We start from the raw sequence: 53675 nt of genomic DNA, 5'->3' as shown, positions 1-53675 counted from the left end.
CCCGGTCGAGGTTGCGGCCGTCGAGGCGCCCGCCGCTGTCGAGGAGGCCGCGCCGGCCGCTCGTACGCGTCGTCGTGCCACGCGCCGGGTGACCACGCCCGCCGGGGCGCCCGAGGGCGAGTCCGCCGAGGCGGTCGAGTCCGTCGCCGCCCCGAGCGCCGCGCCGCAGGAGACGCCCGCCGCCGAGACCGCGCCGGCCCAGGCCGTTCAGGAGGCCCCGGCCGCCGAGGCGGAGGACGGTGGGCCGCGTCGGGCCCGTCGCCGGTCGGCGCGCAAGGCCGCCGTCGGATTCTCGGCGCCGCCCCCGCCCGCCGCGGAGGACGCGCCGTCCCGCCCGTCCCGGCCCGCCGTGGCCGTGTTCCAGGCGCCGGTGTTCACCGAGCCGATGTTCCAGACGCCCGAGCGGGCCGCCGCGCAGGCCGCCGCCGAGGCGGAGGTCGAGACCGTGGAGGTCGAGGAGACCGTCGAGACCGCCGACCTCGGCGGGTTCGCCGAGGAGGAGAGCACCGGCGCCCCGCGCCGCCGTCGTCGCCGTCGGAGCGAGCCCGTCGAGGCGGAGCAGCCCGCCGCCGCCGTGGTGACCGAGGAGGAGCCGGAGGAGGCCGAGGAGCCCGAGGAGGGCGCCGAGGACACCGGCGACGGTGACGAGTACGGCGAGGAGGAGTCCACCGGATCGCGTCGTCGCCGCCGCCGGGGCGGACGCCGTCGCCGTCGGGGCGACGCGGCCGACGCCGACGACGCCGAGGGTGACGAACTCGCCGCCGAGCAGGCCGCGCAGGACACCGAGGACACCGCCGAGCAGGTGGACGAGGACGCCGAGGACGAGGCCGACGAGCGCGAGGAGTCCGGCTCCGGCTCCAGCAGCAGCCGTCGGCGCCGTCGCCGCCGTCGTCGTGCCGGTGACTCGGGCACCGAGGCCGAGGCCACGCCCGACGACCCCGAGCGCACGGTCGTCAAGGTCCGTGAGCCGCGCGAGCGGCGCGCCAAGGAGACCGAGTTCTCCGACGAGGTGCAGTCCATCAAGGGCTCGACCCGTCTGGAGGCCAAGAAGCAGCGCCGCCGCGAAGGCCGGGAGCAGGGGCGCCGGCGCGTCCCGATCATCACCGAGGCCGAGTTCCTCGCCCGCCGCGAGGCCGTCGAGCGCGTCATGGTCGTCCGCCAGAGCGGCGAGCGCACCCAGATCGGCGTCCTGGAAGACAACGTGCTCGTCGAGCACTACGTCAACAAGGAGCAGTCGACCTCGTACGTCGGCAACGTCTACCTCGGCAAGGTGCAGAACGTGCTGCCGTCGATGGAGGCCGCCTTCATCGACATCGGCAAGGGCCGCAACGCCGTCCTGTACGCCGGTGAGGTCAACTTCGAGGCGCTGGGCATGGCCAACGGGCCGCGCCGCATCGAGTCCGCCCTGAAGTCCGGCCAGTCCGTGCTCGTCCAGGTCACCAAGGACCCGATCGGCCACAAGGGCGCGCGCCTGACCAGCCAGGTCTCCCTGCCCGGCCGCTACCTGGTCTACGTCCCCGAGGGGTCGATGACCGGTATCAGCCGCAAGCTGCCCGACACCGAGCGGGCCCGGCTGAAGACCATCCTCAAGAAGATCGTCCCCGAGGACGCGGGCGTCATCGTGCGCACCGCCGCCGAGGGCGCGAGCGAGGACGAACTGCGCCGTGACGTCGAGCGGCTGCAGGCGCAGTGGGAGGACATCCAGAAGAAGGCGAAGAACGGCAACGCGCCGACGCTGCTGTACGGCGAGCCGGACATGACCGTCCGCGTCGTCCGCGACATCTTCAACGAGGACTTCTCCAAGGTCATCGTCAGCGGCGAGGACGCGTGGGAGACCATCCACGGCTACGTCTCGCACGTCGCGCCCGACCTGGCGGAGCGTCTGCAGAAGTGGACCTCCGAGGTCGACGTCTTCGCGACGTACCGCATCGACGAGCAGCTGATGAAGGCGCTGGACCGCAAGGTGTGGCTGCCCAGCGGTGGTTCGCTGGTGATCGACAAGACCGAGGCCATGATCGTGGTCGACGTCAACACCGGCAAGTTCACCGGCCAGGGCGGCAACCTGGAGGAGACGGTCACCAGGAACAACCTGGAGGCGGCCGAGGAGATCGTGCGTCAGCTGCGGCTGCGCGACCTCGGCGGCATCGTCGTCATCGACTTCATCGACATGGTCCTGGAGTCCAACCGGGACCTGGTGCTGCGGCGCCTGCTGGAGTGCCTGGGACGCGACCGCACGAAGCACCAGGTCGCCGAGGTCACCTCGCTGGGTCTGGTCCAGATGACCCGCAAGCGGGTCGGACAGGGCCTGTTGGAGTCCTTCTCCGAGACCTGTGTCCACTGCAACGGGCGCGGCGTGATCGTGCACATGGACCAGCCGACGGCCGTCGGCGGTGGCGGCAAGCGCCGCAAGCGCGGGCGCGGCGGTGCCGAGCACGACCACGACCATGACCACGTGTCCGGTCACGAGGCCGTCGAGCCGGCGGAGCAGGCCGAGCTGGTCGAGGCGGAGGTGGCCGCCGAGGTCGCCGAGCCCGTGGCGCTCCCCGCTCCCGAGTTCGAGCCCGACGAGGAGCTGTACAGCAGCGTGGCCGAGGCCGAGGCGGCGGTCGGGCGTGGCCGTTCGCGGCGCCGCGCGACCCGGCGGGCGTCCGCGCCCACCGGTGCGCCGAAGTCCCGCGAGGCCGTGGCCACCACCGTCTCCGAGGACCGTGCCCCGAAGCCGCGGGAGGCCGCCGAGGCGGAGCCCGTGGCCGTGGAGGACCCGGTCGTGGAGACGCCGGCCGCCGTGAGCACCGAGGACGCCGCGCCCAAGGGCCGTACGCGTCGCCGGGCCACCCGGAAGGCCACCGCCCCGGCGGGCGCTCCGGCCGGAGCGGCGGCGGAGGAGACCGTGGTGACGGTGTCCGAGCCGGTCGCGGCCGAGACCACGGTGACGGTGACCGAGCCGGTCGTGGCCGAGGAGGCCGCACGGCCCGAGGAGCCTGCCGCCGCCGAGAGCGCGGCTCCGGCCCGTCCGCGTCGGCGCGCGGTGCGCAAGGCGACGGCGCCCTCGGCGTCGGCGGAGGCGGCCGTGGTCGTGGTTCCGTCGGTGTCCGCCGAGGACGCGGTCGTGACCCCGGTCGAGGCGCCCGTCGGGGAGGCCGCCGCGGCCGCCGAGGAGACCGGGGCCGAGCCGCCCGCCAAGAAGACGGCGGCGCGGAAGACGGCCAAGAAGGCGACGGCGAAGAAGGCCGCCACGAAGAAGACGGCGGCGGCCAAGAAGACGGTCGCGAAGAAGGCCACGGCCAAGAAGGCGGCCACGGCGAAGAAGACGGCCACGAAGAAGACCACGGTGGCCGCCGAGCAGTCCTCGTCCACGGTCACCGCTTCGACCGACGAGAGCTGAGCCCCGGGCGGAGAAGCCGTCCGCTCCGACCGGTGCCCCTGCCGGGTGGGAACACCACCCGGCAGGGGCACCGGCGTGTGGTGGCACCGGCGAGGCCGGGGAGAGCAACTTCACACTGGGCGCGCGGATTCGGGTTCGGGGCAGGACGGGGACGGCTCGCTGGGGCACGGGTGTGCGCGCGGCGCGCGAGGACTTCGGCCCGGCCGGGAAACGCCCGCCGGCGGGCGGTGAGATGTCGGTCACGTGGCGAGTGAAGGGCTCGGTTTGACCCCTTCGGGCGTGGCCCCGTAACCTTGACCGTCGGCGTGTCCGTAGGTAGAGACGCGTCACATCCCCGTAAACCTCATTCCTTCCGCGCGCCGGGCGCCGTGGGAGAGGCTGTTCGTATCTCGGACGGCTGGACTGCGGGGGTGCCGTTCCGGAGCGAGAGAGTGAGATCCGCGTGTACGCCATCGTGCGCAGCGGTGGTCGCCAGCACAAGGTTGCTGTCGGCGACATCGTTGAGGTTGACAAGATTTCCACCGCCAGTGTCGGCGACACGGTCGAGCTCTCGACCCTGCTCGTCGTCGACGGCGACGCTGTGACCAGCGACCCGTGGGTGCTGGCCGGCATCAAGGTCCAGGCCGAGGTCGTGGACCACCACAAGGGCCAGAAGATCGACATTCTGCGCTACAAGAACAAGACCGGCTACCGCCGTCGTCAGGGCCACCGCCAGCAGTACACGGCGATCAAGGTCACTGAGATCCCCGCGGCTGCGAAGTAAGGGACTGAGGAGACATGGCACACAAGAAGGGCGCATCGTCCACCCGGAACGGTCGCGACTCCAACGCTCAGCGGCTCGGCGTGAAGCGCTTCGGCGGTCAGGTCGTCAACGCCGGTGAGATCCTGGTCCGCCAGCGCGGCACGCACTTCCACCCGGGCTCGGGCGTCGGCCGCGGCAAGGACGACACGCTGTTCGCGCTGAACGCCGGTGCGGTCGAGTTCGGCACCAGCCGTGGTCGCAAGGTCGTCAACATCGTTCCGGCCGCCTGAGTCTTCTGACTCGCCCGGTCTTTCGACCAAGGCTTCCGTAGAGCGATTCGTCGAGGCGGACCTCACTTCTCGTACGGGATTCCGTACGGGAAGCGGGTCCGCCTTTGACGTGTTACAGGTAAGACATTTCCGAACACCACGCACAGCGCGTATCTGGAGGCACCCACCATGACCACCTTCGTGGACCGCGTCGAGCTGCATGTCGCCGCGGGTAACGGAGGCCACGGCTGTGCCTCCGTCCACCGGGAGAAGTTCAAGCCGCTCGGCGGCCCCGACGGCGGCAACGGCGGCCGGGGCGGCGACGTCATCCTGACCGTCGACCAGTCCGTGACGACTCTCCTCGACTACCACCACTCCCCGCACCGCAAGGCCACCGCCGGCAAGCCCGGCGAGGGGGGCAACCGGTCGGGCAAGGACGGCCAGGACCTGGTCCTTCCCGTGCCGGACGGCACGGTCGTCCTCGACCGGCAGGGCAACGTCCTCGCCGACCTCGTCGGCCACGGCACCTCCTTCGTCGCCGCGCAGGGCGGCCGGGGCGGCCTCGGCAACGCGGCCCTCGCCTCCGCCCGCCGCAAGGCACCCGGCTTCGCGCTGCTCGGCGTGCCCGGCGACATGGGCGACATCGTCCTGGAGCTGAAGACCGTCGCCGACGTGGCGCTGGTCGGCTACCCGAGCGCGGGCAAGTCCTCGCTGATCTCGGTGCTGAGCGCTGCCAAGCCGAAGATCGCGGACTACCCCTTCACGACACTCGTCCCCAACCTGGGCGTGGTGACGGCCGGCGAGACGGTCTACACGATCGCCGACGTCCCCGGGCTCATCCCCGGCGCCAGCCAGGGCAAGGGGCTGGGCCTGGAGTTCCTGCGCCACGTCGAGCGCTGCAGCGTCCTCGTCCACGTCCTCGACACGGCGACGCTGGAGTCGGACCGCGACCCCGTCTCCGACCTCGACATCATCGAGGAGGAGCTGACGCAGTACGGCGGGCTCGACAAGCGGCCCCGGATCGTCGTCCTCAACAAGATCGACGTGCCCGACGGCAAGGACCTCGCCGAGATGGTGCGCCCGGACCTGGAGGCCCGCGGCTACCGGGTCTTCGAGGTGTCCGCCGTCGCCCACACGGGTCTGCGGGAGCTGTCGTTCGCGCTCGCCGACCTCGTGGGCCGGGCGCGTGCCGCCAAGCCGAAGGAGGAGGCGACGCGGATCGTCATCCGGCCCAAGGCCGTCGACGACGCGGGCTTCACGGTCGTGCGGGAGGAGGACGGGCTGTTCCGTGTCCGGGGCGAGAAGCCGGAGCGCTGGGTCCGTCAGACCGACTTCAGCAACGACGAGGCGGTGGGCTACCTCGCCGACCGTCTGAACCGGCTCGGCGTCGAGGACGAGCTGATGAAGGCGGGCGCCCGCTCCGGCGACGGCGTCGCCATCGGCCCCGAGGACAACGCCGTCGTCTTCGACTGGGAGCCGACCGTCATGGCCGGCGCGGAGATGCTCGGCCGCCGTGGCGAGGACCACCGCTTCGAGGAGCCCCGCCCGGCCGTCACGCGTCGCCGTGACCGCCAGGCGGCGCGGGACGAACTCCAGAAGGAGTACGACGACTTCGAGCCGTTCTAGGGCTGCCGCCGGGCAGACCCCGCACACCGCCTCATGCCGAAGGGCCCCGGATCTCTCCGGGGCCCTTCGGCACAACGCGGTGCGTGTGTCCCTAGGCGAGTGCCTCGCTCGGCTCGCCCTCGGTGAGTTCGTCGCCGGCCTCACGCGGCGACGGCAGGTCGTTGACCAGGCGGGACTCCATCCGCACGCGGCGGTCGTCGGCCTTGGCGCAGAGCGCCTTCACCGCGGAGCCGAAGCGGACCGGCGACGGCGGGTCGGAGGGACCCAGCAGCTGCTCCTTGAGGTCGGCGCGGGCCTTGGCGAAACCGTCCTTCTCGGGGTTGCGGACCGCGTCGAGCAGGGCCGCGACACCGTCCGCCCCGGGCGTCAGGACGACACCCGCGGAGACCGTCGGGAAGGCCGCGCGGAAGGCCGCCTCCGGCAGTCCGGACGTGTTGGCGACCGCGTACGGCTTCTCGCTGGACAGCCAGTCGGAGACCACCGAGGAGACATCGCTGATCAGCAGGTCGGACACGTTGAAGCAGGCGAAGATCGCGGGCCGCGCCTCGGTGACGATGCGGTGCTCCCACTCCGGGAAGGACGCCCAGTACGCCTTCTCCCACGCGAGCGTCGCCTCGGAGATCGCCGCCTCGCGGTCCCCGCTGGGGGTGCCCTGCAGCAGCATCCGCTCCATCTCGTCCGCGCTGGCACGGAACGACGTGGAGGTCAGCTCGTCCAGCTCGGCCGTACGACGGGCGAGTTCGGCGGCCGCCTCCGCCCCCGGCCGCGCGCCCGAGCGCTTGGCGTTGGCCTCGCGGATCATCGCCTTGATGCGCTCGTTGGCCACACCCGCGCGCGGGTCGACCGAGCCGGTCATCGGGTGCGGCTTGTAGAGGAGCCGGACCTTGTCGTCGGCGAGGAGGCCCCGGACGATGTTCTCGCCGGCCAGCACCACGGAGGTGTTGCCCGGGTTGCCGTCCCAGCCCTCCCAGGTGGGGGCGTAGAGCACGGTCGTGTACGTGCCGGTCGGCGGGCCGGCGTACGGGCGGATCGGCGACAGCTGCGGCCGGCCGACCTCGACGATGTCCTTGTCCTCGACACCGACCTCGGCGAGCGCGTACCGCTCGCGCGCCGCGGGACCGGCCACCCACACCTCGTCGTACGCCTTCGCGTACGGGTTGCAGGAGGACAGCTTGTCGCTCTCGCCGTGGTTGATGAAGGCGTGCTTGATGGTGGGGATGCGCAGCACCTGGGAGGTCTTCGCGGCGTTGGCCGGGTGCAGCATCATCTTCAGCGTCGAGGTCTCCAGCGAGAACATCGTGGCGACCTTCGGGAAGCAGATGATCGGCACGTCCGTCGCGTCGATCTTCTGGACCATGAAGCGCTCACGCAGCACGATCAGCGGCTTCTCCAGCTTGGAGAGCGTGGAGAGCCACATGTTCGCCTGGTACGCCGACGACGTACCGCCGGAGAAGTACATCGCGGTGGTCGGCCGGTAGTCGGCGAGCCACGCGTCCAGCCACTCCATGACCTGCTGCTCGCTCTTCGCGCGCTTCTTCGGCAGCAGCCAGGTCGCCAGGTACGCGGTGCCCGCGACGAGGAGGGTGAGACCGGCGCCGAGGCCGGCGCCGCCCCAGGTGGCGTCCTGCGTGGCCGCGGTGAGCAGCAGGCCGGCCGTGATCGGCAGCGAGAAGGTCAGCAGCCGGTGGGCCTGGCGGCGGGCCAGTATGCGCGGCGGGGAGACCGTCAGGCGCAGCGCGGAGGCGTCGATGTTGCGGGTCACGATCGGCAGGGTCCGGGTGCGGCGCACGAGCACCGAGACGGCCTGGCAGGTGAAGTGGACCGCGTAGAAGAGGACGAGGCCGACCAGGAGCGGGGCCTGCTCGCGCAACGGGTCGATCCCGTCGATGCGCAGCAGCCCCACGAGGATCAGCATGTCGCGCATCAGCTGGCGCACCAGCGCGTCGAAGCGGACCTTGCCCAGCAGCGCGAGCAGTCCGGGATCCCGGTACTGCAGGAACGTGTCCAGAAGGAGGCCCGCCGCGCCGGCGGCGACGAACACGGGAATGTTCGGCAGCAGCGCGGAAACGATCTGGGCCGTGAAGAGCGCGAACATCGCGAGCAGTGCGCAGAGCTGCGCGATGCGGCGGGGTGGGAGGCCTGCGGAGGGCACGGGCTGGGCTCCTGCGGAGGGTGCGACGGACGGAGGAGGGGAGGGTGACTCAGGGGGCGGCCTGCGGGAGGCCGATCCCTGACCGTATGACCTAGGGCGGCCGGGGAGCAATCCGCCGTGGGAACAATCACCGGTAGCCGGACATAACGCACGCAACCTCGACGTCCGTCGGAGCATCTCACTCTGAATGGCCCGGCACGGGCCGACCGCCGTCCGCCCCGGGATCCCGCGCCGTCCGCCCCTCGAAATGGGAACGCGTGACGTCCGCGCGCTCCCGTAGATTGCGAAGTGCACACACCGGGCTGTTCGGAGCATTGGGGATAGGCGTGTCAGCGGCTAGGCAGGCAGTGGCGCAAGCGCACCGGATCGTCGTCAAGGTGGGCTCCTCGTCGCTGACGACGGCGTCCGGCGGCCTCGACGCGGACCGGGTGGACGCCCTCGTGGACGTCCTCGCCAAGGCCCGCAGCGGGGGAGAGCGAGAGGTCGTCCTCGTCTCCTCCGGCGCCATCGCCGCCGGGCTCGCGCCGCTGGGCCTGCGCCGCCGCCCCAAGGACCTCGCCCGGCAGCAGGCCGCCGCCAGCGTCGGCCAGGGCCTCCTCGTGGCCCGCTACACGGCCTCCTGCGCCCGCTACGGCATCCGCGTCGGCCAGGTGCTCCTCACCTCCGACGACATGAGCCGCCGCGCCCACCACCGCAACGCCTCCCGCACCCTCGACAAGCTCCTCGCGATGGGCGCCCTGCCGGTCGTCAACGAGAACGACACCGTCGCCACGGACGAGATCCGCTTCGGCGACAACGACCGCCTCGCCGCCCTCGTCGCCCACCTCGTACGGGCGGATCTGCTGGTCCTGCTGTCGGACGTGGACGGCGTGTACGACGGCGACCCCGCCAAGCCCGGCACGTCGCGGATAGCGGAGGTCCGGGGGCCCGAGGACCTCGCGCACGTGGAGATCGGCAGCGCCGGCAAGGCTGGCGTGGGCACCGGCGGCATGGTCACCAAGGTCGAGGCCGCCGCGATCGCCACCGGCGCGGGCATCCCCGTGGTCCTCACCAGCGCCGTCCACGCGGCGGACGCCCTCGGCGGCCGTGACACGGGCACGTACTTCCACCCGACCGGCAGGCGCTCCGCCGACCGCCTGCTGTGGCTCCAGCACGCCTCCACCCCGCAGGGCGCGCTCATCCTCGACGACGGGGCCGTGCGCGCGGTCGTCGAGCGCCGCACGTCACTGCTCCCGGCCGGGATCGGCGGTGTCGAGGGCGACTTCACCGCCGGCGACCCGGTGGAGCTGCGCGACGGCACGGGCCGGGCGGTCGCCCGCGGGCTCGTGAACTTCGACGCCAAGGAGATCCCCCGGCTGATCGGCCGCTCGACCCGGGAACTGGCGCGCGAGCTGGGTCCCGCGTACGAACGAGAGGTCGTACACAGGGACGACCTCGTCCTCCTGCACCCCTGACCAGCGGCCTCGTGGAGGGAGCAGAGCGCGCGCCCCGGCGGTGCACGTTCCGTAAAACCGCCACGCGAAGCCCCTGAGCCTGCTCAACTTTGACCAGGGAGATTCCGCACGACCTGTTGCGAAGCTCGAATCGTTGCGAAGGAGGCCGTCGTGAGACGAGTGCGCCCCGGGGCCGCGGCGTCCCGCGGTGGTGGTCCCTCCCGTGCGGCCGGCGAGGAGCGCAAGCTCACCAGCGTCGCCGCCTCGGACACGTACGAGAGCGAGGGCGCCGAGAAGCCGCAGGACCTGCCCCGGCTGTGGCACGTCACGCTGAGCGTCTCCGGGGCCGAGGCCCCCCTCGCGGAGGTGCGGCGCGGCCTGGAACAGCTCGCCCACGACCATCCCTTCCTGCTGACCAGCCGCTATGCCAACGACCACGCCGAGATCCGCTACTGGGAGGAGGCCCGCGACCTCCACGACGCGGCCGCCGTCGCCCTGCGCCTGTGGGGCGAGCACCGCCGGACGGCCGGGCTGCCGCCCTGGGAGATCGTCGGCCTGGAGGTCATCGACCGCCAGACCTACCACCAGCGCATCGCCGAGGGGTACGGGTCGCCCCCGGCGACACCCGTAGGGGTCCATCCCTACTGACCGTCCCGGCGGGAGCCCGGCCCTGCCCAGGAGTGCCCCGGTGGTACCCCGCACGGCGTGTCTCGCGCTGTGGAACACGCGCTGGACCCCTCCGCCGGGCGCACTACCCTTCCTGTATGACCTCGCTCTCGCCGTACGACTCCATGACGCCGGTCACCCGGGCCGCCTACCGTGCCAAGGCCGCCGCCGCCGACCTCGCGCCGCTCCCGCGTGCCGACAAGGACGACGCGCTGCTCGCCATCGCCGACGCGCTGGAGGTCCGGACGAGCGACATCGTGGAGGCCAACGCCAAGGACATCGAGCGGGCCCGTGAGGCAGGCACCAGCGAGGCGATCGTCGACCGGCTCACCCTGACCCCGGAGCGGATCCGCGCGATCGCCGCCGACGTCCGTGACGTGGCCGCGCTGCCCGACCCGGTCGGCGAGGTCGTGCGCGGCTCCACCCTCCCGAACGGCATCGACCTGCGCCAGGTCCGCGTCCCCCTCGGCGTCGTCGGCATCATCTACGAGGCCCGCCCGAACGTGACCGTGGACGCCGCCGCCCTCTGCCTGAAGTCCGGCAACGCCGTCCTCCTGCGAGGCTCGTCCTCCGCCCACGAGTCCAACGCCGCCCTCGTGCGCGTCCTGCGGGACGCCGTCGGCGGCGCGGGCCTGCCCGCCGACTCCATCCAGCTCGTCCCCGGCGAGAGCCGCGAGTCCGTCCGGGAACTGATGCGCGCCCGCGGCCTGGTCGACGTGCTCATCCCGCGCGGCGGCGCCTCCCTGATCCGCACGGTCGTCGAGGAGTCCACCGTCCCGGTGATCGAGACCGGCACGGGCAACTGCCACGTCTACGTCGACGCGGTCGCCGACCTCGACATGGCGATCGAGATCCTGATCAACTCCAAGGCCCACCGCGTCAGCGTCTGCAACGCCGCCGAGACCCTCCTCGTCCACCAGGACATCGCCCCCGAGTTCCTGCCCCGCGCCCTCGACGCGCTCGCCGACGCGGGCGTCACGGTCCACGCCGACGAGCGCGTGCTCGCCTACGCCAAGGAGAGCCGGGCCACGGTCGTCGAGGCCACCACGGAGGACTGGGAGACCGAGTACCTGTCGTACGACATCGCCGCGGCCGTCGTCGACTCGCTCGACCGGGCCGTGGAGCACATCCGGCTGTGGAGCTCCGGCCACACCGAGGCGATCGTCACCACCTCCCAGCAGGCCGCCCGCCGCTTCACCCAGCTGGTCGACTCCACCACGGTCGCCGTCAACGCCTCGACCCGGTTCACCGACGGCGGCCAGTTCGGTTTCGGCGCCGAGATCGGCATCTCCACGCAGAAGCTGCACGCGCGGGGCCCGATGGGCCTGCCCGAGCTGACCAGCACGAAGTACATCGTCACCGGCGACGGACACGTCCGCCGCTAGCCGGCGCGGATCGCGCGGGGCGTCTGCCCGTTCCTGTGAACGGGCCGGCGCCCCGTTCGGCGTAACGCATGAATTTCCTTACCGTCTGCCCAAATTGACCACCCCGGTCTACTCTGGATCCGTGCCGGAGGACGTGGGGGGCACGCCGTTCCCTGACGGCTGGGAGCCCGACGACGACCGCGACCGCGGGGGTATGGACGAAGAGTTCGCCTCCGTGGTCTTCGACGAGGACTTCGTCCGGGCGGCCGTGGTCCACGAGCCGACCGCGGTCGAACGTCTGCTGGCGGCGGCGGAGGCCCGTGCCGCGGCCCAGGAGGCCGAAGCCCGCCGGTCGCACTCCCGAGGAGTACGCGACGACGACCGTTACGACGACGGCTTCGGCCCCGACTACGGCCACGGCCGCGACGACCTGGACGACCTCGACGACTCCGAGATCCTGGAGGGCCGCTACGGCGCCGACGGGGCCTACGGCAGGCCGTACGGCAAGCAGACCCGCTGGCACCGGCCCGTCGCCTGGATCCTCGCCCTCGTGATGGGCATCGGCATGGTCGCGCTGGCCTTCACCGCCGTCTACCGGGGCACCTCGTCCGGCCGCGGCGACCGGGTCCCGCCCCCCGCCACCACCGGTGTCGAACAGGGCGCCCCGACGGGGCCCTCCGCGTCCGCCGACTTCTCCCAGCCGGTCGTCTCCGCGGACCCCCGCACACCCTGACAGGGGCTCGCGCGGGCCCGGGAGAGCGGTTCGCCGGTCGTGCGCGAACCTGGTGAGGACCTGTCAGAAGTTGTCATGCACCGGTGCGTTTACCGGGCCTCCCGAAGACCTACTCTCAAGGTATGGGCGGGCCAGGAAACCCACCTGAGGGGACTCCCGAGGGCGCCCCCGGCGGTGGCGAGGACGAATACCGATCCGTCGTCTTCGACGAGTCGTTCGTCCGCGCTGCCCGCATCCAGGAGTTCTCCGCCCACGAGCGCCTCTCCGACCACGCCCCAGCCGTCCGCCGCCGCCCCGTCGTCCGCCGAGGCCTCTCCCGGCAGGCCCTCGTCCTCGTCCTGCTGGTCGCCCTCGCCTTCGGCACCGCCATCTACATGGGCGTCCGCCATCCGTACGACACCCCGGCCGCCAAGCCCACCGAGCCGCTGAGGATGACGGTGATCCCGCTGTCCCCACAGTCCGCGGTGCCCGGCGCCCAGAACGCCGAGACGCTGTACGCGCACAGCCCGGCCGCACAGTTCCGGATCGGCGCCGAGGGCATCACGATGCCGGCCACCCGGCGCACCGCCCACTTCACCGACAGTCAGGTCGTCTCCGCGCTGACCATCGCCAAGGAGTACCTCGTCGCCTCCTCGCTCGACCCGGAGGTGCTCGGCGGCGTCACCGTCCAGCCCGTGCGGCGGCTGCTGGACGGAGAGCAGCTCGACCAGTTCGAGCAGAGCTTCGATCACCCGGCGTCCGACGGGAGGCATGCCCCGACCGGCTGGCTGGTCCGCTTCGACCCGTCCCGCGCGGCACTCGCCGACCACCGGATCCGCGTCCAGGGCACCCTCCAGGCCGCCGAGTTCGACTCCGGCACCCTGGAGGTCGTCGCCGCCCACACCCTGGTGTACGCGCTGCGGCCGCCCGGCGACCGGACCGACGCCGAGGCCTCGCTGTTCACCGTCCGGCGCGAGCTGCACTTCCGCTTCGACCAGGACGACCTGCGCACCCACCAGGTCGAGGTCGTCGTCTCCTACGTCCAGGCCGGGCCGCTGGCCTGCGCCGACGACGCCACGAACCATCTCCGTCCCCTCCTGGCCGGCCAGTCCGCCAAGGAGGGCGGCCCCTCCGCGGGCACCGACCCGTACGGCACGGGCGCCGCCACGGCCCTCTGCGGCACCCTCGCGGAGAGCGCACAGCCGAAGGTGTGAGCCACATGTGGGTGGGGCCGGCCGCGCGGTTCGCGCGGCCGGCCCCACCCACCGGCAGTCGTGCCGTGCGTCACTCCTCGTCGCGGCGCCTGTCCTCCGTGGCGGTGTCCGTGCCGCCGCCCTGGCCCGGGTCGGTGTCGGTGGCCGTCGCGCCGCCGCGCGTGGCGTTGCCGAAGCCGCGGCGGACCCGGCCGCCGAGGTCTCCCGCGCCGCCCGCGATGTCGGTGACCAGCTTCATCAGCGGGTCCTTGGAGTTCTTCACACTGCTCGTGTAGTGCGAGGCCGACTCACGGAAGGAGTCGGTCACCGAGGTGTCCTTGTCCTCGCTGCGCCGCGGGTAGTGCCCGTCCATGATCCGCTGGTAGTCGCGGGACTCGGCCCACTTCTTCAGCTCGGCCGCGCGCACGGCGGTGAAGGGGTGCGAGCGGGGCAGCACGTTGAGGATCTTGAGGACGGAGTCGCGCAGGTCGCCCCCGGCCTCGTACTCCTCGGCCTGCGCGAGGAACGCGTCCACGTTCATCTCGTGCAGGTGGTTGCCGCCCGCGATCTTCATCAGACCGCGCATGGACGCCTGGACGTCCTGGCCGACCAGCAGACCCGCACGGTCGGCGGACAGCTCCGACTTGCGGAACCACTCGCGCAGCCCGGTCACGATCGCCATGATCGCGAGGTTCCCCAGCGGGATCCAGGCGATCTTCACGGCGAGGCTCGTGAGGAAGAGCAGTATCGTGCGGTACACCGAGTGGCCGGAGAGCGCGTGGCCCACCTCGTGCCCGATGACGGCCCGCATCTCCTCCTCGTCGAGCAGTTCGACGAGCCCGGTGGTGACGACGATGATCGGCTCGTCCAGGCCGATGCACATCGCGTTCGGCTGCGGGTCCTGGTTCACGTACATCGGCGGGACCTTCTCCAGGTCCAGGATGTAGCACGCGTCCCGCAGCATGTCGTTGAGGTGGGTGAACTGCTGGTCCGAGACCCGTACGGAGTCGGACAGGAACAGCAGCCTGAGGCTGCGTTCCGGCAGCAGGCCGCTGAGCGCCTTGAACACGGTGTCGAAGCCGCTGAGCTTGCGCAGCGCCACCAGCGCCGAGCGGTCGGCGGGGTGTTCGTACGCCCGGGAGGAGATCCCCTCGAAGCGCCTGCGCTGCCTGCTCGGCACGTTCTCGCGCCCGTTCTGCTCGTGGCTTTCTTCCGGCATGTTTCCCCCATGCGTCTGTTTGCCCAAGTTGCCCCCCGAAGCGGGGTCCAGCCTAGGCGGAGTTACCGTGGCAGGGCATCAACCGTAAGGAGCGATCTCAATGGGGCATCTCCCGCACCTGCCCGCGTCCGCCTGGCTCACCGAGGCCGCGGACGCCGCCGCGAAGGAACAGGGAGCCGGCAACCTGCTGCGTGTGGTGCTGATCGTGATGGTCCTGGGCTCCGTCCTGATGGCGTGGTTCCTTCTGCGGGGATACAAGCGGGACGACTGACGCCCGCCGACGGGAAGGACGTACGCCGCGCGCGAACGGTTGCCCGCACGCGCAGTACGCGCCCGGCGGCGCCCGCGTTCACTCCTGGGCGGAGTCGGCGTGATCGCGGCGAAGGCTCCCGCTTACGATGGGCGGGTCTTCATCCCGATCCCACCACCGGATAGGTCACGCCGACGATGAGCTTCCACAGCACCGCTGCCGACTTGGTCACTTTCGCCGCCGAGGGCGGCGGGGAGCACGGCGGCAACCACGAGAGCCTGAGCCCCTACCTGACCGGCGGCGGAGCCTTCTTCGCCCTGATGCTGCTGCTGTGGATCACCACCCGTTTCAACCGCGATCGCTAATCCGCGCAAAAGGACGTTCGAACGGTCTGCGTCGGCCGGGCCGGTAGGCTCTCCACGCATGGGAGAGCAGGAAATGCCTACCGGTCCCGAGCACGACAAGGCGGCGGACCAGGCGCACGACACCACGGACGGCCGGGCCGACAGTGCCTCCGGCGCACCGGGAAACCGCCCGTCGCAGCCCGGCCGCCGCCGTCTCGGCGTCATGGGCGGCACGTTCGACCCGATCCACCACGGGCACCTCGTGGCGGCCCAGGAGGTCGCCGCGCAGTTCGGTCTCGACGAGGTCGTGTTCGTACCGACCGGTCAGCCGTGGCAGAAGTCCCACCGCTCGGTCTCGGCGGCCGAGGACCGCTATCTGATGACGGTCATCGCCACGGCCGAGAACCCCCATTTCTCCGTGAGCCGGATCGACATCGACCGCAAGGGCCTCACGTACACCATCGACACCCTGCGCGAACTGCACGACCTCAACGCCGACTCGGACCTCTTCTTCATCACCGGCGCCGACGCGCTCGGCCAGATCCTCACCTGGCGCGACGCCGAGGAACTCTTCTCCCTCGCGCACTTCATCGGGGTCACCCGTCCGGGTCACACCCTGGCCGACCCGGGCCTTCCCGCGGGCGGGGTCTCCCTGGTCGAGGTGCCGGCACTGGCCATCTCCTCCACGGACTGCCGTGCGAGAGTCGCCAAGGGCGATCCCGTCTGGTACCTGGTGCCGGACGGCGTGGTGCGCTACATCGACAAGCGGCAGCTGTACCGCGGCGAGTGAGCCGAGAGGGGCACCGGTGAACGACCGATACGACGCCGGCTACGGAGGCGACCAGAGCTACGAACTCGTCGGCTACGACGAGTTCGGGCAGCCGGTGTACCGACAGGTGCCCGCCCAGCAGGTGCCTCAGCAGCATGCGTACGACCCCTACGGGACGCAAGCGCCCCAGGGGTACGGCCAGGGCTACGGCTACGACCCGTACGCGACCGGCCAGGTCCAGCAGCAGCCCGCCCAGGGCTACGGCACGGGCTACGACCCGGGTCAGCAGGCACCGGCGCCCGCCTACGACCCGTACGACCCCTACGGGCAGACCGCGGCCACCGGCCTGCAGACGCCCGTCGCCGAGCAGACCGCCTACATCCCGCAGCAGTCGGCACCCCCGGGGACCCACGAGGGCAGCGACCCGCGGACCGGCGATCCCTTCGCGGAACGGAACCCGGCCGAAGCGGACTCCGCCGAAGCGGGCAGCGCCGAACCGGACTACCGCACCGAGCAGTTCGCCTTCGTCGAGGAGCCCGACGGCGACTCCGAGGACGTCATCGACTGGCTGAACTTCACCGAGAACCGCACCGAGCGCCGCGAGGAGGCCAAACGGCGGGCCAGGACCCGGATGGTCGCCCTGGTCGTGGCCCTCGCGCTCGTCGCGGTCGGCGGCGTCGGCTACCTGTGGTGGGCGGGAATGCTGCCCGGCTCCTCCTCGGACGAGCGGACCGGCACCACGACCTCCGCGGCCGCCCAGAAGCGGGACGTGGTCGTCGTCCACCTGCACGACACCAGGAACGGCGGCACCTCCACGGCGCTGCTCGTCGACAACGCCACCACCGAGCGGGGCGCCACCGTTCTGCTCCCCAACGCCCTCGCCCTGACCGACGACGACGGCACCACGACCACCCTGGCCAAGTCCGTCGACGACGACGGCTCCTCCGGGACCCGCGACGCGCTCGACACCGTCCTCGGCACCGACATCGAGGGCACCTGGCGGCTGGACACCCCGTATCTGAACAACCTCGTCGGACTCGTCGGCAACATCGACATCGACACGAACGCGAACGTGCCCGACCCCGAGGCGAAGAAGAAGACCGAGGCCCCCCTCGTCACCAAGGGCAAGGCGCAGACCCTCAGCGGCAAGATGGCCGTCGCCTACGCCACCTACCGGGCCTCGGGCGAGACGCAGGACGCGCAGCTCAAGCGGTTCGGGCAGGTCATGCAGGGCGTGCTGCGCAAGCTGTCGTCCGACGCGCAGGCCGCCACGGTCACCGTGCAGACGCTGGCCCAGATCCTCGACCCCTCGCTCAGCGACAAGGACCTCGGCACCTTCCTCGCCAAGCTCGCCGACCACGCCAAGGGCGGCGACTACAGGACCGAGCTGCTGCCCGTCCAGCAGGACGGCACGCTCAGCGCCGAGGACTCCGACCGCGTGGTCAAGGACCTGCTCGGCGGCGCCGCCAAGAGCCCCGACGCCGGGGACGCCGTCCGCGTGGGCATCCGCAACGCCACCGGCGAGAAGGACGCCACCGAGCAGGCCCGCGTGGTCGTCCTCAACGGCGGCTACACCTTCCTCGACGCCGGCACGACCGCCACCGCCGAGGCCACCTCCCGGGTCACCTACTCCGACGCGGCCCGCAAACAGGACGCCGTCGAGGTCGCCAAGACCCTCGGCCTGCCGACCAGCTCCGTCAAGAAGGGCGAGACCACGTCCAACGCCGACGTGTCCGTCGTACTCGGCCAGAACTACGAGACGACGGACACGTCCGGGACGACGGGGACCACGGGGACCACGGGGTGACCGTGCCGTGCTGATCGCACCGGAGTGATCGACATCAGGCCCCGGAGCCGCCGCATCGGCGTCGCTCCGGGGCCCGATCGATTAACGCGTGGGGCGGTGTCGGTGGGCCGTGAGACCCTTGGGGTAGCCCGTGAGGGTTCCTGACCGACGACCGAAAGCCGTGTAAGTGACCGCCACCGACCGCTCCCTCGAGCTCATCACCACCGCCGCGCAGGCGGCCGCCGACAAGCTCGCGCACGACGTCATCGCGTACGACGTCAGCGATGTGCTGTCCATCACGGACGCCTTCCTGCTCGCCTCCGCGCCCAACGACCGCCAGGTCAAGTCGATCGTCGACGAGATCGAGGAGCGGCTGAACAAGGAGCTCGGCGCCAAGCCGGTCCGCCGCGAGGGCGACCGCGAGGCCCGCTGGGTGCTGCTGGACTACGTCGACATCGTCGTCCACGTCCAGCACAGCGAGGAGCGGGTCTTCTACGCCCTGGAGCGGCTCTGGAAGGACTGCCCCGAGCTGGAACTGCCCGCCGACGCCAAGGCCACCCGGGGCAAGGGCGCCGAGCACGCCAAGCTGCGCGCAGCCGAGGAGGAGGCCGAGCTGGACGGGGAGCTGCGGTGACCGCGGGCACCGACGCGGCCGCCCGCAAGGGCCGCCGCCTCATCCTCTGGCGGCACGGCCAGACCTCGTGGAACGTGGAGCGCCGCTTCCAGGGCACCACGGACGTCGAGCTGACCGAGACCGGGCTCGGCCAGGCCCGCCGCGCCGCGCGGCTGCTCGCCTCCCTCAAGCCCGACGCGATCGTCGCGTCCGACCTGCGGCGTGCCGCCGACACGGCCGCCGAGCTGGCCGCGCTCACCGGCCTGGAGGTCAGCCACGACGAGGGCCTGCGCGAGACCTACGCGGGCGTCTGGCAGGGCCTCACGCACGACGAGATCATCGCCCGGCACGGCGAGGAGTACGCCGCGTGGAAGCGCGGCGAGCCGATCCGCCGCGGCGGCGGCGAACTGGAGACCGAGGTCGCCGACCGCGCCGCCCCCGTGGTGCTCCGGCACGCCGACAAGCTCCCGGAGAGCGGCACGCTCGTGGTCGTCAGCCACGGCGGCACCATCCGCACCACCATCGGGCGCCTCCTCGGTCTGGAGCCCCGCCACTGGGAGAGCCTCGGCGGCCTCTCCAACTGCTGCTGGTCCGTCCTCGGCGAGGGCGCCCGCGGCTGGCGGCTCCTGGAGCACAACGCCGGCACGCTGCCCGAGCCGGTGCTCGGCGACGACGACTGACCCCGCACGCGGCCCCGTACCGGGGCCGCGGCCCGGATTTCACTTTCCGGCTGGTCGCAGGCTAAAGTTCTTCTTGTTCGCCCCGCCGAGCGGGACCGGACACCACGCGGTTCGCCGCGTGACGCAAGGGGCTATAGCTCAGTTGGTAGAGCGCCTGCATGGCATGCAGGAGGTCAGGAGTTCAATTCTCCTTAGCTCCACAGATCGGTACAGAAGATCCCGTTCCCGCGAGGGGACGGGATTTTTCGTGTGTGACCTGCGTCCCTTCTTGAGCAGTCGCCGCTCCGGAGGCGTATAGCTCTGAGGACGTCTTCTTTCCCGCTCCTCACCCGGACTGGTACGAAGGCGTCGCTGACCGTATTGGTCCGGCCGTGGCAGAATCAAACGGCCGGAAGGGGGCGCGGCCCGACGGGAGGGAGAAGCGATGCCTGCGAGCATCCGCGGGAGGGTCCACGACCTTCCCGCGAAGGTGGTGATGCGGAGCAAGACCACCCTCCTCTGCCCTTCCTGCGGCTCGCTCCACGTGGCCCAAGTCCTCGGTGACAACGGAGGGATCTCCTACGTGTGCACGGCCTGCGGCCACAGCTGGAGCTGAACGATGGGTGCACACAGGAGAAAGTGCGACTGGTGCGGCAGCGGCACGCCCATCGTCCGCGACATGGAGCCCGTCAACGCCGACTACCAGTACTGGTGCGAGGAATGCGCCCGGGCGCTGATCATAAAAGGCGACCCGATCGAGACGTACCGCGAGCTGGAGGGTGAGCCGATCTATGGCCGGCTCCTCGAAGAGCACTGCACGCTCAAGCGCTTCTACTCGTTCGTGACGGCCTGAGAGTCAACTCCGCGGCCCTGCCCGGCCCCCGCCCACCGCGGGGCCGTCAGGGGTGCCCCGGCGCCCTTGTGGCGGCCCGTCGGCGGCCGTCGTCGGCGGTCGTGAACGGCGGGTGGGTGGCCGGGGGTTCGATATTCGACATTCAGTACCAAATCAACTCCTCCTTCGCGTCCGTCGGAATCGATTTGGTGGTGCGCGTGAGGGACCGGTAATGTTGGCGTCGTCGCCAGGGAGACCGGGCGGACAGCACGGCAAGGGGCTATAGCTCAGTTGGTAGAGCGCCTGCATGGCATGCAGGAGGTCAGGAGTTCAATTCTCCTTAGCTCCACAGAAAAGACCCCGTCCAAGTGGACGGGGTCTTCGCGTTGTTGGCGGACCGCGGCGACCGCAGCGGCCCTCGGTGGACCGCAGTGGAGCCTCAGCAGTCGCGGTGGAACGGAGAAGGGCGGGTCGCCCCTGACCGGGGTGACCCGCCCTTCGGCGTTGGTGCGTCAGCGGCCGCTGCCCAGGGCCCGGCGGCCACGGCCCGGGGAGAGGACCGGGAGGTTGCGGGACGGGGCGGAGGCGCGGTTGTCCTCCTCCAGGCGCAGGGCGAGCGCGGGGCAGCGGCGCACCGCGCGCAGGGCCTTGGCCTCGGCGTACTGGGGGACCTTCGCCTGGGCGACGGTGGGGAAGCCGTCGGCGCCGAGCTGGAAGACCTCGGGGAGGATGTCGGCGCACAGGCCGTGCCCCCGGCAGAGCGTCCAGTCGACGAAGATCTTCTGCCGGCTGCCGGTCTCCTCCTCGCCGGCACCGCCCGGGATGCCGGTGGGCATCCTGCCGCCCTCGAAGAGCGGCAGCACGCCCTCGACGGGGCGGCCGCAGCCGTTGCCGAGGACATGCGCGGCGAGGTCGTCCGTGAACGCCTTGATGGTCGATTCCAGGAACATCGCGGAACCGTCGGGGTGCGAGCACGCGCCGCGCCGCTTGACGTTCTTCGCGACCTGCTTGAGGGCCTCCAGGGCGGCCGGACCGCCGCCGTTGAGGATGTCCTCCATGCCGCGCGCGGCGGCCGGCAGGCCGAGGTAGCAGGGGCCGCACTGTCCCGCGCTCTCCTCGGCGAGCCACTTGGCGACCTGGAGCGACTCGCCGAGCGGGCAGGTGTCCTGGCTGATCGGCAGGATCGCGCCCGCGCCGAGCGCACCGCCCACCGCGTCCAGCGAGTTGCGCGAGACGACCGCCTCGTTGACCGTCGCCGCGTCGATCCACTTGCCGTGGTAGCCGCCGGTCAGCACGCCCTGCGGGACCGGCGGGGCACCGGCCAACTGCAGGATGTAGCGCAGCGGCACGCCGGTGGGTGCCTCGATCACCATGGGGCGGGCGACCGCTCCGGACACGGTGAGCATGACGGTGCCCGGCTCGTCGTACAGGCCGGTGTTGCCGTACCGCTCGGAGCCGATGCGGGCGCCGATGGCGAGCTGGGCGAAGGTCTCGGCGTTGGAGAGCAGCGTCGGCGCGCCGCCGACACCGCTCTTGGACGCGCTGGTCTTGCGGCCCGGCGGGATGGGCGGCCCGCCGTCGATGGAACGGATCAGCGAGCCGGCGGCGCCGGTGACCATGCGGATCGGGTTGCGCTGCACGCTCGCGCGGATGGCGGCGCCGCGCCGGTTGCTCAGCCCGCGCTCGGCGAGGGCCGCCTCCATCGAACGCTCGGTGGATTCACGTGTCACCCCGATGACGAGCTGACGGGCGCCCAGGGCCTCGGCGACGAGCAGGGCGCCGTCCAGGATGAGGTGCGGGGCACGGTTGATGAGCACCGTGTCCTTGCGGCAGGCGGGTTCGTCCTCGCTGCCGTTGACGACCACGACGGGCCGGATGCCGCGCTTGATCGCCGACTCGGCGACCGACCGCAGTTTCTTGTGGAACGGGAAGCCCGCGCCGCCCCTGCCCTTGAGGTTGATCCGTTCGGACAGCTGGGCGAGCTGTTCGCCGCCCATCGGTTCGAGCGGACCGTGCACCTTGAGGTGCATGGGGAGGTCGAGTCTCTCGACGAGGTCGAAGCCCGAGGTGAGCTGGGGGAGCCCCACCACTCGGACTTCGGGGACGTCGGGAAGGGCCTCGTTCACTTAAATCCTCCGGAAGGCGCGTTCCAGGGTTCGCCTGAGCCCGGCTGGTTGTAGTCGTCGTAGCCGGACAGCGTTTCAGTGGCGGGACCGCTGTTGTACGTGTCGTTCGGGTTGTACGTGCCGTAGGGGGCGTTCGTCTCAGCGGTTCCGTAGGGAGTTTCGGAGACGCCCGTGTTGTACGTCTCGCCCTGGTACGCCTGGCTCTGGTACGCCTGGCCCGGATAGGTCTGCCCGCCCAGCGGCTGTCCGGCGAAGGTGTCCTGCATCGGGTCGTACGACGACGGGGGCGCCTCGCCCACCGGCGGCGGGGACGGGGCCGGCCAGCGGGTGCTCCCGGTGGTCGAGCCGTCGTCCATGCGGGGCATGGCCTGGGTGGGCTGCATGTCCAACGGCGGCTGCTGCTGGGTCAGATAGGGCGCCGTGGGCTCCGCCGCGCGCGGGGTCATCGACACCGCGCGGTAGGCGGCCGCGAAGCCGGGGCCGCTGTCGGCGGCGGCGGCCGCACCGCGCTGCGGGGGCACCAGCGGGTCGCCGAGCGGGGGGTTGCCCTGTCCGCCGCCGAAGCCGGGCAGCGGGAACTGGCCGGTGTCGCGCATCCGGTCGCGCTGTCCGCCTTCGCGCCGGCCGCCCTCACGGCGTCCGCCGCCGGGCTCGTCCATGCCCTGCAGGGCGGAGCGGGACTTCATGAGGTCGTCGACCTCGGGGGGACGCTGGCCGTCGGTGCCCAGGACGGCGGCGATCCGCTCCACCACCTGGCGCTTGACCGGGCGCGGCGCGGCGCGCAGCAGCAGGGCGGCGGCGACGGCGACCAGGCCGAGGGAGTAGAGGGTGATGAAGATCGGCTTCGCTTCGCGACCCGCGTAGAGTCCGTGTACGAGCGCGAAACACCAGGCCGGGTAAGCCATCATGTGCATCGCGCGCCAGCGTGCCGCGACCGGTGCCGGGGACGCGAAGTTGCTGCGCAGCGCGCCGGTGATGGCGACGAAGATCATCATGGATCCGGCGGTGGCGCCGAAACCGATGAGCGCTCCGGTGCCCGTCACGCCGAGCGCGAAGGGGAACAGGGCGATCGCGGAGACGTGGTTGAGCGCCAGCTTGACCGTGACGTGCAGCACGAGGAACGCGACGGACGCGATGGCGGTCGTCCGGTGGACGGCCTGGCCGATGATCCGCTGGCGCACGGTGAGCAGGGTCCGGTCCTGGGCGACGAGCCCCCAGAGCACCGAGAGGGTCAACGAGACGAGCGAGAGCACGCCCGCTCCGAAGTCGAGGAACTCCCGGTACGCGTCACCTCCGACCAGCACACTTACGGGTATCAGCAGCAGAGCGGCAGCCGTGGCCATCCCGTAGGCCGAACGGCCGGTCTGGGGCATCGAGCTGTTACTGCGACGAGGGTTCATGGGGGCAACTCCGAACAGTTCGGGAAAGCGGTCCCGTCGTCGAACTGTAAGTGGTGCCAATACCGGGCGGTACGAGGTTTGAGTTATTGCGCTGTTATCAAGGACCAATCTCACATCTGTGATGCCCGTTAGTGGTTGTTACGCGAAGTAAGTTTTGAATAAAGTTCAACTTTTTTGGCCGGAACCTGTGGCGGACGCGCCGCTGGTTCCGGCCCGTCGGCGGGCCGGAACCTCGTCGCGACGGCTGTGAGGGCTGCGGTACCCTGAGCCCATGCGTGCCGTACGCCTTCTGCTTAGTGAGCCGCGCTGATCAGTCCCGACCGCCGATGAACGGCGTGGTCGGCATCGGCGCGGCGTCCCCTCCTGTGCGAGGGGATTTTTCGTTTTCCGACGACACAGCCGCTGGCAGAGACGATCGATGGAGCTTTGAGGATCATGAGCGAGACGAACCCCGCTGCCGCTGACACGGCGGTGGACGCAGCGCCGCACCGCTACACGGCCACCGTCGCGGCCGACATCGAGGCACGCTGGCAGGACTTCTGGGACGCCGAAGGCACCTACGCGGCCCCCAATCCGACGGGTGATCTGGCTGGCGATCCCGGACTGGCCGCCAAGCCCAGGAAGTTCGTCATGGACATGTTCCCGTACCCCTCCGGTGCGGGCCTGCACGTCGGCCACCCCCTGGGCTACATCGCCACCGACGTCTTCGCCCGCTTCCAGCGGATGACCGGCCACAACGTCCTGCACACCCTGGGCTTCGACGCGTTCGGCCTGCCCGCCGAGCAGCACGCCGTGCAGACCGGTGAGCACCCCCGGATCACCACCGAAGCGGCCATCAACAACATGAAGTCCCAGCTGCGCCGGCTGGGCCTGGGCCACGACAAGCGCCGGTCGTTCGCCACGATCGACCCGGACTACTACAAGTGGACCCAGTGGATCTTCCTGCAGATCTTCAACTCCTGGTACGACGACGAGGCGAAGCGGGCCCGCCCCATCGCCGAGCTGGTCGCCCAGTTCGAGTCCGGTGAGCGCGCGCTGCCCGGCGGCGGCTCCTGGAGCGGGCTGAGCGCCGCCGAGCGTGCCGACGTGCTGGGCGGACACCGCCTGGCGTACGCCTCCGACGCGCCGGTCAACTGGTGCCCCGGCCTGGGCACCGTGCTGGCCAACGAGGAGGTCACCGCCGACGGCCGCTCCGAGCGCGGCAACTTCCCCGTCTTCAAGGCCAAGCTGCGCCAGTGGAACATGCGCATCACCGCCTACGCCGACCGCCTGCTGGACGACCTGAACGAGCTGGACTGGCCCGAGGCCATCAAGCTGCAGCAGCGCAACTGGATCGGCCGTTCCGAGGGCGCCCGCGTCGACTTCCCCATCGACGGCGAACACATCACCGTCTTCACCACCCGCCCCGACACCCTGTTCGGCGCGACCTACATGGTCCTGGCCCCCGAACACCCGCTGGTCGACAAGTTCACCCCGGACGCCTGGCCCGAGGGCACCCACGACGTGTGGACCGGCGGCCACGCGACCCCGGCCGACGCCGTCACCGCCTACCGCGCGCAGGCCGCCTCCAAGTCCGACGTCGAACGGCAGGCCGAGGCCAAGGACAAGACCGGCGTCTTCACCGGCTCGTACGCGACCAACCCCGTCAACGGCGAGCGGATCCCGGTCTTCATCGCCGACTACGTGCTGATGGGCTACGGCACCGGGGCGATCATGGCCGTCCCGGCGGGCGACCAGCGCGACTTCGAGTTCGCGCGCGCCTTCGAACTGCCCGTCACCTGCATCGTCGAGCCGACCGACGGCCGCGGCACGGACACCTCCACCTGGGAGGACGCCTTCGCCTCGTACGACGCGAAGATCATCAACTCCAGCGGTGAGGGCGTGTCCCTGGATGGCCTGGGCGTCGTCGAGGCCAAGGCACGCATCACGGAATGGCTGGAGCGGTCCGGAATCGGTCACGGCACCGTCAACTTCCGCCTGCGCGACTGGCTGTTCAGCCGCCAGCGCTACTGGGGCGAGCCCTTCCCGATCGTCTACGACGAGGACGGCGTCGCCCACCCGCTGCCCGAGTCGATGCTGCCGCTGGAGCTGCCCGAGGTCGAGGACTACTCGCCGCGCACCTTCGAGCCGGACGCCGCCGACACCCGGCCCGAGACGCCGCTGTCGCGCAACGAGGACTGGGTGAACGTCACGCTGGACCTGGGCGACGGACGCGGCCCGCGCCCGTACCGCCGCGAGACCAACACCATGCCCAACTGGGCCGGTTCCTGCTGGTACGAGCTGCGCTACCTGGACCCGCACAACTCCGAGAAGCTGGTCGACCCGGAGATCGAGCGGTACTGGATGGGGCCGCGCGAGGGCCGGCCGCACGGTGGTGTCGACCTGTACGTCGGCGGCGCGGAGCACGCCGTGCTGCACCTGCTGTACGCGCGCTTCTGGTCCAAGGTCCTGTTCGACCTGGGGCACGTCTCCTCGGCCGAGCCGTTCCACAAGCTGTTCAACCAGGGCATGATCCAGGCCTTCGTCTACCGCGACAGCCGTGGCTTCGCGGTGCCGGCGGCCGAGGTGGAGGAGCGCGACGGCGCCTACTACTACCAGGGCGAGAAGGTCAGCCGTCTGCTGGGCAAGATGGGCAAGTCCCTGAAGAACGCCGTCACTCCCGAGTCGATCGCCGAGGAGTACGGCGCGGACACGCTGCGCCTGTACGAGATGGCGATGGGCCCGCTGGACGTCTCCCGGCCGTGGGACACGCGCGCGGTGGTCGGCCAGTTCCGCCTGCTGCAGCGGCTGTGGCGCAACGTCGTCGACGAGGCCACCGGCGAGGTGACCGTGGTGGACGACGAGCCCGGCCAGGACACCCTGCGCGCGCTGCACAAGGCCATCGACGGCGTACGGCAGGACCTGGAGGGCATGCGGTTCAACACCGCGATCGCCAAGATCACCGAGCTGAACAACCACCTGACCAAGGTGGGCGGACCGGTGTCCCGCCCCGTAGCCGAGGCCCTGGTCCTGCTGGTCGCGCCGCTGGCCCCGCACATCGCCGAGGAGCTGTGGCGCAAGCTGGGCCACACGGACTCGGTCGTGCACCGGGACTTCCCCGTCGCCGACCCGGCGTACGTCGTCGACGAGGCCGTCACCTGCGTCGTCCAGATCAAGGGCAAGGTCAAGGCCCGCCTGGAGGTGTCGCCGGCCATCTCCGAGGAGGAGCTGGAGAAGGTGGCCCTGGGCGACGAGAAGGTGGTCGCGGCGCTGGCCGGGGCGCCGATCCGGAAGGTGATCGTGCGGGCGCCGAAGCTGGTGAACATCGTCACGTGAGCAAGGTGCCCGGCGGAGTGCTCCGCGGGGCGTTGCGGGGCGACCGGCGGTGGTCGTGGGGCGACCGGCTGTAGTCGGTCGGCTGCTGTCGGCAGTGGTTCGGGGTCGTCCCCTACGGGCAGGTTCCGGGTTCCGGTGGAACTCGGGACCTGCCCGTTGCGTTTACCGTTGAAGAGCGCCGCAGCACATGCCGTGCCGGTCGGAGGAGGAGCGCGTCGTGGAAGCCGTCATCGCAATCGTCGCCCTGTTCTTCGTGCTGTTCGTGGTGCTGGGCGTGTACGCCACGGTGAAGGCGGTCGGCGCGGCCAAGCGCGGCGTGGACCGTACGATCACCCAGGCCAAGCGGACCGTCGAGGACACCACCCTGCGCGCCAGAAGCCTGGCCCAGCCGGGCCCGGCGGGACAACTGGCCGACCTGCGGCTCAAGTTGCGTACGTCGATGCGGGCCACCCAGGAGGCCTTGCAGGCGGGGGTGGGTGAGGACGAGTCCCTGAAGGAGTCCCTGGCCCTCTTCGAGCAGCTCAGCAAGCACGGCCGGGAGCTGGACGACGAGCTCCGGCGCCTGGAGCCCGAGCCGGACCGGAGCAAGCTGGCCCAGCGGCTGCCCGCGCTGCGCGAGCGCACGGAGCGGGTCGTCAAGTCCGCCGACTCCTTGCGCTGGGCGGCGCACGACCGGGCGCGCAGGTTCGCGGAGGACGACCTGGACACGCTCAGCGCGCAGATCGACGTCGAGGCGGGCGCGCTGCGGCACTGGACGACGGAACCCGCCGCGGTGTGGCCCGAGGCGCCGAAGCCCGAGGCCACCGCCTCCACGGGGCAGACCTGGCAGGAGACCCCCGCGTCGCCCGCGGCCGAGCCCCGTGCAGAGTCCCGTGGTGGTGAGTCCCCTGGCGGTGAGGGGCCGCCCAAGCCCGCGATCGCCCCGGCGAGCGCGCGGCCGACGTACCCGTGGCAGAAGAAGCCCCGCCCGGAGAGCACGACTTGATCTGTTCGCCACGGCGACCGGCTCGCCCTGGACGGCCGGCTCGCGCGTCGCAGGTGAGAGGGGCCGGGCTGCCGTCGACGGGGCTGGGCGGGTAACCTCCAGCTCATGTCCCGCCATGTCGCGATCGTCACCGATTCCACGGCCTACCTGCCGCCGCCGGCGATGGAGCGTCACGGCATCATCGCGGTGCCCCTGACCGTGGTCCTCGGCGACCAGGCGCTCGACGAGGGCACCGAGATCTCCGCACGCTCCCTGGCCCAGGCGCTGCAGAAGCGACGGTCCGTCACCACCTCCCGCCCCAGCCCCGAACTGTTCGCGGAGACCTACCGCAGGGTCGCGGAGACGGGCGCCACGGGCATCGTCTCCCTGCACCTCTCCGCCGAGTTCTCGGGCACCTACGACGCGGCCGTGCTCGCGGCCCGCGAGGCACCCGTGCCGGTGCGCGTGGTCGACACCGGGATGGTCGCGATGGCCCTCGGGTTCTGCGCCCTGACCGCCGCCGAGTCGGCCGAGGCGGGCGGCACGGTGGACGAGGCCGTCACGGCCGCCGAGAAACGGGCCGCGGGGACGTCCGCCTTCTTCTACGTCGACACCCTGGACTATCTCCGCCGGGGTGGACGGATCGGCGCGGCCCAGGCGCTGTTCGGTTCCGCGCTGGCCGTCAAGCCGCTGCTGCAGCTCGACGGCGGCCGCATCGAGATGCTGGAGAAGGTCCGTACGGCGTCCAGGGCGATCGCCCGCCTGGAGGAGATCGTCGCCGAGCGGGCGGGCGGCGCGCCGGTCGACATCGCGGTCCATCACCTCGCCGCGCCCGAGCGGGCCTCGGCGCTCGCGGACCGGCTGCGGAGCCGGGTGCCCGGACTGGCCGACCTGCATGTCAGCGAGGTCGGAGCAGTGATCGGAGCGCACACGGGGCCCGGGCTGCTGGGGGTCGTCGTCTCACCTCGGTGAGTCGGTGAGTCGGTGAGTCGGTGAGTCGGTGAGTCGGGGCGTCGAGACTTTCACCGCTCGTGTGGGTGACGGAGTTATCCACAACCCGGTAGTAATCCACCGTAATTGAGCAAGATCATCGCGATGGGGCGAGTCTGCCCGATCCTCGTCGCATGGCACTTCGATCACGTTCACGCACTGCGACGGTCACCAGCGGCCCCGGCAGGGGCCCGTCCTCCGACGGACGCGCCCGCCACCGCCCTCGACAGCCCGGGGGCAGGGCCGGCCGCCGCCGGGCAACGGCGGAGACGCTCCGCCTGCGCGCGGAGGCAATGTTCCCCGAGAGGGCGCGAGAACCCAGGGAGTTGGGGCACGGGCCTCCGGGAGCGACCGGGGGGACGGCGAGGGGTGGCAGCGACGGCCGCGCGGTCCGGGCTCTCACTGCGGAGGGGGCCGTGGGCTCTGAGGCCTCCGCGATGCGTGGTGACGTCGATGTCGATGAGGTCGCCGAGATCACCGATATCGCCGAGAAGCAAGCCGTCGCTGCAGGCAGGGGTGACGCCGTCACCGGCAGGGATGCCACAGCCACCGCCAGGACCGCTGGGGCGGACAGGTGCGAGACCGGTCGTGACATCGGCTTCGGAGAGGCCGACCGTGCGGCGAGGGGTGCGTGGCGGGAGCGGATGGGGCCGGCCCTGCGGGAGCGGTTGCCGCTGTGGTTGCAGGTGCGGTGCGCCACCGAACGCAAGAGCGTGGTCGCGCTGAGCGTGGTGCTGGTCGTCGCGGCGCTGTTCGCGGCCCAGCACTTCTGGACCGGACGGACCCAGACCGTGAGCGCGCCGGAGGTGGTGCGGGCGGGTGCCCCAGGCGCCTCGGGGGGCCCGGCGGCCTCGTACGGTCAGCCGTGGAACGGCCGGGCGGCGGCGGTGCCGGACGCCTCGGCCGGTGCGGTCGCCTCGACGGGGCCCTCGATCGTGGTGGACGTCGGCGGGAAGGTCCGCCGACCGGGCATCCAACGGCTGCCGGCCGGCTCCCGGGTCGCCGACGCGCTACGGGCGGCGGGCGGTGTCCGGCCGGGGGCGAAGACCGACGGGCTCAACCGCGCCCGAATCCTCGTGGACGGCGAACAGGTCCTGGTCGGACGTCCGATGCCGGTGTCCGGGCCGGGCGCGATGCCCGGGCCGGGTACGGGCGGAGCCGGTGCGGCCGGGGGCGCCGTCACCGGGGCCGCGCCCACGGCCCCCGTCTCCCTCAACACCGCCACCGCCGACCAGCTGGACACCCTGCCCGGCGTCGGCCCCGTCCTCGCCCAGCACATCATCGACCACCGCACCCGCCACGGCGGCTTCCGCTCGGTCGACGAACTGCGCGAGGTGAACGGCATCGGGGACCGCCGTTTCGCCGACCTGCGCGACCTCGTACAGCCGTGAGCACGACGGAGGAGCAGGTCACGGCGGCGGCCGATGCGGGGATCGCTCCGCCGCGGCCCGCCGTGCACGCGGCTTCCGGCACCCGGCTCGGCGACGCCCACCCCAGACAGGAGGGACCGACGGACCTGCGTCTCGTGCCCCCGGCGCTGGCCGCGTGGGGGACGGCCGCGCTCATGGTGCACGCCTCGCCGGGGTGGGTCACGGGAGTGGTCGTGACCTGCCTGGTGATGGGCTCGGCCCTACTGGTCCTTCGGCAGAGGCCGGGGCGTGCGGACGGGCCGTCACGGGGTGGGGCCGGGGCTCGGACGAGGGTGTCCGTCGCCGCCGCGCTGCTCTGCGCCGGAGCGGCCGCCGCTTCCGCCGGACTGCACGGGGCGGATCTGCGGCGGGGGCCCGTCCCCGCGCTGGCCGAGCAGTACGCCCGGGTGACCGCGGAGGTAAGGCTGACGGCCGACCCACGGCTCACCCGCCCCCGCATCAAGGGCAACCACGCGGCCCCGGACGCCGTGCTCCTCCAGGCCGAGGTACGCCGGGTGCGGAGCCCGGACGGGACGGTCGTGCGGACACGCACACCGGTGCTGGTCATCGTCGACGTGGACGAGCGTTCCGGTCGAGCGTCGTGGCTCTCGCTTCTGCCGTCCACGCGGGTACGGGTCGCGGCGCGGGTCGCACCGGCCATGGTCGGCGGCGACCGGGTGGCAGCCGTGCTGCGGGTGCGGGGCGGTGGGGCGCCGGTGGTGACGGAGGAGCCGAGCGCCGTGCAGCGGCTCGCGGGACGGTTGCGCGCGGGACTGCGGGAGGCGACCGACGGGCTGGACGCCGACGCGCGGGCGTTGCTGCCGGGGTTCGTCGTCGGGGACACCTCGCGGGTCCCGGCCGAGCTGGACGAGGCGTTCAAGGCGACCGATCTCACGCACCTCCTCGCCGTCAGCGGGGCCAACTTCACGATTCTCCTGGCCCTGTTCATCGGACCGCCGGGGTTGGCACAGCGGGCCGAGCGACGGGGACTCGCACCCCGGCTCGGCATCTCTCTGCGGGCGACCGCGCTGGCGGGTGGTGCGCTGACGCTCGGGTTCGTGATCGTGTGCCGGCCGGAACCCAGCGTGGTGCGGGCGGCCGCGTGCGGTGCGATCGCGCTGCTGGCCATCGCGACGGGACGGCGCAGGTCCCTCGTCCCCGCGCTGGCGACGGCGGTCCTGCTGCTGGTGCTGTACGACCCGTGGCTGGCCCGCAGTTACGGCTTCCTGCTGTCCGTCCTCGCGACCGGAGCGCTGCTCACCGTCGCCCCGCGCTGGAGCGCCGCGCTCCAGCGGCGCCGGGTGCCACCGCGTCCGGCCGAGGCGCTGGCCGCGGCGGGAGCCGCGCAGGCGGTGTGCGCGCCGGTCGTCGCCGTGTTGTCGGCCAAGGTGAGCCTGGTGGCGGTGCCGTGCAACCTGCTGGCGGAGTTCGCGGTGGCCCCGGCCACGGTGCTGGGGTTCGCCACGCTGGCGACGGCCCCGGTCGCGATGCCCGTCGCCGAGTGCTTTGCCTGGTGCGCGAGTTGGCCCGCCGGCTGGATCGCGGACATCGCCCGCACCGGGGCGTCGCTGCCCGGCGCGGGAGTGGACTGGCCGGGCAGCTGGACCGGTGCGCTGCTCCTCGTCCTGGTCACCGTGGTGGTCGTCCTGATCGGGCGGCGCCTCCTCGGCCATCCGTATCCGGTGGGAGCCTGCCTGCTGGCGTTTCTGCTGGTCGTGGTGCAGCCACCGCCCCTGACCAGGGTGATCACGGGGTGGCCGCCGCCGGGTTGGCACCTGGTGATGTGCGATGTGGGGCAAGGGGACGCGAGCGTCCTCGCGGCGGGCGACGGTGCCGGGGTGGTCGTGGACGCCGGTCCCGATCCGGTGTCGGTCGACCGCTGCCTCACGACGCTCGGCATCACCCGGATCCCGCTCGTGGTCCTCACCCACTTCCACGCCGACCACGTGATGGGGCTGCCGGGAGTGCTGCGAGGACGTGCGGTGGGGGCGATCGCGGCGACCGGCTTCGAGGAGCCCGTGGAACAGGCCGAGTTCGTGCGCAGGGAGGCGGCGGACCGGGGGATCCCGCTGACCCGGGCCGTGGCCGGGGAGGAGCGGCGCACGGGCAGCCTCACCTGGCGGGTGCTGTGGCCACCGGCCGACGCCGCCGCACCGGACGGGCCGAACGACGCCAGCGTGACCATGCTCGTCCGCTCGGCCGGGCTGACCCTGCTGCTCCTGGGCGACCTGGAGCCACCCGGCCAGCGGGAACTGGCGGGATCACCGGAGGCCGCGGCGCTGGGAGCCGTGGACGTGGTGAAGGTCGCCCACCACGGTTCGGCCTACCAGGACCCCGGACTGATACGTGCGATGGCGCCACGGCTGGCCCTCATCTCGGTCGGCGCGGACAACCCGTACGGCCACCCGGCGCCCAGTACGGTCGCCGCGCTGCGGGCCGGGGGCGCCACGGTGCTGCGCACGGACGAGGACGGCGCGATCGCCGTCGCGGGTACGGCGAAGGAGTTGCTCGTGGCGCGAGACTGACCTCATGGACACCGCAGAGATTGACGCCTACCTTCGCCGCCTCGGAGCCGAGCAGCCGGCCCGGCCCACGGCCGACGTGCTCCGTGAACTGCACCTGTGCCATCTGCGGGCGGTGCCGTTCGAGAACCTGTCGATCCACCTGGGTGAGGAGATCGTCCTGGAGGAGAAGCGGCTGCTGGACAAGGTGGTGGGGCGACGCAGGGGCGGGTTCTGTTACGAACTGAACGGGTCGTTCGGGGCACTGCTCGCGGCGCTCGGGTTCGACGTGACGCTGCTCGCGGCGCGGGTGTACGGCGAGCAGGAGCGGCTCGGCATCCCGTACGACCATCTCGCGCTGCGGGTGGGGACGGTGGACGGGGGTGACTGGCTGGTCGATGTCGGGTTCGGGGCGAACAGCCACTGTCCGCTGGAGTTCGGGAATCGGGGGGAGCAGAAGGATCCGGGGGGCACGTTCCGGGTGGCCGAGGCGGACCGGCAGAGCGGGGGGCGGGAGTTCGGGGACCTGGACGTGTTCCGGGACGGCAAGCCGCAGTACCGGCTGGAGGTGCGGCCGAGGGTTCTCGGGGACTTCGTGGCCGGCGCCTGGTGGCACAGCACCTCACCGGCCTCCCACTTCACCCGGTCCCTCGTCTGCTCCCGGGTCGCCGAGGACGGCGGCCGTATCACCCTCAGCGGCCGCACCCTCACGGTCACCTCGGCGGAGGGCGACCGGGAGGTGACCGAGCCGGCGACGGACGGGGAAGTGCTGGCCGTGTACCGGGAGCGGTTCGGGGTCGAGTTGGGGCGGGTGCCGGAGGTGGGGGACGGGAGGGGGAGCTTGGGGTAGGGCGGGGGAGGGGAGGGCCCCCGGAGGAGCAGGGGGAGGGCGGACGGAAAATGGGGGCGTGAGTGATGTGAGACATGTGTTGGTGCTGCCTGATCGTGACGCGGCCGAGGCGGCGGCGGAGGCGCTCGGGGAGCGGTTCGGGCTGGACGAGGAGCCGCAGCTGGTGCGGGACGCGCTGGCGGGGGAGGACGACGCCGAGGACGCGCAGTGGCTGTTGGTGCTGCGGGACGAGCGGGGGCGGCTCGATCCGGTGGCGTTGGACGAGTTCGCGGGAGAGTGGGAGGGGTGGCGGGAGGAGCCGTGACGCTCCGGTGGCCGGGGAGCGCCGAGGAGCGCGGGGGTGGTTCGCCGGCTGCTGGTCGGTGAGGGTGTCCACGCGGTTCCCTGCGCTGTTCCGGGGTGCTGGTGCTGGTGCTGGTGCTGGTGGCGGTGGCGCTGCCGGTGGCGCTGCCGTGCGGGGCGGGGTGGGTTGTCAGTGGGGCGTGGGATGCTTTCCGGGATGGCCAAGAAGACTGCGAATGACGATCCTCTCGCCCCCGTGACGCTTGCCGTCGGGCAGGAGGAGCTGCTGCTCGACCGTGCCGTGCAGGTGGTGGTGGCCGCCGCGCGGGCCGCGGACGCCGACACGGACGTACGGGATCTGTCCTCGGACCAGTTGCAGCCCGGCACGCTCGCCGAGCTGACGAGTCCGTCGCTCTTCGCGGAGCGGAAGGTCGTGGTCGTACGCAATGCGCAGGATCTGTCGGCCGACACCGTCAAGGACGTGAAGGCGTATCTGGGGGCCCCTGCCGAGGAGATCACCCTGGTGCTGCTGCACGCGGGGGGTGCCAAGGGGAAGGCGCTGCTGGACGCGGCGCGCAAGGTGGGGGCGCGGGAGGTGGCGTGCCCGAAGATGACGAAGCCCGGGGATCGGCTGGCGTTCGTGCGGGGGGAGTTCCGCACGCTCGGGCGGTCCGCGACACCCGAGGCGTGCCAGGCGCTCGTCGACGCGATCGGGAGTGATCTGCGGGAGCTGGCGGCCGCGGCGTCGCAGTTGGTAGCGGATGTCGAGGGGACGATCGACGAGGCGGTTGTCGGGCGGTACTACACGGGGCGGGCCGAGGCGTCGAGCTTCGAGGTGGCCGACCGGGCCGTCGAGGGGCGGGCGGCGGAGGCGTTGGAGGCGCTGCGGTGGTCGTTGGCGACGGGGGTGGCGCCGGTGTTGATCACCAGTGCGTTGGCTCAGGGGGTGCGGGCGATCGGGAAGCTGTCGTCGGCGCGGGGTGGGCGGCCGGGGGATCTTGCGCGGGAGTTGGGGATGCCGCCGTGGAAGATCGATCGGGTGCGGCAGCAGATGCGGGGGTGGACGCCGGACGGGGTGGCTGTGGCGTTGCGGGCGGTGGCTGAGGCGGATGCGGGGGTGAAGGGTGGGGGCGATGATCCTGAGTACGCGTTGGAGAAGGCGGTTGTGGTGATCGCTCGGGCGGCTCGGTCTCGGCGGGGCTGAGTTTCTCGCCCCCGCCGCCCCTACCCGTCCCGTCCCCAGGGGCGCTGCCCCTTCTACCCCGGGACCCGCCAACCCCCCGCTCCCGAGAACCCCTCACCCCTGTCTCCGTCGACGGGAAGGTATGCCGGAGGCCCCGTCTCCGTCCCTGGGGAAGGGATGGGGGCGGGGCCTCGGGTCACTGCTTGTGGACCTGTACCCGCGTGGCGAACGCAGGCCGCGTACGGGTCCGGGGTGCCGGGTGGGAGCGGATGAGAGAGGGCCCGCTCTGGGTCCAGCCGGCGGTCAGATCAAAGTGGAGCTCAGCCCTTGAGGGCCACGACCTTGGAAGCAAGCGCCGACTTCTTGTTGGCGGCCTGGTTCTTGTGGATGACACCCTTCGAGACGGCCTTGTCGAGCTGGCGCGCGGCAGCGCGCTGGTACTCGGTGGCCTTCTCGACGTCACCCGCGGCAGCGGCCTCGCGGGCCTTGCGGATCGCGGTCTTGAGCGACGACTTGACGGCCTTGTTGCGAAGGCGCGCCTTCTCGTTGGTCTTGTTCCGCTTGATCTGGGACTTGATGTTCGCCACGAATGAGCCTTTTCAGCTACAGGTGTGCGAGACCGTGGAGGTCGTGCAGGACACGCCGCGCACGTCTCGGACACCGTTTGATTTCCTAGGGACGTGTCTCCTGCTGAGAGGGCATGAGACACAGCCGCCCACGCTACCAGCCGCCCACGGGTCGGCCCAAACCGGTCGCAGTTCTCCGCCCGTGGGACCATGGTGCCTACGTACAAGACCCGCTAGATCCGACCCGAGACCGCAGACGGCTGCGGACACCTCAAGAATCAGGACCCTGCGTGCCCGCGATCCCTAGCCATGTGCCCGAGCCGAGCCGTACCGACCCGGCTCTGATCCGCAACTTCTGCATCATCGCGCACATCGACCACGGCAAGTCCACACTCGCCGACCGGATGCTCCAGCTGACCGGTGTGGTCGAGCAGCGGCAGATGCGTGCTCAGTACCTCGACCGCATGGACATCGAGCGTGAGCGCGGCATCACGATCAAGTCCCAGGCGGTGCGTCTGCCCTGGGCGCCGACCGACGATCCGGGCAGCACGCACATCCTCAACATGATCGACACCCCGGGGCACGTCGACTTCACGTACGAGGTCTCGCGGTCGCTGGCTGCCTGCGAGGGGACGGTCCTCCTCGTCGACGCGGCTCAGGGCATCGAGGCCCAGACCCTCGCCAACCTCTACCTGGCGATGGAGAACGACCTCAAGATCATCCCCGTGCTGAACAAGATCGACCTGCCGGCCGCCCAGCCGGAGAAGTTCAGCGAGGAGCTCGCCAACCTCATCGGCTGTGACCCGGAGGACGTGCTCAAGGTCTCCGCCAAGACCGGTCTGGGCGTCGAGGCGCTGCTGGACCGGGTCGTCGCCGAGGTCCCGGCCCCGGTCGGCGTCCAGGACGCGCCCGCGCGGGCCATGATCTTCGACTCGGTGTACGACTCCTACCGCGGTGTCGTGACGTACGTGCGTGTCATCGACGGGCAGCTCAACAAGCGTGAGCGGATCCGGATGATGTCCACGGGCGCCACGCACGAGCTGCTGGAGATCGGTGTCTCGGCCCCGGAGATGAAGGCGGCCGACGGCCTCGGTGTCGGTGAGGTCGGCTATCTGATCACCGGTGTGAAGGACGTCCGCCAGTCCAAGGTCGGTGACACGATCACCACCCTGCACAAGGGGGCCACCGAGGCGCTCGGCGGTTACAAGGACCCGAAGCCGATGGTCTTCTCGGGTCTGTATCCGCTGGACGGCTCCGACTACCCCGAGCTGCGCGACGCCCTCGACAAGCTCCAGCTCAACGACGCCGCGCTGGTGTACGAGCCGGAGACCTCCGCCGCGCTCGGCTTCGGTTTCCGCGTCGGCTTCCTCGGTCTGCTGCACCTGGACGTGATCCGTGAGCGGCTGGAGCGCGAGTTCGGGCTCGATCTGATCGCCACCGCGCCGAACGTGGTCTACCGCGTCGTCATGGAGGACGGCGCGGAGCACACGGTCACCAACCCGAGCGAGTTCCCCGAGGGGAAGATCGACGCCGTGTACGAGCCCGTCGTACGCGCCACGATCCTCGCGCCGTCCGAGTTCATCGGCTCGATCATGGAGCTGTGCCAGACCCGGCGCGGCACCCTGCTCGGCATGGACTACCTCTCCGAGGACCGGGTCGAGATCCGCTACACGCTCCCGCTCGCGGAGATCGTCTTCGACTTCTTCGACCAGCTGAAGTCGAAGACGCGCGGCTACGCCTCCCTGGACTACGAGCCCACCGGTGAGCAGAGCTCCAGCCTGGTCAAGGTCGACATCCTGCTGCACGGTGACAAGGTGGACGCCTTCTCGGCCGTCACCCACAAGGACGCCGCCTACGCCTACGGTGTGCGGCTCGTGGCCAAGCTGCGCGAGCTGATCCCGCGGCAGGCCTTCGAGGTGCCCATCCAGGCCGCGATCGGGTCGCGGGTCATCGCCCGCGAGACCATCCGCGCCATCCGCAAGGACGTCCTCGCCAAGTGCTACGGCGGTGACATCTCCCGGAAGCGGAAGCTGCTGGAGAAGCAGAAGGAGGGCAAGAAGCGGATGAAGATGGTGGGCTCTGTGGAGGTTCCGCAGGAGGCCTTCATCGCCGTTCTGTCCAGCGACGAGAGCGCCGGCAGCGGCAAGGGCAAGAAGTAGCCACCGGGCGGCGGGGGCCCCGGTCCGCGGGGCGGCCGCTGTTACCCCCGGAAACTCGGGCATGATGCGGGCCCGTCGCGTTTCGCCGCGACGGGCCCGCAGGTCGTCCGGGAGATACCGGCGTGTGTTCGTAGGGTCGTTCTCGGTGGAAAGTGACTGCCCGCCGCCCCTTACGAACCAGCCGACCGCGCTCTACCCTGATCACCACTCGATGGTTACTCGCGAGTTAAACAACAGCCGCTTTGAGCCAGCCGCGCAGTCCTGAGCACACAGTCCATGAGCCAGCCGCGCTGTCGCGTGCCCCGGAGGATGTCGTGAGCGACACACAGACCCTGATCGAGAACCGCCCGCCGTCCATGGCGGCCCTCTTCCTGGAGCGCGTGGCGGCCACACCGGAGGCCGAGGCCTTCCGCTATCCCGTGGCGCCGGCCTCGGGCCAGGGCCCGTCGGACTGGAAGTCGCTGAACTGGGCCCAGGCGGCCGAACGGGTCAACGCCATCGCGGCCGGCCTCGTCGAGCTGGGCGTACAGCCGGAGCAGCGTATCGCCCTGTCCTCGGCCACGAGGATCGAGTGGATCCTGTGCGACCTCGGCATCATGTGCGCGGGCGCGGCCAACACCACGGTCTACCCGCAGACGAACGCCGAGGAATCCGCGTACATCCTGTCCGACTCCGGCAGCCGGGTCCTGATCGCCGAGAACGCGGCGCAGCTCGACAAGGCCCGCGAGAAGAAGGCCGAGCTGCCCGACCTGGCCCATGTCGTCGTCATCGACCCCGAGGGCGCGGACCTCTCCGAGGACTGGGTGCTCTCCCTGGCCGACCTGGAGAAGCGCGGCGCCGCGTACCTGGAGAAGAACCCCGACCTGATCAAGGAGAAGGTCGGGGCGATCACCAAGGACCAGCTCGCCACCCTCATCTACACCTCGGGCACCACGGGCCGCCCCAAGGGGGTCCGGCTGCCGCACGACAACTGGGCGTACATGGCGAAGGCCATCGGCGCGACCGGTCTGCTCGAACCGGCGGACGTGCAGTACCTGTGGCTGCCGCTCGCGCACGTCATGGGCAAGGTGCTCCTGGCCGGACACATCGAGGTCGGGCACATCACGGCCGTCGACGGCCGGGTCGACAAGATCATCGAGAATCTGCCGGTCGTGCAGCCGACGTACATGGCGGCCGTGCCGCGCATCTTCGAGAAGGTCTACAACGGCGTCGTCGGCAAGGCGCGCGCGGGCGGCCCGGCCAAGTACAAGATCTTCCAGTGGGCGGCCGGGGTCGCCCGCGAGTACGCCAAGGTCAGCCAGGACAACTTCCGGCGCACGGGCACCGCGTCCGTCCCGTTCGGGCTGGAGGCCAAGCACAAGGTCGCCGACGCGCTGGTCTACAAGAAGCTGCGTGAGGCGTTCGGCGGCCGGCTGCGCGCCTGTGTCTCGGGTTCGGTCGCGCTGGCGCCCGAGATCGGCTTCTTCTTCGCCGGCGCGGGCATCCCCATCCTGGAGGGCTACGGCCTCACCGAGTCCTCTGCCGCGTCCTTCCTCAACCCGGGCGAGGCCTTCCGTACGGGCACGGTGGGCAAGCCGCTGCCCGGTACGGAGGTGCGTATCGCGGACGACGGCGAGATCCTGCTGCGCGGCCCCGGCATCATGGAGGGCTACCACGGGCTGCCGGAGAAGACCGCGGAGGTCCTGGAGGCCGACGGGTGGTTCCACACCGGTGACATCGGGGAGCTGTCGCCCGACGGGTACCTGCGGATCACCGACCGCAAGAAGGACCTGTTCAAGACGTCCGGCGGCAAGTACATCGCGCCGACCGAGATCGAGGGGCAGTTCAAGGCGCTCTGCCCGTTCACGTCCAACGTCATGGTGATCGGCGCCGACCGCAATTTCTGCACCGCGCTCATCGCCCTCGACGAGCTGTCCCTCCAGGGCTGGGCCGCGGAGAACGGGCTGGCGGGGAAGTCCTACGAGGAGATCATCTCGGCGCCGGCGACGGTGGAGATGATCGCGGGGCATGTCGCTCAGCTGAACGAGGGGCTGCAGCGGTGGCAGACGATCAAGAAGTTCCGGCTGCTGCCTCGGGATCTCGATGTCGAGCACGGTGAGCTGACACCGAGCCTGAAGCTGAAGCGGCCGGTGGTGGAGAAGGAGTACCGGCACCTCATCGACGAGATGTACGCGGGCGCTCGGGAGGCGTAGCGCCCGCCGCACGGGAGCGGGGGGCCGATGGCGAGGCGTGGTCCGGGAGGGCCGGTCGTGCGGCCCTGCGTCCCCCGGGTCACGTGCTGTGCTCTCCCGCCTCTCCTGCCACCAGCTGACGGAGGTCCTGGATCTGTATTCGGACCTCCGTCAGGTCCGGGGCGGGCTGGGCCAGTTGCTTGTCCAGGGCCGCGAGGCGCGCGTCGACCTGTTCCGTGTGTTCACGCCGCCTCGTCATCAGGCTCTCCAACTCCCGGGTCTTGCGGTGCAGTTCCAGGAAGACGCTCACCTTCGCCCGTAACACCCAGGGGTCGAAGGGCTTGGTGACGTAGTCCGCCGCGCCGGTGGCGTAGCCGCGGAAGGCGTAGCCGGCGTCGGCGTCCGTACCGGTGAGGAAGATGATCGGGACGTCCTTGGTCTGGTCGAGGCGCTTGATGTGGGCGGCGGTCTCGAAGCCGTCCATGCCGGGCATCCGGATGTCGAGGAGGACGACGGCGAAGCGCTGCCTCAGGAGGGCCTTCATGGCCTCCTCGCCCGAACGGGCGCGTACCAGCGGCTCGTCGAGAGATGCCAGGACGGCCTCCAGGGCGACCAGGTTGTCCTCCATGTCGTCGACGAGGAGGATGCCCGCGCGTCCGTCGGTCCGGTCCCGAGTGGTCATGGTGAGGGTGCCTCGTTCTCGTCGGTGCGTTTCTCGGGTGCCGGGTCCGCCGCGTCCGCCGGGCTCCGCGTGCCCTGCGGGCTCCGCGCGCCCTCCGTGTTCTCCGGGCTCTCCGGGTCCAGGACCGCGCAGACGACCGTGAGCAGTTGGTCGACGTCCACGGGCTTCGGTACGTAGTCGTTGGCGCCGCGGGCGATGGACTTGTCGCGGTCGCCGGGCATCGCCTTGGCGGTGAGGGCGACGATGGGCAGGCCCGCCCAGCGTGGGGTGCGGCGGATGGCGGAGATCGTCTCGTAGCCGTCCATCTCCGGCATCATGATGTCCATCAGGACGAGTTCGACGTCCGGGTTGCGCTCCAGGGTCTCGATGCCCTCGCGGCCGTTCTCCGCGTACAGGACGGGCATGCCGACACGGCCCAGGACGTGGGTGAGCGCGAAGACGTTGCGGATGTCGTCGTCGACGATCAGCACCCGGCGGCCGGGCAGCACCTGGCCGGCGCGTCCCGCCTTCCACGCCTCCAGTTTGGTGGGCGCGGGCCAGGTGTCGTCGCTGTCGTGTGCGGCCGGGTACGGCTCGGTCGTCAGCTGCTCGGGTACGAGGGTGCCGGGCTCCTCGGCGGCGGCGGGTCCCGGCAGCCCGTGGCCGGGGCTGAAGACGGGCACGTACAGGGTGAAGGTGGAGCCCTTGCCGGGGACGCTCTCGGCGATGATGCGGCCGCCCAGCAGACCGGCGATCTCCCGGCTGATGGACAGGCCGAGACCGGTGCCGCCGTACTTGCGGTTGGTGGTGCCGTCGGCCTGCTGGAACGCCTCGAAGATCACCGGGAGTTTCTCGGGCGCGATACCGATTCCGGTGTCGGAGACCGCGAAGGCGATGACCTCGTCGTGGTCCTCGCGGGTGAACCGGTGGTCGGGGTCCTTGACGCGGTTGACAGCCAGTTCGACGCGCCCCGAAGCGGTGAACTTGATGGCGTTGGACAGGAGGTTGCGCAGGATCTGCTGGAGGCGCTGCTCGTCCGAGTACATCTCGCGCGGCACGTTCTCGCCGACCGCGACCTCGAAGGCCAGGCCCCGGTCGAGGGTGAGCGGGCGGAACGTGGCGTGGACGTAGTCCAGGAGCTTGATGAGCGGCAGGCGTTTGGGGCGTACGTCCATCCGGCCGGCCTCGATCTTCGAGAGGTCGAGGATGTCGTTGATCAGCTGGAGGAGGTCGGAGCCCGAGCGGTGGATCGTGGTCGCGAACTGCACCTCCTGGTCGGTGAGATGGCCGTCCGGGTTGTCGGAGAGCAGCCGGGCCAGGATCAGCAGCGAGTTCAGCGGGGTGCGCAGTTCGTGGGACATGTTCGCCAGGAACTCCGACTTGTACTGCGAGGAGGTGGCCAACAGGGCCGCCTTCTCCTCCAGTTCGGCGTTCGAGCGACGCAGCTCCGCCTGCTGTTTCTGGAGTTCGTCGGAGCGTTCCTGGAGCTGCATGGCGAGGCGCTGGGACTCGCCGAGGAGGGACTCGGTGCGGGAGTTGGCGATGATGGTGTTGATGGCGACGCCGATGGTGTTCACGAACTGGTCGAAGAACGCCAGGTGGACGTCGGAGAAGCGGGAGAAGGACGCCAGCTCGATCACGCCGAGGAGTTTGTCCTCGAAGAGGATCGGGATGATCACGACGCTGGACGGGGAGGCCTCCCCGAGACCGCTGTTGATCTTGATGTAGCCCGGCGGGGCCTCCTCCACCAGGATCCGCTTCTTCTCGCGGGCCGCCTGCGCGACGAGCCCGTGCACGGGGAGGCCACCGGTCTCGACGGTCGCGCCCTGCGCCGCGCCGTAGCCCGCGATGAAGGCGAGGCCCTTGGTGGGCGCCACCGGGAGCGGGGCCGCGCCGTCCTCGTCGGGGTCGGCCAGGTAGAAGGCGCCGTACTGGGCGTTCACCAGCGGGGTCAGCTCGCGCAGGATCAGGTCGGCGACCTCCATCAGGTCGCGGTGGCCCTGCATCAGGGCTGCGAGGCGGGCGAGGTTGGACTCCAGCCAGTCCTTCGCGCGGGTGGTCTCGCGGAGGTTGGCCACCATCAGGTTGATGTTGTCCTTCAGCTCCGCAACCTCGCCCTGCGTCTCCACCGTGATCGAGCGGGACATGTCGCCCTGGGCCACGGCGGAGGCGACCTCGGCGATCGCGCGGACCTGGGTGGTCAGGTTCGAGGCGAGCTCGTTCACGTTCGTCGTCAGGCGCTTCCAGGTGCCGTAGACGCCCTCGACCCGGGCCTGGCCGCCGAGTCGGCCCTCGGAGCCGACCTCGCGGGCCACGCGGGTGACCTCGGAGGAGAAGGAGGAGAGGGTGTCGACCATCGTGTTGATGGCGGTCTTCAGCTCCAGGATCTCGCCGCGCGCGTCCACGTCGATCTTCTTGGAGAGGTCGCCGTTGGCCACCGCCGTGGTCACCTGGGCGATGTTCCTGACCTGCGAAGTCAGGTTGTCCGCCATGTAGTTGACGTTGTCGGTCAGGTCCCGCCAGACGCCCGACACGCCCTGCACCTGGGCCCGGCCGCCGAGCGCGCCGTCGGTGCCGACCTCGCGGGCGACCCTCGTCACCTCGTCGGCGAAGGCCCGCAGTTGTTCCACCATCGTGTTGACGGTGTCCTTCAGTTCCAGGATCTCGCCGCGCGCGTCGACGGTGATCTTCTTGGAGAGGTCGCCGTTGGCGACGGCGGTCGTCACCTGGGCGATGTTGCGGACCTGCGAGGTCAGGTTCAGGGCCATGAAGTTGACGTTGTCGGTGAGGTCCTTCCAGACGCCGGAGACGCCCCGGACCTGCGCCTGACCGCCGAGGTTTCCTTCGGTGCCGACCTCGCGGGCGACGCGGGTGACCTCGTCGGCGAAGGCGGAGAGCTGGTCGACCATCGTGTTGATCGTCGACTTCAGCTCCAGGATCTCGCCCTTCGCCTCGACCGTGATCTTCTTGCCGAGATCGCCCTGGGCGACGGCCGTGGAGACGAGGGCGATGTTCCTGACCTGGGAGGTCAGGTTGTCCGCCATGAAGTTGACGTTGTCGGTGAGGTCCTTCCAGACGCCGGAGACGCCCCGGACCTGCGCGCGGCCGCCGAGGTTTCCTTCGGTGCCGACCTCGCGGGCCACCCGGGTCACTTCGTCGGCGAAGGCGGAGAGCTGGTCGACCATCGTGTTGATCGTCGACTTCAGCTCCAGGATCTCGCCCTGCGCGTCGACCGTGATCTTCTGGCTCAGGTCGCCGTTGGCGACGGCGGTGGTGACCTGGGCGATGTTGCGGACCTGCGACGTCAGGTTCGACGCCATGAAGTTGACGTTGTCGGTGAGGTCCTTCCAGACGCCGGAGACGCCCCGCACCTGCGCGCGCCCGCCGAGCCGGCCCTCTGTGCCGACCTCGCGAGCCACCCGGGTCACTTCGTCGGCGAAGGCGGAGAGCTGGTCCACCATCGTGTTCACGGTGAGCTTCAGCTCCAGCAGCTCGCCGGTCGCCTCGACGGTCACCGTCCGGGTGAGGTCGCCGCGCGCCACCGAGGTGGTGACCAGGGCGATGTCCCGCACCTGCGCGGTCAGCCGGGCGGCCATGGTGTTGACCGCCTCCGTCACGTCCCGCCAACTCCCGGACAGTCCACGGACCTTGGCCCGGCCGCCGAGGCGTCCCTCCGTGCCGACCTCGCGGGCGACCCTCGTCACCTCGCCGGTGAACAGCGACAGCTGGTCGACCATCTTGTTCACGGTGCTGCCCAACCGCCGCAGATCGCCCCGCAGTTGACGGGTTCCGTCATGCAGGTCGACACGCTGGGTCAGATCGCCGCCGGCCACCGCGTCCAGCACGCGCGTGGCGTTCGCGGCGGGCGCGACCAGGGCGTCGAGCGTCTGGTTCACGTCGTCGACGCGGGTCGCCCAGGCGCCCTGGCCCGGACTGGCGGAGAGCCGCTCGTCGAGGCGGCCGTGCCGGACCAACTCGCGCCGCACACGCTGTACTTCGGAGCCGAAGTGGGTGCTGCGGTCGATGATCTGGTTGAAGAGGGCGCACAGTTCCGCGACCGGCGCGGGACCCGTCTCCGGGACCTTCGTGAAGCTGCCGTCGCGGGCCGCGGTCATGGCCGCGGCCAGCGCGCGGAGATCGGACGCCCGGATCAGTCCGTCCGTTCGGCTGTCCTTCTGACCGTTTTCGGACAACCGCGTACCACTGTTCTCACTCATGGTGGCCCACTTCGGTGACTCGGTGCTTATGGGCGTGGTCAGTCTGTCACTCTGGCCGTGCCGCCTGAGGCCTATTCGTCCGAACTTTCTCAGGGAGCCGCTCAGTGGGGGCCATTCCGACGCAACGGGACACCGTGTCCTGCGCTTCTGATGCGCCGGCGCGCGTCGGTTCCGAGTCCCTGTACGCCGCGCCCGCGTACGCGGGGCTCGACCGGCGCGCGACGGCGCACCTGTCGCTTCCGGGCGGGCCGCTCGCGCCCGGAGCCGCCCGGCGCTTCGTGGGTGCCGCGCTCACGGAGTGGGCCGAGCTGGGCCTGCCCGGTGCCGCCGCGGTCACGGCCCGCCTCGCCGAGGACGTGCTCGTGGTGGTCAGTGAGCTGGTCACCAACGCGGTCGTCCACGCCGGCACCGACGTCGAACTGCTCTGCCGCCTCGGCCGCGACGCCCCCACCGCCCCCGGATGGCTGCTCCTGGAGGTCTCGGACCACCATCCCTCCCGGGCGGTACGAGGCGAGAGCGCCGAACGGCCCTACCTCGTCGAACGGCCTTACGGGGCCGCCGAGTACGGGCGGGGCCTGCGCCTGGTCGCCGCGCTCTGCGAAGCCTGGGGGATCACCTACCGGACCGGCGTGAAGACCGTCTGGGCCCGGCTGTCGGTCGACGGGGCGATGGCGGTGGAGGGGGCGTTCGAGCCGTACGGCGGGGACGAGGGCGGCCCGGCGGCCGAAGGGGCCCTGGGGGACCGGGCCGACGACGCCTGGGATGCGCGGGCGTACGCCGGTGACCTGGCACAGGGCGTGCGCCCGGTCGACCTCGTCGCGCCCGTGCCCCGGCCCGATGGGGAGCGCGATCGGGAGTGGCTGAACCGGGGCGCCCTCTCCTTCCTCGCCGAGGCGTCCGATCTGCTCACCGGGCAGCTGGACGAGGACCTGGTCGCCGCACTCGCCGGGCAGCTGCTCGTGCCGAGGCTGGCCGACTGGTGCGCGGTGTGGCTGGAGGAGGAGGGGCTGGGCTGGCGCGCCGGCGACGCCTCGTTCGGCCCCGCGCCCCGCCTCGCCCGCGTCTGGCACGGCAGCGAGAACCGCATCGAGGAACTGCGCCGAGCCCTGGAGAAGAACCCCCCGAGGTTGCCCGACGCGGTGCGGTCGAGGGCGGTGCCCGTGCCGTGGCCGGAGCTGGGGGAGGAGGCGGAGGGCGGGGCGCCCAGGTCCGAAGCGGGGCCGGTGGCGGGCGTCGCCGGGCACGTGGTGGCCGGTGTGGGCGAGGCCCCCCAGGACGAAGCCGTGCCGGTGCCGGAGGCCGGCGTCGGGGTGCTCCCCGATGCGGTCGGGCCGGTGGAGCGCGGGGCGCCCCACTGCGGGGCCGGGTCGGCCGCGGTGGGCGAAGAGCCGGCGTCCCGAGGCCCGGCCCGGCCGGGACCGCGGGGCGCAGGCGGGCCGGTCGCGGACGTGGCCGGGGTGGCTGGAGTGGCCGGAGTGGCGGGGGTGGCCGACGGAGCCGGGGTGGACGGAGTGGCCGTCGAAGCCGAAGTGGCCGACGGAGCCGAAGTAGCCGGAGTGGCCGAAGTGGCCGGAGTGGCCGACGGAGCCGAAGTGCCCGACGGAACCGAAGTGCCCGGAGTGCCCGACGAAGCCGAAGTGGCCGAAGTACCCGAAGTGGCCGAAGTGGCCGAAGTGGCCCTAGTACCCGACGAAGCCGGGTCGGCGGTGGAGTGCGCCGGCGGGGGGTCGTACCGCGTAGTCGAGTCGGCGATGGAGGACGAAGCCGGGGCGTCCCGACGCGCACCCGGACCGCCGGCGGAGCACGGAGGCCGAGCGGCGCGCGGCCGAGGCGGCCCGAGCCCGGAGGGCGAAGGCGGGGCCGCGCTCGCGTATCGGCTCATCGCCGGTGGACGGCCGCTCGGCACGCTCGTGATCGGGCGGGCCGGGCTGCCGCGGTTTCCCGACGAGGTGACCGGGCTGGTCGAGGACCTCAGCCGGCGGATCGCGTTGTCCATCGGCGCGGCCCGCCAGTACGCCCGTCAGGCCACCATCAGCCGTGTCCTGCAGCGTGGACTGCTGCCGGGCGCGGTCGCCGAGATCCCCGGCGTGTCGAGCGCGCTCGTCTACGAGCCGTGCGACAAGGGCGGACCCAGCGGCGACTTCTACGACCTCTTCCCGGCGGGCCGGGGCCGCTGGTGCTTCGCGATCGGCGACGTCCAGGGCAAGGGCCCCGAGGCGGCCGTCGTCATCGGCCTCGCCAGGCCCTGGCTGCGGCTGCTCGCCCGCGAGGGCTACGGCGTCGCGGACGTGCTCGACCGCCTCAACCAGCTCCTCCTCGACGACGCCACCGAGGCGGCCGACGCCGCCGCCCGCGCCCTGGTCACCGCCGGCGACCCCGGCCTCGTCGACCCCGACGGCCCGCAGACCCGCTTCCTCTCCCTCCTCTACGGCGAACTCGTCCCCGTCGACGGCGGCGTCCGCTGCACCCTCGCCTCCGCCGGGCACCCGCTGCCGCTGCTCCTGGGCCCCGACGGCGACGTACGGGCCGTGGCCGAGCCGCAGACGCTGCTCGGGGTGATCGAGGACACCGAGTACGTCTCCGAGACGTTCGAGCTGCGGCGCGGCGACACCCTGCTGTGCGTGACCGACGGGGTCACCGAGCGGCGCAGCGGCCCACGCATGTTCGACGACGGGGACGGCCTGGCCCGCGCGCTCTCCGGCTGCGCCGGGCTCGACGCCCGGCTGATCGCCGAACGCATCCGACGACTCGTCCACGAGTTCGGGGAGGGGCCACCCGACGACGACCTCGCGCTGCTGGTGCTGAGGGCGGAATGAGGACCGGCGGGGGTGCTGGACAATGGGGGACATGCCTTCCGCACTCCCCGACGGTGAGCCCGTCCCCGACGACGGCGCGCTGCCCGCGCACGCCCTGGCCGGAGCGGCCGAGCGGCCCCTCGGGTTCTATCTGCACGTCCCGTACTGCGCGACCCGCTGCGGCTACTGCGACTTCAACACCTACACCGCCACCGAGCTGCGCGGCACCGGTGGCGTCCTCGCCTCCCGCGACAACTACGCGGACACGGTCCTCGACGAGATCCGTCTCGCCCGCAAGGTGCTCGGCGACGACCCGCGCCCCGTCCGCACCGTCTTCGTCGGCGGCGGCACGCCCACGCTGCTGGCCGCCGACGACCTCGTACGGATGCTGGGGGCGATCCGGGACGAGTTCGGTCTCGCGGACGACGCGGAGGTGACGACGGAGGCGAACCCGGAGTCGGTCGACCCCGCCTATCTGGAGACCTTGCGCGCGGGCGGCTTCAACCGCCTCTCCTTCGGTATGCAGAGCGCCCGGCAGCACGTCCTGAAGATCCTCGACCGTACGCACACGCCGGGGCGGCCGGAGGCGTGCGTCGCGGAGGCACGCGCGGCGGGCTTCGACCACGTCAACCTCGACCTGATCTACGGCACACCGGGCGAGTCCGACGACGACTGGCGGGCCTCCCTGGACGCCGCGCTCGGCGCCGGACCGGACCACGTCTCGGCGTACGCGCTGATCGTGGAGGAGGGCACGCAGCTCGCGCGGCGCATCCGCCGGGGCGAGGTGCCGATGACCGACGACGACGTCCACGCCGACCGCTACCTCATCGCCGAGGAGCGGCTCTCGGCCGCCGGGTTCGACTGGTACGAGGTCTCCAACTGGGCCACCTCCGACGCCGGACGCTGCCTGCACAACGAGCTGTACTGGCGCGGCGCCGACTGGTGGGGCGCGGGGCCGGGCGCCCACAGCCACGTCGGTGGCGTGCGCTGGTGGAACGTCAAGCACCCCGGCGCGTACGCGGGCGCGCTGGCGGCGGGGAAGTCGCCGGGCGCCGGGCGTGAGCTGCTGGCGGACGAGGACCGCAGGGTCGAGCGCATCCTGCTGGAGCTGCGGCTCCGGGAGGGCTGCCCGTTGTCGCTGCTGCGACAGGAAGGCCTCACCGCCGCCGAGCGCGCCCTCTCCGGCGGGCTGTTGGAGCCGGGACCGTACGAGGAGGGGCGCGCGGTGCTCACCCTGCGGGGGCGGTTGCTGGCGGATGCGGTGGTGCGGGACTTGGTGGACTGATCACTCGGGTGGGTGAATCCGTGCGGAACGGGGGTTCGATGCCTAACCTGATTCGTAGGCTGCCGCCGAAAGCGCACGGTGGCGGAAACCGGAGGACTGCGGAGATGACCGCTGTGGACGACCGACCCATGACCACCGGCATCGTGAAGGTCTTCGAGAACCTCGAGGTTCCCGAAGGCTTCAAAGTCGAACTCCTCCGGGGGGTAATTGTGATGATGGCGGGGCCAGACGTGGCCCACAACGACATCGTGGAGGCGGTGCAGGACCAGATCCCCCGGCGGCACTGGCGGCGACTCCAGACTCAGGACATCGCCATCCTCGAAGAGACCAGTGAGCCGCAACCAGACCTAGTGGTGATCGAGCGAGGCGCCGGACCCGGACACGGAAGGCTGATGCCGTCCGAGGTCATCACTTTGTTGGTGGAGGTCGTTTCCAAGACAAGTGTGGACCGGGACTACACGGTCAAACGGTCGATCTACGCAGCGGCCAAGATTCCTGCCTACTTCATCATCGACCCCATCATGGGCCAGTGTGTGCTCCTCACCGAGCCGACGGGCGAGGGGGAAGACGCGGACTACCGGTGCCAACGGATCACCAAGTTCGGCGATCTCACCCCGCTGGAGCCCATCGGCATCGAGCTGGAGACCAGCGAATTCGCCGCCTACGAGAAGGTCAGGCCCCACCGCTATCCGTGACGAAGTCGATCAGCTCCTCCACCCGCCCCAGCAGCTCCGGCTCCAGGTCCCGATAGGACCCCACCCTCCCCAGAATCGCCTGCCACACCGCCCCCGTGTTCTCCGAGGGCCACCCCAGCGCCCGGCACACCCCCGTCTTCCAGTCCTGCCCGCGCGGTACGCGCGGCCACGCCTCGATGCCCACCGACGCCGGCTTCACGGCCTCCCAGATGTCGATGTACGGGTGGCCGACGACGAGCGCGTGCTCGCTGGTCACCGACGCCGCGATACGGGACTCCTTGCTGCCGGGGACCAGATGGTCGACCAGGACCCCGAGACGGGCGTCCGGGCCCGGCGCGAAGTCCGCGACGATCGCGGGCAGGTCGTCCACGCCCTCCAGGTACTCCACGACCACGCCCTCGACGCGCAGGTCGTCGCCCCAGACCTTCTCGACCAGTTCGGCGTCGTGGCGGCCCTCCACGTAGATGCGCCCGGCGCGGGCCACGCGCGCGCGGGCGCCCGGGACGGCCACCGAACCCGAGGCGGTGCGGGAGGGACGGGCCGGGGCCGTCGACGAGGGACGCACCAGCGTCACCACCCGGCCCTCCAGCAGGAAGCCCCGGGGCTCCAGCGGGAACACGCGGTGCTTGCCGAAGCGGTCCTCCAGGGTCACCGTGCCCGCCTCGCAGCGGACGACCGCGCCGCAGAAGCCGGTGCCGGGCTCCTCGACGACCAGACCGGGGTCGGCCGGGACCTCGGGAGCCGGCGCGGGCTTCTTCCAGGGAGGGGTCAGGTCGGGCGAGTACTGGCGCATTCGAGTGACGATAGGAGAAGCCGCACCCGGATGCCCGCGCCCTCAGCCCGACACGCCGAAACGCCGGGCCAGCGCGTCCCGCTGGGCCCGGACGAACGCCGCGTCCACCACCGCCCCGTGGCCGGGCACGTACAGCGCGTCCTCGCCGCCGAGGTCCAGCAGCCGGTCCAGGGCGGCCGGCCAGCGGGCGGGGATCGCGTCGGGGCCCGCCTGGGGTTCGCCGGACTCCTCCACCAGGTCCCCGCAGAACACGACATCGCGTGAGCCGTCCGCGGTCCCCGGCACCAGGACCGCGAGGTCGTGGCCCGTGTGCCCCGGCCCGACGTTCGCCAGGAGGACCCGCAGGTCACCGCCCAGGTCGAGGGTCCGTTCGCCGGACACATGACGGCGGGGCCGTACGAGGAGGTCGGCCGCCTCCGTGGCGTCCGCCGGGGGGAGGCCGTGGTGCACGGCGTCCGCGCGGAGGGTCTCGCGGTCGCGGGCCAGGACGCCGTCGACCCCCACCGCGCCGAAGACCTCCACCCCGGCGAACGCGGACGCTCCGAAGACATGGTCGAAGTGCGCATGGGTGAGCGCGAGATGTGTCACACGGGCGCCACCGAGCAGCCGACACGCCTCGTCGCGCAACCGCGCGCCCTCCCGGAGGCTCGAACCCGCGTCGATCAGCAGGGCCGCACCGTCCCCGACCACCAGCCCGGCCGTGCAGTCCCAGCCGGGCAGGCGGCACCGTCCGACCCGGGGCGTCAATCCCTGCCACCCGCACTCTTCCCAAGTCACCGTCATGCGCCGACGCTAGCCGTAGCCCCCCGAGGCGCACCGCGGCTCCCCGCCGCTTTTCGGCCGCCGGAGGGGGCCGGTCGTCGCGTACCCGGCGGTAGGACGAGGTCCGGCCGTTCGCCCGACATCGTCGGACAGGTCGGTACACGTCGGCATGACATGGCTGGACCGGCCTTGCCGGGGGCGTACCCCACCGCCGTACACTGGGCGGGGAGTGTTGGCACTCGCCCGGGGTGAGTGCCAAGGGGAAGCCACAGGAGAGCGAGCTGGAGGTGTGCGCGGTGCTCAGTGAACGCAGGCTGCAGGTGCTGCGCGCCATCGTCCAGGACTATGTGGGCACCGAGGAGCCGGTCGGTTCCAAGGCGCTCACGGAGCGGCACAACCTGGGCGTCTCCCCGGCGACCGTCCGCAACGACATGGCGGCGCTGGAGGACGAGGGCTTCATCGCCCAGCCCCACACCAGCGCGGGCCGCATCCCCACCGACAAGGGGTACCGGCTCTTCGTCGACAAGCTGGCCGGCGTCAAGCCCATGACCCCGCCCGAGCGGCGCGCCATCCAGAACTTCCTGGACGGCGCCGTCGACCTCGACGACGTGGTGGCGCGGACCGTACGGCTGCTCGCGCAGCTCACGCGGCAGGTCGCCGTCGTGCAGTATCCGTCGCTCACACGGTCGACGGTGCGGCATGTGGAGCTGCTGTCGCTGGCTCCCGCCCGGCTGATGCTCGTGCTGATCACGGACACGGGACGGGTGGAACAGCGGCTGGTCGACTGCCCGGCGCCGTTCGGAGAAACGTCACTCGCGGATCTGCGGGCCCGGCTCAACAGCAAGGTCGCGGGCCGCCGGTTCACCGATGTGCCGAGACTGGTCGAGGACCTGCCCGAGGCCTTCGACCTGGAGGACCGGGGCACGGTATCCACGGTGCTCTCCACCCTGCTGGAGGCGCTGGTCGAGGAGAGCGAGGAGCGGCTGATGATCGGCGGAACCGCCAATCTCACCCGCTTCGGACATGACTTCCCCCTCACCATCCGGCCCGTTCTGGAAGCCTTGGAGGAGCAGGTCGTCCTCCTCAAGTTGCTTGGCGAGGCCGGGGATTCGGGCATGACCGTACGCATCGGTCATGAGAACGCGTATGAGGGACTCAACTCCACGTCCGTCGTCTCCGTCGGCTACGGTTCGGGCGGCGAGGCAGTAGCGAAACTGGGCGTGGTCGGACCTACGCGCATGGACTATCCGGGAACGATGGGAGCGGTACGAGCGGTGGCACGGTACGTCGGACAGATCCTGGCGGAGTCTTAAGTGGCCACGGACTTTTACGCCGTGCTCGGCGTGCGCCGCGACGCGTCCCAGGACGAGATCAAGAAGGCGTTCCGGAGGCTCGCGCGCGAGCTGCACCCGGACGTCAATCCCGATCCGAAGACCCAGGAGCGGTTCAAGGAGATCAACGCCGCCTACGAGGTGTTGTCGGACCCGCAGAAGAAGCAGGTCTACGACCTCGGCGGCGACCCCCTGTCCCAGGCGGGCGGCGGCGCGGGCGGCTTCGGCGCCGGCGGCTTCGGGAACTTCTCGGACATCATGGACGCCTTCTTCGGTACGGCGTCGCAGCGGGGTCCCCGCTCGCGCACGCGCCGGGGACAGGACGCGATGATCCGGCTGGAGATCGACCTCGACGAGGCGGCCTTCGGCACGACGAAGGACATCCAGGTCGACACCGCCATCGTCTGTACGACGTGCAGCGGCGAGGGCGCGGCCCCGGGCACGACCGCCCAGACCTGTGACATGTGCCGGGGCCGGGGTGAGGTCTCGCAGGTCACGCGGTCCTTCCTCGGCCAGGTCATGACCTCCCGGCCCTGCCCCCAGTGCCAGGGGTTCGGCACGATCGTCCCCAACCCGTGCCCCGAGTGCGCGGGCGACGGACGGGTGCGGTCGCGGCGGACGCTCACGGTCAAGATCCCGGCCGGTGTCGACAACGGCACGCGGATCCAGCTCGCCGGTGAGGGCGAGGTCGGGCCCGGCGGCGGTCCCGCCGGTGATCTCTACGTCGAGATCCACGAGCTGCCGCACTCGACGTTCCAGCGGCGCGGAGACGATCTGCACTGCACGGTGACGATCCCGATGACGGCGGCGTCGCTCGGCACGAAGGTGCCGCTGGAGACGCTGGACGGTCTGGAGGAGGTCGACATCCGGCCCGGGACCCAGTCCGGGCAGTCGATCCCGTTGCACGGCCGGGGTGTCACGCATCTGCGGGGCGGCGGCCGGGGCGACCTCATCGTCCACGTCGAGGTGCAGACGCCGACGAAGCTGGATCCCGAGCAGGAGGCGCTGCTGCGGCAGCTCGCGGTGCTTCGGGGTGAGGAGCGGCCCACGGGGCAGTTCCAGCCCGGGCAGCAGGGGTTGTTCTCCCGGCTGAAGGACGCGTTCAACGGGCGCTGAGCGGGTGCGTCGCCGGGGCGGGTCCGGTGGGGCTTCTCGCGCAGTTCCCCGCGCCCCTGAAAAGCCTGGGCTTTCAGGGGCGCGGGGAAC

Annotated in this window: 41 protein-coding genes and 2 tRNA genes; 34 read left to right on the top strand and 9 right to left on the bottom strand. The window is 71.4% G+C overall.

Annotation, left to right across the window (positions count from 1 at the left end):
• From ACWCRJ_RS34530 to obgE, 4 genes are all read left to right on the top strand, one after another.
• Positions 1 to 3385: Rne/Rng family ribonuclease (locus ACWCRJ_RS34530; RefSeq protein ID WP_450942976.1), on the top strand; the 3385-nt coding region annotated here is incomplete at its 5' end.
• A gap of 442 nt (positions 3386 to 3827) precedes the next feature.
• Positions 3828 to 4148 (top strand): 50S ribosomal protein L21, encoded by a 321-nt coding sequence (rplU, locus tag ACWCRJ_RS34525; RefSeq protein ID WP_005479329.1) that lies wholly within the window; start codon positions 3828 to 3830, stop codon positions 4146 to 4148.
• Between the two features lie 14 nt (positions 4149 to 4162).
• Positions 4163 to 4417: a 50S ribosomal protein L27 gene (gene rpmA, locus ACWCRJ_RS34520; protein WP_020115438.1), complete on the top strand. Its 255-nt coding sequence runs from the start codon at positions 4163 to 4165 to the stop codon at positions 4415 to 4417.
• 168 nt (positions 4418 to 4585) lie between these two features.
• Positions 4586 to 6022 (top strand): GTPase ObgE, encoded by a 1437-nt coding sequence (gene obgE, locus ACWCRJ_RS34515; protein WP_450942975.1) that lies wholly within the window; start codon positions 4586 to 4588, stop codon positions 6020 to 6022.
• A 91-nt stretch (positions 6023 to 6113) separates the two neighbouring features.
• On the opposite strand, the gene ACWCRJ_RS34510 is transcribed toward obgE, so the two are convergent.
• Positions 6114 to 8174, bottom strand: coding sequence for a hypothetical protein (locus ACWCRJ_RS34510; RefSeq protein WP_450942974.1), 2061 nt, complete (start codon positions 8172 to 8174; stop codon positions 6114 to 6116).
• 347 nt (positions 8175 to 8521) lie between these two features.
• Here ACWCRJ_RS34510 and proB point away from each other — a divergent pair, with 347 nt between their 5' ends.
• The 5 genes from proB to ACWCRJ_RS34485 all read left to right on the top strand — a co-directional run bounded on the left by proB (position 8522) and on the right by ACWCRJ_RS34485 (position 13563).
• The gene (proB, locus tag ACWCRJ_RS34505; protein WP_005479321.1) at positions 8522 to 9628 is read left to right on the top strand and encodes a glutamate 5-kinase; all 1107 of its coding nucleotides are present in this window, start codon (positions 8522 to 8524) and stop codon (positions 9626 to 9628) included.
• Positions 9629 to 9787: 159 nt separating this feature from the next.
• A complete protein-coding gene (locus ACWCRJ_RS34500) occupies positions 9788 to 10255 on the top strand; it encodes a hypothetical protein (RefSeq protein ID WP_046912816.1) in 468 nt (155 codons plus the stop codon).
• A 116-nt stretch (positions 10256 to 10371) separates the two neighbouring features.
• Entirely contained in the window at positions 10372 to 11658 is a 1287-nt protein-coding gene (locus ACWCRJ_RS34495; RefSeq protein WP_450942973.1) for a glutamate-5-semialdehyde dehydrogenase, read from the top strand.
• Positions 11659 to 11779: 121 nt separating this feature from the next.
• The gene (locus ACWCRJ_RS34490) at positions 11780 to 12370 is read left to right on the top strand and encodes an SCO2584 family spore wall biosynthesis protein (RefSeq protein ID WP_450942972.1); all 591 of its coding nucleotides are present in this window, start codon (positions 11780 to 11782) and stop codon (positions 12368 to 12370) included.
• Between the two features lie 122 nt (positions 12371 to 12492).
• Positions 12493 to 13563, top strand: a complete 1071-nt coding sequence (locus ACWCRJ_RS34485; protein WP_450942971.1) for an SCO2583 family membrane protein — start codon at positions 12493 to 12495, stop codon at positions 13561 to 13563.
• Between the two features lie 70 nt (positions 13564 to 13633).
• Here the strand turns inward: ACWCRJ_RS34485 and ACWCRJ_RS34480 are convergent, their stop codons facing one another.
• On the bottom strand, positions 13634 to 14761 hold the full coding sequence (locus tag ACWCRJ_RS34480) for a M48 family metallopeptidase (protein WP_046912819.1): 1128 nt from the start codon (positions 14759 to 14761) through the stop codon (positions 13634 to 13636).
• Between the two features lie 100 nt (positions 14762 to 14861).
• Between ACWCRJ_RS34480 and ACWCRJ_RS34475 the strand changes: the two genes are divergently transcribed.
• From ACWCRJ_RS34475 to ACWCRJ_RS34430, 10 genes are all read left to right on the top strand, one after another.
• Positions 14862 to 15032: a hypothetical protein gene (locus ACWCRJ_RS34475; protein WP_005479311.1), complete on the top strand. Its 171-nt coding sequence runs from the start codon at positions 14862 to 14864 to the stop codon at positions 15030 to 15032.
• Between the two features lie 176 nt (positions 15033 to 15208).
• Entirely contained in the window at positions 15209 to 15376 is a 168-nt protein-coding gene (locus tag ACWCRJ_RS34470; protein WP_189781409.1) for a hypothetical protein, read from the top strand.
• Between the two features lie 58 nt (positions 15377 to 15434).
• Positions 15435 to 16145, top strand: coding sequence for a nicotinate-nucleotide adenylyltransferase (nadD, locus tag ACWCRJ_RS34465; protein WP_005479306.1), 711 nt, complete (start codon positions 15435 to 15437; stop codon positions 16143 to 16145).
• Between the two features lie 16 nt (positions 16146 to 16161).
• On the top strand, positions 16162 to 17931 hold the full coding sequence (locus ACWCRJ_RS34460; RefSeq protein WP_450942970.1) for an LCP family protein: 1770 nt from the start codon (positions 16162 to 16164) through the stop codon (positions 17929 to 17931).
• Between the two features lie 166 nt (positions 17932 to 18097).
• Complete coding sequence (gene rsfS / locus ACWCRJ_RS34455; protein ID WP_005479303.1) at positions 18098 to 18544, top strand: ribosome silencing factor; 447 nt, start codon at positions 18098 to 18100, stop codon at positions 18542 to 18544.
• On the top strand, positions 18541 to 19203 hold the full coding sequence (locus tag ACWCRJ_RS34450; protein ID WP_450942969.1) for a histidine phosphatase family protein: 663 nt from the start codon (positions 18541 to 18543) through the stop codon (positions 19201 to 19203). Before rsfS ends, ACWCRJ_RS34450 begins: the two co-directional genes overlap by 4 nt.
• Positions 19204 to 19330: 127 nt before the next feature.
• Positions 19331 to 19403: transfer RNA gene (locus ACWCRJ_RS34445), tRNA-Ala, on the top strand.
• 224 nt (positions 19404 to 19627) lie between these two features.
• Positions 19628 to 19798 (top strand): hypothetical protein, encoded by a 171-nt coding sequence (locus tag ACWCRJ_RS34440; RefSeq protein ID WP_319105410.1) that lies wholly within the window; start codon positions 19628 to 19630, stop codon positions 19796 to 19798.
• A 3-nt stretch (positions 19799 to 19801) separates the two neighbouring features.
• Entirely contained in the window at positions 19802 to 20035 is a 234-nt protein-coding gene (locus ACWCRJ_RS34435) for a hypothetical protein (protein WP_005479297.1), read from the top strand.
• Positions 20036 to 20290: 255 nt separating this feature from the next.
• Positions 20291 to 20363: transfer RNA gene (locus ACWCRJ_RS34430), tRNA-Ala, on the top strand.
• 163 nt (positions 20364 to 20526) lie between these two features.
• Here ACWCRJ_RS34430 and ACWCRJ_RS34425 read toward each other — a convergent pair.
• Positions 20527 to 22140 carry an NADH-quinone oxidoreductase subunit NuoF family protein gene (locus ACWCRJ_RS34425; protein WP_005479295.1) on the bottom strand — a complete coding sequence of 538 codons (1614 nt, stop codon included), beginning with the start codon at positions 22138 to 22140 and terminating at the stop codon, positions 20527 to 20529.
• Positions 22137 to 23483 (bottom strand): cytochrome b/b6 domain-containing protein, encoded by a 1347-nt coding sequence (locus tag ACWCRJ_RS34420; RefSeq protein WP_450943010.1) that lies wholly within the window; start codon positions 23481 to 23483, stop codon positions 22137 to 22139. The genes ACWCRJ_RS34425 and ACWCRJ_RS34420 overlap by 4 nt, the downstream gene beginning before the upstream one ends.
• A gap of 492 nt (positions 23484 to 23975) precedes the next feature.
• Between ACWCRJ_RS34420 and leuS the strand changes: the two genes are divergently transcribed.
• The 8 genes from leuS (at position 23976) to holA (ending at position 35055) form a co-directional block, all read left to right on the top strand.
• Entirely contained in the window at positions 23976 to 26855 is a 2880-nt protein-coding gene (gene leuS / locus ACWCRJ_RS34415) for a leucine--tRNA ligase (RefSeq protein ID WP_450942968.1), read from the top strand.
• Between the two features lie 187 nt (positions 26856 to 27042).
• Positions 27043 to 27840 (top strand): hypothetical protein, encoded by a 798-nt coding sequence (locus tag ACWCRJ_RS34410; RefSeq protein ID WP_450942967.1) that lies wholly within the window; start codon positions 27043 to 27045, stop codon positions 27838 to 27840.
• Between the two features lie 105 nt (positions 27841 to 27945).
• Positions 27946 to 28791 carry a DegV family protein gene (locus tag ACWCRJ_RS34405; protein ID WP_450942966.1) on the top strand — a complete coding sequence of 282 codons (846 nt, stop codon included), beginning with the start codon at positions 27946 to 27948 and terminating at the stop codon, positions 28789 to 28791.
• A gap of 434 nt (positions 28792 to 29225) precedes the next feature.
• Positions 29226 to 30200 carry a helix-hairpin-helix domain-containing protein gene (locus ACWCRJ_RS34400; RefSeq protein ID WP_450942965.1) on the top strand — a complete coding sequence of 325 codons (975 nt, stop codon included), beginning with the start codon at positions 29226 to 29228 and terminating at the stop codon, positions 30198 to 30200.
• Positions 30201 to 30262: 62 nt separating this feature from the next.
• Positions 30263 to 32743 (top strand): ComEC/Rec2 family competence protein, encoded by a 2481-nt coding sequence (locus ACWCRJ_RS34395; RefSeq protein WP_450943009.1) that lies wholly within the window; start codon positions 30263 to 30265, stop codon positions 32741 to 32743.
• Positions 32744 to 32747: 4 nt separating this feature from the next.
• Positions 32748 to 33569, top strand: a complete 822-nt coding sequence (locus ACWCRJ_RS34390; RefSeq protein WP_450942964.1) for an arylamine N-acetyltransferase family protein — start codon at positions 32748 to 32750, stop codon at positions 33567 to 33569.
• Between the two features lie 58 nt (positions 33570 to 33627).
• Positions 33628 to 33873, top strand: coding sequence for a hypothetical protein (locus ACWCRJ_RS34385; protein WP_078595581.1), 246 nt, complete (start codon positions 33628 to 33630; stop codon positions 33871 to 33873).
• Between the two features lie 195 nt (positions 33874 to 34068).
• Positions 34069 to 35055 (top strand): DNA polymerase III subunit delta, encoded by a 987-nt coding sequence (gene holA, locus ACWCRJ_RS34380; protein ID WP_334658303.1) that lies wholly within the window; start codon positions 34069 to 34071, stop codon positions 35053 to 35055.
• Positions 35056 to 35354: 299 nt separating this feature from the next.
• Here holA and rpsT read toward each other — a convergent pair whose 3' ends face one another.
• Entirely contained in the window at positions 35355 to 35621 is a 267-nt protein-coding gene (gene rpsT, locus ACWCRJ_RS34375; protein ID WP_005479277.1) for a 30S ribosomal protein S20, read from the bottom strand.
• A gap of 269 nt (positions 35622 to 35890) precedes the next feature.
• On the opposite strand from rpsT, the gene lepA reads away from it, so the two are divergent.
• Positions 35891 to 37759 carry a translation elongation factor 4 gene (gene lepA / locus ACWCRJ_RS34370; RefSeq protein WP_450942963.1) on the top strand — a complete coding sequence of 623 codons (1869 nt, stop codon included), beginning with the start codon at positions 35891 to 35893 and terminating at the stop codon, positions 37757 to 37759.
• Positions 37760 to 38073: 314 nt separating this feature from the next.
• On the top strand, positions 38074 to 39951 hold the full coding sequence (locus ACWCRJ_RS34365) for an AMP-dependent synthetase/ligase (protein ID WP_450942962.1): 1878 nt from the start codon (positions 38074 to 38076) through the stop codon (positions 39949 to 39951).
• Positions 39952 to 40030: 79 nt separating this feature from the next.
• Here the strand turns inward: ACWCRJ_RS34365 and ACWCRJ_RS34360 are convergent, their stop codons facing one another.
• Both ACWCRJ_RS34360 and ACWCRJ_RS34355 read right to left on the bottom strand, forming a co-directional pair.
• The gene (locus ACWCRJ_RS34360) at positions 40031 to 40612 is read right to left on the bottom strand and encodes a response regulator (protein WP_450942961.1); all 582 of its coding nucleotides are present in this window, start codon (positions 40610 to 40612) and stop codon (positions 40031 to 40033) included.
• Positions 40609 to 44808: a HAMP domain-containing protein gene (locus ACWCRJ_RS34355; protein WP_450942960.1), complete on the bottom strand. Its 4200-nt coding sequence runs from the start codon at positions 44806 to 44808 to the stop codon at positions 40609 to 40611. Before ACWCRJ_RS34355 ends, ACWCRJ_RS34360 begins: the two co-directional genes overlap by 4 nt.
• 104 nt (positions 44809 to 44912) lie before the next feature.
• On the opposite strand from ACWCRJ_RS34355, the gene ACWCRJ_RS34350 reads away from it, so the two are divergent.
• From ACWCRJ_RS34350 to ACWCRJ_RS34340, 3 genes are all read left to right on the top strand, one after another.
• Entirely contained in the window at positions 44913 to 47624 is a 2712-nt protein-coding gene (locus ACWCRJ_RS34350; RefSeq protein ID WP_450942959.1) for a SpoIIE family protein phosphatase, read from the top strand.
• A gap of 31 nt (positions 47625 to 47655) precedes the next feature.
• Positions 47656 to 48888 carry a radical SAM family heme chaperone HemW gene (hemW, locus tag ACWCRJ_RS34345; RefSeq protein WP_450942958.1) on the top strand — a complete coding sequence of 411 codons (1233 nt, stop codon included), beginning with the start codon at positions 47656 to 47658 and terminating at the stop codon, positions 48886 to 48888.
• A gap of 104 nt (positions 48889 to 48992) precedes the next feature.
• On the top strand, positions 48993 to 49583 hold the full coding sequence (locus ACWCRJ_RS34340; RefSeq protein ID WP_319363419.1) for a Uma2 family endonuclease: 591 nt from the start codon (positions 48993 to 48995) through the stop codon (positions 49581 to 49583).
• Here ACWCRJ_RS34340 and ACWCRJ_RS34335 read toward each other — a convergent pair.
• On the bottom strand, positions 49561 to 50376 hold the full coding sequence (locus tag ACWCRJ_RS34335; protein ID WP_450942957.1) for a DUF3097 domain-containing protein: 816 nt from the start codon (positions 50374 to 50376) through the stop codon (positions 49561 to 49563). The genes ACWCRJ_RS34340 and ACWCRJ_RS34335 overlap by 23 nt on opposite strands.
• A 42-nt stretch (positions 50377 to 50418) precedes the next feature.
• The gene (locus ACWCRJ_RS34330) at positions 50419 to 51159 is read right to left on the bottom strand and encodes an MBL fold metallo-hydrolase (RefSeq protein WP_450942956.1); all 741 of its coding nucleotides are present in this window, start codon (positions 51157 to 51159) and stop codon (positions 50419 to 50421) included.
• Positions 51160 to 51434: 275 nt separating this feature from the next.
• Between ACWCRJ_RS34330 and hrcA the strand changes: the two genes are divergently transcribed.
• Positions 51435 to 52451 (top strand): heat-inducible transcriptional repressor HrcA, encoded by a 1017-nt coding sequence (gene hrcA / locus ACWCRJ_RS34325; protein WP_046914266.1) that lies wholly within the window; start codon positions 51435 to 51437, stop codon positions 52449 to 52451.
• On the top strand, positions 52452 to 53585 hold the full coding sequence (gene dnaJ / locus ACWCRJ_RS34320) for a molecular chaperone DnaJ (RefSeq protein ID WP_005479261.1): 1134 nt from the start codon (positions 52452 to 52454) through the stop codon (positions 53583 to 53585). It abuts the gene before it with no gap.
• Positions 53586 to 53675: the final 90 nt, after the last annotated feature.

This window comes from Streptomyces sp. NPDC002324, from assembly GCF_053593335.1.
Note: the sequence above shows the minus strand (reverse complement) of the source record. Positions and strands in the feature narration are given on the sequence as shown.

Bases quoted from the DNA above. Each gene is read 5' to 3' on its own strand.
- hemW (WP_450942958.1), top strand. From the start codon at position 47,656: ATGCCTTCCGCACTCCCCGACGGTGAGCCCGTCCCCGACGACGGCGCG.
- ACWCRJ_RS34475 (WP_005479311.1), top strand. From the start codon at position 14,862: ATGGGGCATCTCCCGCACCTGCCCGCGTCCGCCTGGCTCACCGAGGCC.
- ACWCRJ_RS34470 (WP_189781409.1), top strand. From the start codon at position 15,209: ATGAGCTTCCACAGCACCGCTGCCGACTTGGTCACTTTCGCCGCCGAG.
- ACWCRJ_RS34495 (WP_450942973.1), top strand. From the start codon at position 10,372: ATGACCTCGCTCTCGCCGTACGACTCCATGACGCCGGTCACCCGGGCC.
- ACWCRJ_RS34360 (WP_450942961.1), bottom strand. From the start codon at position 40,612: ATGACCACTCGGGACCGGACCGACGGACGCGCGGGCATCCTCCTCGTC.
- ACWCRJ_RS34485 (WP_450942971.1), top strand. From the start codon at position 12,493: ATGGGCGGGCCAGGAAACCCACCTGAGGGGACTCCCGAGGGCGCCCCC.
- ACWCRJ_RS34335 (WP_450942957.1), bottom strand. From the start codon at position 50,376: ATGCGCCAGTACTCGCCCGACCTGACCCCTCCCTGGAAGAAGCCCGCG.
- ACWCRJ_RS34480 (WP_046912819.1), bottom strand. From the start codon at position 14,761: ATGCCGGAAGAAAGCCACGAGCAGAACGGGCGCGAGAACGTGCCGAGC.
- obgE (WP_450942975.1), top strand. From the start codon at position 4,586: ATGACCACCTTCGTGGACCGCGTCGAGCTGCATGTCGCCGCGGGTAAC.
- holA (WP_334658303.1), top strand. From the start codon at position 34,069: ATGGCCAAGAAGACTGCGAATGACGATCCTCTCGCCCCCGTGACGCTT.
- ACWCRJ_RS34355 (WP_450942960.1), bottom strand. From the start codon at position 44,808: ATGAGTGAGAACAGTGGTACGCGGTTGTCCGAAAACGGTCAGAAGGAC.
- ACWCRJ_RS34420 (WP_450943010.1), bottom strand. From the start codon at position 23,483: ATGGCCACGGCTGCCGCTCTGCTGCTGATACCCGTAAGTGTGCTGGTC.
- ACWCRJ_RS34330 (WP_450942956.1), bottom strand. From the start codon at position 51,159: ATGACGGTGACTTGGGAAGAGTGCGGGTGGCAGGGATTGACGCCCCGG.
- leuS (WP_450942968.1), top strand. From the start codon at position 23,976: ATGAGCGAGACGAACCCCGCTGCCGCTGACACGGCGGTGGACGCAGCG.
- nadD (WP_005479306.1), top strand. From the start codon at position 15,435: ATGGGAGAGCAGGAAATGCCTACCGGTCCCGAGCACGACAAGGCGGCG.
- ACWCRJ_RS34435 (WP_005479297.1), top strand. From the start codon at position 19,802: ATGGGTGCACACAGGAGAAAGTGCGACTGGTGCGGCAGCGGCACGCCC.
- ACWCRJ_RS34340 (WP_319363419.1), top strand. From the start codon at position 48,993: ATGACCGCTGTGGACGACCGACCCATGACCACCGGCATCGTGAAGGTC.
- ACWCRJ_RS34410 (WP_450942967.1), top strand. From the start codon at position 27,043: ATGCCGTGCCGGTCGGAGGAGGAGCGCGTCGTGGAAGCCGTCATCGCA.
- ACWCRJ_RS34405 (WP_450942966.1), top strand. From the start codon at position 27,946: ATGTCCCGCCATGTCGCGATCGTCACCGATTCCACGGCCTACCTGCCG.
- rpmA (WP_020115438.1), top strand. From the start codon at position 4,163: ATGGCACACAAGAAGGGCGCATCGTCCACCCGGAACGGTCGCGACTCC.
- ACWCRJ_RS34390 (WP_450942964.1), top strand. From the start codon at position 32,748: ATGGACACCGCAGAGATTGACGCCTACCTTCGCCGCCTCGGAGCCGAG.
- ACWCRJ_RS34440 (WP_319105410.1), top strand. From the start codon at position 19,628: ATGCCTGCGAGCATCCGCGGGAGGGTCCACGACCTTCCCGCGAAGGTG.